Here is a 56,695-nt window from a genome sequence, read left to right on the forward strand (position 1 = left end):
CCGAACAGGACCGTGAAACGAGAACGCGCCGATGATAGTGAGGATACCCTCGCGAAAGTAGGTCATCGTCAGACTAACCCACAAACAAACGCCGCTCGATCACAACGATCCAGCGGCGTTTGGTCGTATACCGCTCAGAGATCGTGTGACACGTTCGAGTCGGTGTAAACACTCGGCTATTGCACCTTTCCCGTAAGCACCCGGCAAACTCACCTGTCCAGTGCGCCGTGGTGCGCTGAAGATCGTGCCCACCAATTGTGATGGCGGACACCATGGATGTCGTCGTCCCTCGTGACCTGCACTGAGCAGAGGCGAGCCAAGGCGCTTATCGCCAGCGAGAAGCTGATGAACCCCCGGCGATAAGGCTGCTGAACGCGATGGGCGTTCGCTTCAGAGCAGGAAAAGCGTTGCCAGCCCGAGGAAGATGAAGAAGCCGCCCGAGTCGGTCAGCGCGGTGATCATCACCGAACTGCCAATGGCCGGGTCGGCGCCGAGGCGGATACGGATCATGGGGATGAGCACCCCGGCGGTTGCGGCGAGCAGAAGGTTCAGCGTCATCGCCGCAGTCATGACCATCCCGAGCGAGGCGCTGCCGTAGAGCCACCAGGCGAGCACGCCAAGCAGGCCGCCCCACACGATACCGTTGAAAAGGGCCACCCCGAGTTCCTTCTTCAGCAGGCGGTTGCGGGCATCCTGTTCGACCTGGCCCATGGCGATCGCGCGCACGATCATGGTGATCGTCTGATTGCCGGAGTTTCCGCCGATGCCGGCGACGATGGGCATCAGCGCGGCGAGCGCCACCAGCTTTTCGATCGAGCCCTCGAAAGCGCCGATCACCCGCGACGCGATGAAGGCCGTCACCAGATTGACGGCCAGCCATGCCCAGCGGTTCTTCACCGAGTCCCAGACCGAGGCGAAGATGTCCTCGCCTTCGCGCAGGCCGGCGTGGGCGAGGATCTCGTGCTCGCTCTCCTCGCGGATGAAGTCGACCACATCCGCGACCGTCAGGCGGCCGATCACCCGCTTCTCGGTGTCCACTACCGGCGCGGAGACGAGGTCATAGCGTTCGAAGGCCTGCGCTGCCTCGTCGGCGTCATCGTCGGGCTGAAAGCTGATGATCTGGTCGTGCTGCATGACCTCGTGGACTTCCAGGTCCGGGTCGGTGATCAGCAACTTCTCCAGTGTGAGGATGCCCTTGAGGTGATCCTCGCGGTCGACGACGAAAAGCTTGTCGGTGTGGTCGGGCAGTTCCTCGAAGCGGCGCAGATAGCGCAGCACGACTTCCAGGGTCACGTCTTCGCGGACGGTGACCATGTCGAAGTCCATCAACGCGCCGACCGAGTCTTCGGCGTAGGACATCGCCGCGCGCAGCTGTTCCCTGCCCTCGCTGTCGAGCGACTGGAACACGTCCTGGATGACCTCGGGCGGAAGATCCGGAGCAAGGTCGGCGAGCTCGTCGGCATCGAGCGTTTCGGCGGCCGCCTTGAGCTCGTGCGGGTCCATGGTCTCGATGAGCGACTCGCGGACCGCGTCGGACACCTCGAGCAGGATCTCGCCGTCCCGCTCGGCCTTCACCAGATCCCAGACGAACAGGCGTTCGTCCAGGGGCAGTGCCTCCAGCACGTAGGCGATGTCGGCCGGGTGGAGTTCGTCCAGCTTGGTCTGCAGTTCGGCCACGTGCTGCTTGTGCACGAGGTTCTCGACCAGCTCGTGGCGCGGCATGTCCTGTCGGTGGACGAGGCCTTCGACCAGCTTGTGGCGCGAGAGCAGTTCCTGCACTTCACGCAGGTGTTGCTGCACGTCGTCCGGGTGGCGTTCGTCTTCTTGGGTCATGGCGTTTGGGCGGACTGGGTGCGGATGGCGGGGGGAACTGCGGACCCTGCGGATTTTACGGACTTAGCACGGGCGGCGCGACCCCGGAGCGTCGCGTTGCGGCGCCTGTCTCAAGGGATGCGTGAATAATGCATCCGTTGCCGCACCCGTTCGGCATGCGCTGCGAGACGCGGGCCGAAACTGCGTTCGTAGCGGCGCGGATTGGGCAGCATGACTGCCAGCCGGGCCGCTTCCACCGGGCCGAGACGGTGGGCGGAAATGCCGAAGTGATGCTGGGCGGCGGCTTCGGCGCCGAACACGCCGTCGCCCCATTCGACCACGTTCAGGTAAACCTCGAGGATCCGCCGCTTGCTCCAGGTGGCCTCGATCATTACGGTGAGTACCGCCTCCTGCGCCTTGCGCAGATAGCTGCGCGATGGGGACAGGAACAGATTCTTCGCCAGCTGCTGGCTGATCGTCGAACCACCCGCCGCGGTACGGCCGCGCTCCTGGTTGCGTTCCAGCGCGCGCTGGATGCCTTCCCAGTCGAAACCCGTGTGGTCCAGGAAGCGGTCGTCTTCGGCTGCGACCACCGCACGCTTGAGATGTGTGGAGATGCGCTCGTAGGGCACCCACTGGTAACGAAGCTCGGCTTTCGGGCGATCCTGCCGGAGTTCTTCTAGCCTCAAGGCCATGAAGCTGGTCTCTTGCGGTGCCGCGTGCCGCCACCACAGGACCCAGCCGAAGAACCACAGCTGCGTCACCAGCAGCAGCGCACCCAGTACCGCGAGCACACGCCACAGCAAGCGCAGCGGCTTCTTCATCCGCGATCGATACTCGCGCGCAAATCGGCAAGCACGCTGGTCGTCTGCGGACGGACGCCGCGCCACAGCTGGAAGCTCTCGGCAGCCTGCTCGACGAGCATGCCCAGACCGTCGGCCACTGCGGCAGCGCCGTCGGCGCGCGCGGCGCGCATGAAGGCCGTGTCACCCTTGCCGTACATCATGTCGTAGGCAAGCGCGCCCGGTGCGTATACCCCGGGCGGCAGCTCGGGGCTCTGTGCCGACAAGCTGGCGGCCGTGGCATTGATCACGAGATCGAATGTCGAGCCGGCGAGCCCGGCGAAGCTGCTGGCGCGAAGCTCTGCGTCCCCGGCTCCCGCGCGGAAGCGATCGGCCAGCTCCAGGGCGCGGGATTCCGTGCGATTGGCGATCACCAGCGAGGCGGGGCCTTCCATGAGCAGCGGCAGGATTGCGCCGCGGGCCGCGCCGCCGGCGCCGAGCAACAGCACGCGCCGGCCGGCGAGCTGGCGGCCGAGATTGTGGGTCAGATCGCGCACCAGGCCGGCGCCGTCGGTGTTGTCGCCGTACGCCTGGCCGCCGTCGAAGGCCAGCGTGTTGACCGCGCCTGCCGCCTCGGCTCTTGGGCTCAGACGGTCGGCGAGCTCGAAAGCTTCCAGCTTGAAGGGTGCGGTGACATTGAGCCCGCGCCCGCCCGCAGCGCGAAAGGCCGCCACGGTCGCGGCAAAGCCGTCCAGCGGGGCAAGCAGTGCTTCGTAGTGGAGCTCCTGCCCGGTCTGCGCGGCAAACTCCGCGTGGATGAGAGGGGACTTGCTGTGGGCAACGGGGTTGCCGACGACGGCGTAGCGGTCCATGCGGGGCGGCTCAGTTGGCGCGCATCTGGTCTGCGCTGGTGAAGGTCCAGGTGCGCGTGATTTCCAGTAGGTCGGTGTCGGCGCGGATGTCGGGCGGGAAGGGCGCGAAGGGCGAGGCGAGCTGGATGATGCGCCGCGCGGCGTCGTCCAGCACCTGGTGCCCCGAGGAGCGCACGATGTCGACCGTCTCGACCCTGCCGTCAGCGCGGATGGTCACGGTGAGCATCAGGCTGCCATACAGCTTGCCGCGCGCGGCCTCCGGGTAGTTGAGCGTGCCGATGCGCTCGATTTTCTGGCGCCAGTCTTCCACGTACTGGGCGAAGCGGTACTCGCGTGCCCGCGCGCCGATGGACTTGCGTCGCGGGCGGCGTGAGTACTCCTGCATGTCGCGCTCGATCTGCGCCTCCAGGCGCGCCATGGCCGCGGCGCTGTCGAGCAGGTCCAGGCCGGTCGTGGGGCGTGGCGTCTCGCGCGGTGTTTCCTGAGGGCGCGCAGCGGACAGCGTCGCTTCGGCGCGCGGCGCCGTCAGCGCCTGCGGGCGGGGGGTGTCCACCGCTTCCGCGCGACGCTGGGCGTTGATCAGGGCGTCGCCCTGTTGCTGGGTCGGCTGCGGCGGCAGCGGGGAGCGCGGACGGAGCTTCTGCTCGGAGTTGCCGCCGCCATCGAGGTTCGCCTGGGCCAGCACCTCGGCTTTTTCGGGGGGCTTGCTGTGGCGTGCATTGACCAGCACGACTTCCAGGCCACTGTCGCGCTTCGGTTGCTTGGCAGGGTCGGGCAGGCGGAAGCTCACCGCGAACAGCAGGCTATGAACGATCAGCGAGACCGCGAAGGCGATCTTCAGCCGCATGTCGCGCCCGAACCAGCCTGCCGACGGGCCGCTTGCCGCAAGCGCGGGCGCAGCGAATGGCGTCGGGCGAGAGGAGGCGGCGGGCGTCGTCGGCATGGCCTGGATTCTACGATCCTTCGAAGAAGGACATGCCGTTTTCCGAGGGCTCCGGCTCGGCGAGGGTGGCGACGTAGCGCGCGTGCACCTCGACGTCGAGCAGGTCGCTGCCCTCGATCGCCAGCTTCACCCGGCTGCCCGGGTACTGCAGCGGCAGCGAGGCGACCTTGAAGGTCAGCGGTACGCTGTCCAGGCGCACCAGGTTGTCGCGCACCACGATGGCCTCTACTTCCTTGGGCGCCTGCTGGCGCAGCCAGCGCACGCACCAGTAGCGCTCCATCTGGCGCTGGAACTCGGCGTAGGCGGCGTAGGTGAGCTCGAAGTCGCGCAGCGCGGCCATCAGGTCGGTGGAGCGCGGCGCAAAGGCCGGCTCGCCGCCGGTGAGCACCGCGATCAGCTGCCACTGGTTGACCAGGTCAACGTAGCGGCGCAGCGGCGAACTCGACCAGGCGTAGCAATCCACCCCCAGGCCTTCGTGCGGGCCGCCGGTGGTGGTCATGCGCACCTTGCCGCCGCTCTGCACGCGATACAGGCCGGGCACGTTCACCTCGTCGAGCAGCTTGCCCCAGGTGGAGTTGGCCAGAATCATCAGCTCGGCGACCAGCTTGTCCATCGGCGAACCGCGTTTGCGCTGGCCGATGCTGACATAGCCGGGACCGTCGGCGGTGTCGGTCTGCCAGTCGACATAGAAGCTGTGATCGACCTGGTTCTGGTTGGACGAGGCCTTGCCGCGCCCGGCCTCCAGCACGGTGGCGAGGTCCCACAGCACGGTGAGCTCGCGCTTCCATTCGAAGTCCGGGCCACCGTCGTGCAGGGTGTGCTCGTTGAACACCGGCTCGATGTCGTGGTGGCGCAGGTTGGCGACGATGGGCACGATCTCGATGCGGCTCTCCTGGCCGGACACCGAGAGGTCGGCATTGACGTCGAGGTAGAGCGAGATCGCCGGGCAGTCGCGCCCGGCGGCCAGCGTGAAGCACTCGACCACTTCGTCGGGCAGCATGGTGATCTTGTTGCCCGGCATGTACACGGTGGACAGCCGCCGGCGGGCGATCGCGTCCAGCGCGGAGCCGCGCGAGAAACCGAGCGAGGGCGCGGCGATGTGGATGCCGACCCGCCAGCCGCCGGTGGCGCGCGGGGTCACCGAGAAGGCGTCGTCGATCTCGGTGGTGGTGGCGTCGTCGATCGAGAAGGCCGCCACCTCGGCGCGCGGCAGGCCGTCGGGCACCACGGGGGCGTCGAAGGTCGGGAAGTGCACGCCTTCCGGGAAGTACTCGAACAGGAAGCGGTTGTGGTGGAACTCGTAGCTGGAGGACAGTGCGCCGCACTTGAGCAGCAGCCGGGCGGCGGACAGCCCCGCATCCACGCAGGCCGCCTCCAGCGCCTTCACTTCGGGGCGGTTGCGGTCCGGGCGGTAGAGCAGCTGCGCCAGCATGCCGGAGAACTCCGCGGGCAGGCGGCCGGCGAGCAGCTCGTCGCGCATGCGGTCGATGGCCGCGGCCTGCTGGCGCTTCTTCTCCAGGCCCGCGAGCGCGGCCTGCAGGATGTCGGCCGGCGCCTTGCGGAAGCGGCCCTTGCCCTTGCGGTGGAAGTAGATCGGTGCGGAATGCAGGCGCAGCAGCACCGCGGCGGCCTCCACCGGCGTCGGCGCATGGCCGTGGTACTCGGCGGCGAAGTCGGCGAAGGCGAATTCCTCGTCGCCGCAGACTTCCCACAGGAACTCGGTGTCGAGCTGCTCGGCCTCGGCTTCGGCGCGCGCGAGCAGTTCGGCCGGCGCGGGTTCGCGGAAGTTCAGCAGCACGTTGGCGCGCTTGAGCTTGACCCGCTTGCCGTGGGTGGTCTCCACCTGCAGGGAGGCATCGTTATCAGCGAGGATGGTACCGGCCTTGAAGGCCCCGTCCTCTTCGAACAGCACGAACATCAGTGACCGCCGGAAATTGAGCAAGCCCGACAGTCTACCGGATTCACCCCGGCGCCGCGGGGGCGCGTCGCATGCTGCGCCCGGCGCGCAGCAGATCCAGCGAATAGAGCGCCAGCGCGGCCCAGATCAGCGCGAAACCGAGCAGCTGGCCGGCGTCGAAGGGTTCGCGGAACACCAGCACGGCGAGCAGGAAGTTGAGCGTCGGGGCGATGTACTGCAGGAAGCCCACCGTGGACAGCGGCAGCCGTTGGGCGCCGACCGCGAACAGCATGAGCGGCACTGCGGTGAGCACGCCGGCCGCCGGCAGCAGCCAGTCGGTGAACGCGCCGTGGCCGAAGGCGAGGGTGCCCTGCGCCGCCAGCCAGCCGAGGTAGGCGAGGGCGAGCGGGGCGGTGATCAGGGTCTCGACGAACAGCCCGCTCACCGCGTCGATCGGCGCGCGCTTGCGCAGCAGGCCGTAGAAGCCGAAGGTCAGCGCGAGGAAGAGCGCGATCCATGGCAGGCTGCCGACTTGTCCGACCCGCCACAGCACGCCGGCCGCGGCCAGCGCCACCGCAAGTTTCTGCAGCGGGCGCAGGCGTTCGCCGAGGAAGATGCGGCCGAGCAGCACGCTGACCAGCGGGTTGATGAAGTAGCCCAGGCTGGCTTCCACCAGCCGGTCGGCCGAGATCGCCCAGACGAAGACCAGCCAGTTGCTGCCGGTGAGCAGCGCGGTCAGCGCGAGCAGGCGCAGCAGCTGCGGCTGGCCGCGCAGGCGTGCGATGGCGCGAAAGCCGCCCGCGGCGGGCCACAGCGCCAGCAGGCCGGCGAGGAAGACCGCGGACCACAGCACGCGGTGGGCGACGATCTCGGAGGACGGCACGCTGCCCACCGCCTTGAAGTAGAGCGGTGCCAGACCCCAGATGATGAAGGCGGTGAGTGCCGCCAGCACGCCATTGCGCTGGCGCAAGGCGGCCGCTTGAGCAGGGCTCATCGGGCTGCCGAGGCAATCAGGGCGCTGGCTTCGACGGTGTAGCCCGTGCCGTCGCGGTGGTGCGCCAGTTCGTCCGCCACCGCCTCGCGCAGGCGCTGCTGCATGGGCTCGGGCAGTTGGGCCAGTGCTTCCGCTGCGCCGCCGGCAAGGCTGAGGAAGGCGTCCCAGTAGGCCTGCGCATCGTCGAAGCGGCAGCTGAAGCGGCAGGGCGTGATGCGGATGTCGGCAAAGCCCGCGTCGGACAGGGCCGCCTCCAGCACTTCGGGCGTGCCGAAGCGGAACACCGAGGGGCGCGCCACGCGCGGCGGTGGCAGCAGACGGGCGATGCAGGCCTGGGCGCGGCTGATCAGCGGCACCGCTTCCGCCGTACCCCATACCGACAGCACCAGCCGGCCGCCCGGGCGCAGTACGCGCCGTGCCTCGGCCAGCGCGCGCTCGGGGTGGGGGAACATGAACAGCGCCAGCCCGGCGAGTACGCGGTCGAAGGCGGCATCGGGCAGGCAGAGGTGCTCGGCGTCGGCCGCGGCGCAGGCCAGCGCGCTGCAGGCGTCCGCCTCGGCGCGGCGCGCGCCTTCGGCGAGCATGGCTTCGGCGATGTCGGTGGCGAGCACCCAGCCGTCCGGTGCGACCTTTTCGGCCACTTCGCGGGCCAGCAGGCAGGGGCCGCTGGCCAGGTCGAGCACGCTCTGGCCGGGCTGCAGCCGTGCCGCTTCGAGCAGCGCGTGGCCGAGCTCGGCGCGCAGGTGGGCGCCGTCGGCGTAGGCGGCGGCGATGCGGTTGAAGCCCTTGCGTTCCAGGGTCTTGAAGCGGCGGGCGTCGAAAGCGGGAGGCTGGGTCATTGCAGTCCGGCGAAGCCGAGGATGTCGTCGAGGTAGTCGTTCCAGCGCGAGAAGCCGTGGTCGCCGCCTTCCAGCACGGTCTGCCGGGCGCCGGCGTACCGGGCCACCGCGTCGCGGTAATCCAGCACCTCGTCGCCGGTTTCCGCCAGCAGCCAGAAGTTGTGCGGGCGGCTGATGCGCGGCACTTCGATCGCGCGCAGTTCGTCCAGATGGGCGCGCGTCAGTTCGAAGCGCTCGCCGGTGTACAGATTGTCCTGCCAGCCCAGCCAGGGCTCGAGCGACAGCGCGGCGAGCACGGCGGGGTTGACCAGCACCGCGCGCAGGTCGTGGCGCTCGGCCAGCCAGGTGGCGTAGTAGCCGCCGAGCGAACTGCCCACCAGGGTGGGGGCGCGTTCCGGGAAAGCGGCGCGCGCGCGGGCGATTTCGTCCTCGATGCGGGCGATCGCGGCGGCCGGGGAGACCGGCAGCTGCTCGCACCAGAAGCGGTCGGCAAGGCCGCGCCCGGCCATGTGGCGCTGCAGCGCGGTGGCCTTGATCGAGGCCGGGGCGGAGCGGAAGCCGTGCAGGTAGATGATCATTGCCGGGGTGCGGGACGCAAAGGGGGAAGTTTATCCGCGCGCGCCGGCATGCGGCCGGAACAGTTTGCGCGCCGACGGCCGGGCCGCTGTGCCCGTCAGGGGCTGGTCAGCGCTTCCAGCTGCGTCAGCCAGCGCAGCGCCTGCGCATCGCTGTCGCTGCACATCTCGCGCGTCGGGCGCAGGCTTGCGCACACCGCGGGACGACGCGGGTCGCCGAACAACCGGCACAGGCCGTGCTCGTCGAGCTGAACGCAGCGCACGCCGGCCGGCTTGCCGCCCTCCATGCCGGGAATCGGCGAGGAAATCGAGGGGGCGATGCAGCAGGCCGCGCAGCCGGGGCGGCAGTTCATGGCAGGAATGGACGGCTCAGTGCGCGGCGCGCACCGCCTGCCACCAGGCCAGCACCGCATCGATCTCGGCGGGGAGCAGGGTGGCGGGATCGCCGGTGAAGCGCTGCCAGTCGGCGCTGAGGCGTTCGGCCACCGCGGTGAGCACCGGGATGCCGCGCGCCGCGGCCAGGCCCATTTCCGCACGCAGACCGCCGCCGCCGGCCTCCTGGGCGCCGAACTTGTTGAACATCACCAGATCCGCGCCCTGCTCGATGGCCTGGCGTACCGCCACGGCGGCCTGCGCCAGCGCGCCGGTGTCGAGCCGGCAGGCGGTCGAGCCGCTGCCGAGGTCCTGGGTGAGATTGAAGCGTGCCCCGCTGGCGAGGTCTTCCAGCGCCATCGCGCAGGGATCGTCCGGGGTGGCGCGGGCATCGTGCTGCACCACGCCGCCCAGGCGCACGCCGCGTCCGGCCAGCGCGGCGGCGGTGGCGCGCATGAAGGCGCCGATGTCCAGCGTGGGCGGATAGACGACCGCGGCAATCGGCAGAGGGGCGGTGTTCATGGCAGCGGGGCGGGGGCGAAAGCGCGTATTGTCGCACCGCGGCGCGACGAGCCCAATCCCCCGGGCGGTTCAGGGGCAATCAGGGTCGTGCTGCCCCCACTCGACGACCTGCCAGCGCGCCGGCGCGATCTGCCAGCAGGCCAGCTGCCGGTTCTGCGGGGCGAGGCCGAAGGTGTCGTGGTCGATGACTTCTACCGCGGCGCGATACAGGGCGCAGGCGAGCGCTGCGGCGTCCTCCAGGCGGCCGGCTTCCAGGCCCTCGGGGGGCAGCGGCGGGCGGGCGGAGGACAGCACGTCGTGGTAGCTCGCCCAGTGCCGCTGGCGCAGCGCGTCGCCCAGCGCGGTACGCCGAGCCGGCAGCAGGGCGGGTTCGACCGCCTGGCCGAGCACGTTGGAGAACAGGATGGCCGCGTGCGGGTATTCCGCGGCCAGCGCGGCGGGGCCGTCCACCGCGGACAGGGCGTCCAGGGTGCCGAAGTGCCAGTCGATGCCGGGCAAGCGCCGGCGCAGCAGCCAGCGGGCGAGCGGGTCGGGCTCCAGTGCATGGACGCGGCGGAAGCGGGCGAGGAAGTCCGCATCCAGCGTGTAGCCGGCCGAAGGGCCGACCACCACCAGCTCTTCAGCCGGTGGCGTCCAAGCGCGCAACCAGCCTTGCGTACGGGCAAGGAAGGGCGGCCACAGCGTCTGCCGCCAGCGCCACGCCCGCAGGTGGTAGCCCAGCCCGCCCGAGGCGTCGGCGAAGTGGGGCGCCAGCCTGCGGGCGGCCATGCTCAGGCTCGTGCTCAGGCCTTGTGGTAGACCTCGACGCCCTTGCGCACGAACTCCACCGCCTTCTCCTGCATGCCCTTCTCCAGCGCGGCCTCCTCGGCGATGCCTTGCTGGGCGGCGAAGTCGCGCACGTCCTGGGTGATCTTCATCGAGCAGAAGTGCGGGCCGCACATCGAGCAGAAGTGGGCGACCTTGGCGGAGTCCTTGGGCAGGGTCTCGTCGTGGAATTCCTTGGCCTTGTCCGGATCGAGGCCGAGGTTGAACTGGTCTTCCCAGCGGAACTCGAAGCGCGCCTTGGACAGCGCGTTGTCGCGGATCTGCGCGCCCGGGTGGCCCTTGGCCAGATCGGCGGCGTGGGCGGCCAGCTTGTAGGTGATGATGCCTTCCTTGACGTCCTGCTTGTTGGGCAGGCCGAGGTGCTCCTTGGGCGTCACGTAGCACAGCATCGCGGTGCCGTACCAGCCGATGGTCGCCGCGCCGATGCCGCTGGTGATGTGGTCGTAGCCCGGGGCGATGTCGGTGGTCAGCGGTCCCAGAGTGTAGAAGGGTGCTTCCTTGCACTGCTCGAGCTGGAGATCCATGTTCTCCTTGATCCTGTGCAGCGGCACATGGCCCGGGCCTTCGATCATCACCTGCACGTCGTGCTTCCAGGCGATGTCGGTGAGTTCGCCCAGGGTCTTGAGTTCGCCGAGCTGGGCTTCGTCATTGGCGTCGTAGATGGAGCCGGGGCGCAGGCCGTCACCCAGCGAGAAGGCCACGTCGTAGGCCTTCATGATTTCGCAGATGTCTTCGAAGTGGGTGTAGAGGAAGCTTTCCTTGTGATGCGCCAGGCACCACTTGGCCATGATGGAGCCGCCGCGCGAGACGATGCCGGTGAGGCGGTTGGCGGTGAGCGGGACGTAGCGCAGCAGCACGCCGGCGTGGATGGTGAAGTAGTCCACGCCCTGCTCGGCCTGCTCGATCAGGGTGTCGCGGAAGATCTCCCAGGTGAGTTCCTCGGCGCGGCCGTCGACCTTCTCCAGCGCCTGGTAGATCGGCACGGTGCCGATCGGCACCGGCGAGTTGCGGATGATCCACTCGCGCGTCTCGTGGATGTTCTTGCCGGTGGACAGGTCCATCACCGTGTCGCCGCCCCAGCGGATGGACCAGGTCATCTTGTCCACTTCCTCGCTGATCGAGGAGCCCAGCGCCGAGTTGCCGATGTTGGCGTTGATCTTCACCAGGAAGTTGCGCCCGATGATCATCGGCTCGGTTTCCGGGTGGTTGATGTTGGCCGGGATGATGGCGCGGCCGCGGGCGACTTCGTCGCGCACGAACTCGGGGTTGATCTCGGCCGGGATGCTGGCGCCGAAGTTCTGCCCCGGGTGCTGGCGGCCGAGCATGGCGGCCATCTTCTGCCCGGTGGGGCCGGCGTTCTTCAGCGACTCGATGTATTCCGCGCGGCGCAGGTTCTCGCGGATGGCGATGTATTCCATCTCCGGGGTGATGATGCCGCGCCGGGCGTAGTGCATCTGGGTGACGTTGGCGCCAGCCTTGGCGCGCAGCGGCTTGCGATGCAGGCCGGGGAAGCGCAGTTCGTCCAGTGCCGGGTCCGCGGCGCGCTGGCGGCCGTACTCGGAGGACAGGTCGGCGAGTTGTTCGGTGTCGCCGCGTTCGGCGATCCAGCCGGCGCGCAGCGCGGGCAGGCCGGAGCGGATGTCGATCTTCGCTGCCGGGTCGGTGTAGGGGCCGGAACAGTCATAGACGAAGATCGGCGGGTTGGGCTCGGCACCGAAGGAGGCCGGGGTGTCGGCCTGCGAGATCTCGCGCATCGGCACGCGGATGTCCGGGCGCGAGCCTTCGACGTAGATCTTGCGCGAGTTGGGCAGCGGGGCGATGGCGGCTTCGTCCACCTTGGCCTGCGTGGCGATGAATTGTTCCTTGGCGTTCATAGGTTCTCTCTCCGGGGGGCGTCTATTGCTGTAGGAGCGGGCTTGCCCGCGATTCGGTCGTGGCATGACGAACGCTGCAATCGCGGGCAAGCCCGCTCCTACAGGGGTGAGGCGTGGCTCAGCGCGGCCACAGCGCGTGGAAGTGATGCACCGGGCCGTGGCCGCTGCCCACCGCCAGCTCTCCGGCGCGCGCGATGGCGCCCAGCAGCCACTGGCGGGCGTCGCGCACCGCGGCTTCCACCGGGTGCAGGGCTTTCTGGCGCTGCGGCAGCAGGGCGGCGATGGCGGAACTCAGCGTGCAGCCGGTGCCGTGGGTGTTCCTGGTGTCGATTCGTGGCGCGGGCAGCTCGATCATGCGGTCGCCGTCGAACAGCAGGTCGGTGAGCTCGTTGCCCGGCAGGTGGCCGCCCTTGAGCAGCACCCAGCGTTCCGAGGACAGCGGCAGCAGTTCACGCAGGCGCTCGGCGGCGCGATACATTTCCTTGACCGTCTCCGGGGCGCTGCTCTCCAGCAGCACGCCGGCTTCGGGCAGGTTGGGGGTGATCATGAAAGCCTGCGGAAACAGCGCCTCGCGCATCATCGAGATCGCACTTTTCGCCAGCAGCGCGTCGCCGCTCTTGGCCACCATCACCGGGTCCAGCACCACGTTGACCGCCTGCCAGTGGGCCAGGCGGTCGGCCACCGCGGCGGTGACCTCGGCGCTGCCCAGCATGCCGATCTTGGTGGCGTGGATGGCCACATCGGCGAACAGGGTGTCGATCTGCAGGCGCAGGAAGTCGGTGGGCGGCACATGCACGCCCGCCACGCCTTGCGTATTCTGTGCGGTGAGCGCGGCGACCACGCCGCAGCCATAGGCCCCCGCGGCGGCAAAGGCCTTGAGGTCGGCATAGATGCCGGCTCCGCCGGACGGGTCGATGCCGGCGATGCTGAGCACGTTGGGTATCTGCGACTGCGCGGCCGATGCGCTCATGGGCGGGCGCTCCGCGATGGAATCGGCGGGCAGCCTGTCGCGCCGCGGACGGGCGCAGCAATGGAAGGATGGAATGAGTGCATGTAACGCGTTTCCCTACGCCGGCTCGACCCGGATCAGGTTCCAAGGGACTCTCTCAGCCTGCAGCAAGCCGGCAGGCACCCCCAACGGTGAACGCCGGACGATACTGCAAGGCCCGAACGAAGGCAAGGCGGCCCGCCGCCCTCAAGATTGGTCCGCCGCGGCCGAAGAATAGGATCGAACCCTCATGATTCCGGCGACCGCGATGAACTGCCCGCTTCCAAGACCTGTCCTTGCCCCGCTCGTGCTGGCGATTGGTGTTTTTTTCGCGATACCGCAGGCGCTTGCCGACGAGTGGGCGGTGGTGATGCGCGATGCCGAGCGCCGGGTGGAGATCGACCGCGCCACCATCATCCAGTCCGACGGCGGCACCAAGGTGGCCTGGGGGCGGGTGGTGATGTCGCCGGCCGAGGCCACCAAGGTGGGCTACACCACGGTGAAGGCGCTCAACCGCTACGACTGCATGAACCGTGGTTTCTTCACCATCAAGCGGGTCTATCTCGACGCGGAGAACCTGGTGCTGCGCGAGGAGACCGTGGTGGACCAGAACACCGTGATGGTGGCGCGCAACAGTGTGGACGAACGCATGTGGCGCGAGGTCTGCCGTCCGCCGAGCGTGCAGGATCTCGCCAAGGTGGCCGAGCAGGCCGACCGTGCGGCGACCGCGGCGTCGCCGCCCGCGCGGACGGCAGAACGCAAGCCGGCGCCCGGTGCCGAAGCGCAGCCGGCCGCGAAGCCACGCACGCAGGCTGCGCCCGAACAGGGCGGAGCCGAGGTGCGTCAGGCCGATCTCAAGCCGGACGACAATGGCGTGGACGTGATCGAGCGAACCATCGGCAGCCGCATGCCCGAAGCCGTCACACCCGCCGCGGCGCCCATGCCGGCGCAGCGCGCCCTGCCCACGCCGCCGCCGCCGACCCGTGTTGCGGCGGCGGCCGCAACGGCGCGGAGTACCTCGCGGGCCTCGGCTCCGGCCAGGCCGTCTGCTGCGTCCGCCCCGGCGGCCTGGACCTACGAGGGCGCCACCGGACCGGAGGTCTGGGGGCGGATGCGGCCCGAATGGGCGGCCTGCGCCGAAGGGCGCCGCCAGTCGCCGATCGACCTGCGCGACGGCATCGGCGTGGAGCTCGAGGCGCCGGTCTTCGATTTCCGCGAGACGCGCTTCCGCGTGTCGGATACCGGGAAGACGCTCGCGGTGCGGGTGGGCGAAGGCATGGGCATGGAGGTGCGCGGTGCGCGCTACGGCCTGGAGAGCTTCGCGTTCCACCGCCCGTCGGAGATCCGCATCGACGGGCGCGCCAGCGACATGGCGGTGCATTTCGCCCTGCGCACGCTGGAGGGCCAGCGCGCCGTGCTGGTCGTGCAGCTGGAGCGCAGCGAAAGGGCCAATCCGGTGCTGCAGGCGGTGCTCAACAATCTGCCGCTCGAGCGCGGCGGGCACTACATGCCGGCGGAGCCCATCGACCTCGGCGCCTTGCTGCCGCCGGATGGCGGCCACTACCTGTTCATGGGCTCGCTCAGCGAGCCGCCGTGCTCCGAAGGGGTGCTGTGGGTGGTGATGAAGCAGCCGCAGCCGGTGTCCGATGCGCAATTGGCGATCTTCACCCGCCTGTACGGGCGCAACGCCCGCCCGGTGCAGCCGGTCAATGACCGGCTGGTGCTGGAGTCGCGCTGAGCGGCGGGCAGTCAGGCCGCAGACGCCTCAGCGGCCGGCGCCGCTGCCTTCCCCCATGCCGCCGCACCATTCGTAGATCTGCGTCGCGCGCGGGTCGCACTTGCCGCAGGTCTTGCCGCAGGACGAACCGGCCGGCAGGCGGCGCACCCGGCCCTTGCGCTCCAGGGTGGCGAGCATCGCCTCGACCGCCTCGGGCGAGGCCGCCAGGCCGAGGGCCATGTCGGCGAGGCTCGCCCGGTGCCGTTCGCTCAGGTACTGGGACAATCGGCCGAGAATCATCGCCTCCGTCCTCAGGCGTTCTGCGCCGACTGGACGAGCCCGAGCCCGGCAGCGTCCTCGTGGCGGCCAAGGCGGCGCAGCCACAGCAGCACGGTGGCGAAGGCGGCGAGCACCACCGCGATCCACACGAGGGCGTGGGCCGGGTCGCGTGCAAAGGTCGCGGCCTGGTAGTAGAGGGTCGCCAGCCCGTAGCCCAGGCCGGTGGTCCAGCTGGCCACGAACACCGTCCAGCGCGCGCCGGACTCCTGGTACACCGCAGCGGTCGCCGCGGTGCAGGGGAAGTACAGAAGGATGAAGAGCAGGTAGGCGAAGGCGCCGGCAGCACCGTCGAAGCGCGCCGCCATGGCGCCGAAGGTGCCGGTGGATACTTCCTGTTCCTCGGCCACCGCGGCCTGGTCGCTGAGTTCGCCGACGCCCAGGCCCAGCGGATCGGCCCAGGTGCCGAGCGCATCGACGAGATTGGCCGGGATGGTCGCGAAGGCTTCCGCGACCGCGGTGCCCAGGTCGAAGGCCGCTTCCTCTCCGGGCTCGCCCGCGTCGCTGGCGGCGAGCGCGGTGTAGGCAGCGTCGAGCGTGCCGACCACCGCTTCCTTGGCCAGTACGCCGGTAAAGATGCCCACCGCGGCGGGCCAGTTGTCCTCGTCCAGGCCCAGCGGCGAGAAGGCGGGGGCAATGCTGCGGCCAATCTCCGCCAGCAGGGACTTGTCGCTGTCCTCGTTGCCGTAGCTGCCGTCGGTGCCGACCGCGTTGAGGAAGTTGAGCACCAGCACCATCGGCACGATCACCCGGCCGGCGCGGACGATGAAGCTCCTGAGGCGGTCCCAGGTGTGGAACAGCACGCTGCGGAAGGACGGCAGGTGGTAGGGCGGCAGTTCCATGATGAAGGGCGTGGCTTCGCCCTTGAGCAGGGTGTTCTTGAGCACCAGACCGGTTGCCACTGCAGCGGCAATGCCGATCAGGTAGAGGCCGAAGACCACGTTCTGCGCCCCTTCCGGAAAGAAGGCCGCGGCGAACAGTACATACACCGGCAGGCGCGCCCCGCAGGACATGAAGGGTGCCATGGCGATGGTCATCAGCCGGTCGCGGCGGTGTTCCAGCGTGCGGGTGGCCATGATCGCCGGCACGTTGCAGCCGAAGCCGACGATCAGCGGCACGAAGCTCTTGCCCGGCAGGCCCACCCAGCGCATGAAACGGTCCATGACGAAGGCCGCGCGCGCCATGTAGCCGGAGTCCTCGAGGATGGACAGGAAGAGATAGAGGAAACCGATCACCGGGATGAAGGTGGCCACGGTCTGGATACCGCCGCCGATGCCGCCGGCCAGCAGCACGTTGAGCCATTCCGGGGAGCCGATGCCGACCAGCAGATCGTTGACGCCGTCGACGAACAGCGCACCGGCGAGCAGGTCGAAGAAATCGATGAAGGCGCCGCCGATGTTGATGGTGAACATGAACAGCAGGTACATCATCGCCAGAAAGATCGGGATGCCCAGCATGCGGTTGAGCACCACGCGGTCGATGCGGTCGGTGATGTGTGCGCTCGCTTGTCCTTCGATGCTGACCGTCTCGCCGGCGATGGCATTGGCCAGACTGTAGCGGGCGTCGGCCACGGCGATGTCGAGATCGCCGCCGAGCTGTGCGGACAGGGCTTCGGCTTCGGCGGCGAGCGCAATGCCGCCTTCGCGGCGGGCGAGGTCGTCGCCTTCGAGCAGGCGCACCGCGAGCCAGCGCGGCGCGCAGCCGGTGGCGGCCGCCTCGATGCGCGGCATCAGGGCCGCGATGGCGTCTTCCAGGCTGCGCTCGTAGCGCACGTCGATGCCGGCCGGGCGGCGCGCGCCGGCAGCCTGGCCGATGGCCGCGCGCAGCGCCGGGATGCCGCGCGCGTCGGTGGCCACCAGGGGCACGACCGGGCAGCCCAGGCGGGCCGCCAGCGCATCGGCGTCGATGCGCATGCCCCTGGCTTCGGCCACGTCCACCATGTTGAGCACCACCAGCAGCGGCACGCGCATCTCGGCCAGCTGGCTGGTGAGATAGAGGTTGCGCTCGAGGTTGGCGGCGTCGACGATGTTGACCACCAGATCGGCGCCGCCGGCATGCACGAAGTCGCGCGCGACCTTCTCGTCGAGCGAGACCTCCTGGTCGACCACGTCCAGCGAATAGGTGCCGGGCAGGTCCACCACCTCGACCTGGCCGCCTTCGTGGCGGTATTCGCCGGTCTTCTTCTCGACGGTCACGCCGGGCCAGTTGCCCACGCGCTGACGGGAGCCGGTGAGCGCGTTGAACAGGGTGGTCTTGCCGCAGTTCGGATTGCCCACCAGGGCAATGGTGAAGCGCCCGCTCATCACAGCTTTTCCACCGACAGGGCGCAGGCTTCGTCCTTGCGCAGCGACAGCGCGAAGCCGCGCACCCGGATCTCCACCGGGTCGCCCATCGGCGCCACCCGGGTAACCGCGATCTCGGCGCCCGGGGTGAGGCCCATGGACAGCAGCTTGCGGCGGTAGGAGCCGCCCGTTTCCGAAAAACCGAGCACCTTGGCGCGGTCGCCGACCGCCAGGTCCTTGAGCATCATGCCTGCTTCTCCGCGTTCATTCAGGTTTCACACACCAGGATCTTGTGCGCCATGCCGCCGCCGAGCGCAAAGCGCGTCTCGCCGCGGGCCACCACCAGGCCTGCCCCCTGGCGCTGGCGCACGGTGATCTCGCTGCCAACGTTCAGCCCGAACTCGGCCACCCGGCGGGCCAGGCCGGCACCGCCCTGGATGGCGACCACGCGCAAGCTGCTGTTCTCCGCAGCCATGCCCAGCGGAAAGCTGCGTTCGGTGTTCGAGCGGCAATTCGGCAGGTCCATGTCGCGATTCCCCCATGCGGTTCGGTGAGCGCGCCTGCCGGGATGGGCAAGTGCATAGCTGAGAGCGATTCTCGTTGTGATTCGCTTTCGATTCACTGACGCAGATCAATTTCACGTGACTCTGCCCGCGCAAGGCGACTCTGAGACGCGCGTGGGAGCGGCCTTGGGTGCGATACGGCCGATGATCAAACGATGCGGCAGTCGCGGCCAAGGCCGCTCCTACGAGAGCGGCGCCGGGCCTGGGGGCGGGAGGCGTCCTGCCCGCGCGGCGGACCCCGCGAGCATCCACCAATAGCGCGGTGCTAGCCTGCTTCGGCCAGGAAGCGTTCCAGGCGAGGGTGGGGGGCGAAGGCGACATTGAGCCGCAGCCACGGGCTGGCCTGCATCTGCGGGCGGAAAACCTTGCCCGGTGCCAGCATGATGCCGGCCTTGGCGGCGCGGGTGGCGAGGGCGGCCGCGTCGTCGATGCCAGGCGGGCGTGCCCACAGGAAGACGCCGCCCTTGGGTTCGTGGAATACCTCGAAGCCGACGCGCTCGAGCATGCGCAGGCTCGCTTCGGTGGCCTGCGCGAGACGCCCCTGCAGGCGCTCCACGTACTTGCGGTAGTGGCCGTCGGTGAGCATCTGGTAGATCAGCTGCTCGTTGAACTCCGACGAACTGACGCTGGTGAGCGTCTTCACGTCGGTGAACTCGGCGGCCAGGTCCGGCCGCGCGGCGAGGAAACCGACCCGCAGGCTGCCCGACAGCGTCTTGGAGAAGCTGCCGATGAAGATCACCCGGTTCAACTGGTCCAGGTTGGCCAGGCGGGTGGTGGTGTGCGGGTGGAAGTCGGCGTAGGTGTCGTCCTCGATGATGTAGAAGTCGTGCTTCTCGGCCAGTTGCAGGATGCGGAAGGCCTTGGCCGGCGAGAGGTTGGCCCCGGTCGGGTTGTGCAGCACCGAGTGGGTGAAGAACACCTTGGGCCGGTGATGGGCCAGCAAGGCTTCCATCTCGGCCACGTCCGGGCCGTCGGCGGCGCGCGGCACGCCGATCAGCTTGGCGCCCTGCAGGCGCAGGTTGCCGAAGAAGTTGAAGTAACCGGGGTCGTCCACCAGCACCGTGTCGCCCGGCTTGATCAGGTGGCGGGCGACGATGTCGAGTGCGCGGGTGGCGCCCTCGGTCAGCACGATCTGCTCGGGCGGGGCGCCGATGCCGAACTCGGCCAGCTTCACCTGCAGTTGCTGGCGCAAGGGCAGATAGCCCTGCGCGGTGCCGTAGGCGGTGAGCCGCGCGTCCGGGCGGCGCGACACCGCACGCAGGTGGCGGCGCAGGCCTTCCGCGTCCAGCCATTCGCAGGGCAGCCAGCCGGCGCCGGCCTTCAACTGGCCGGGACTGTCGTCCAGCGCCTGGCGCATCAGCCAGGCCACGTCCACAGCGCGATCCACCGGCGCGGGCAGGCGGCTTTCGCTGCGTTCGTGACGCGGTGCCACGTAGAAGCCCGAACCGCGCCGCGAACGCAGGTAGCCCAGCGCCACCAGCCGGTCGTATGCCTCCACCACGGTGAAGCGGCTCACCCCCTGGGTTTCCGCCAGCCGGCGGATCGGCGGCACGCGCATGCCCGGGCGCAGGATGCGGTCCTCGATCTGGTTGCGGATGCCGCCGACGATCTGTTCGACCAGCGGGGTGGGCTGGCCGTGTTCCAGGCTGAGTTGCAGCATGCGTGTGCGGTTCCCGAAAATGTGGCGTCGGCGCAAAGTGTCCGCAAGTGTCTGGTGCTGCGTGACAGACTGTCAAGGTTTCGGCGCGGGGCGCTAGCCCTATACTCTGAGCCGAGGTACGGCGAGGGAGGGGATATGCGCGCGTTTGCATTGGGCTGTACGGTGTTGGGCGTGCTGGCGACGGAGGCCGTGGTAGCGGCCGAATCCAGTTCACTCACGAATGTCTCTGCCGTCGCGGATGACGAAGGAGTGCTCTCCGGCAGTCGCGCCGTCTTGCGAGACACGACCGAGTGGTTGGCGAGAGAGGTTGACAGTTGGTTTGGCGACCGGCCGTTCGAGGACGGTGGGCGGGTGTCCGGGAGTGTTCGTTTGAAGGCTTCATGGCGTCGCGGTGACAACGTGGATGGCGGTGTGCGCTTGCGCGCAAGGGTCCAATTGCCCAACCTGAAGGAGCGTGCATATCTCTTCTTCGGTCAGGACAACGAGAGTGATCTGGTGACCGACCGCCAGGAAGCCTTTACACGCGAACGGCAATTGCTGGACGAATCGCGCCGTCGCGATACGACTGGTTTTGCCGGCGTCGGCTATGCACTCCGGGAGCGGCTTGATCTGCGTGCCGGCGTACGGAGCGCGTACAAACCGTATATCCAGCTGCGCTATCGTCAGCGTTGGGCCATCTCGCCACGTGATGCGGTCAGCTTTCGTGAAACGCTTTTCTGGACCAGTAGCGACGGCGCGGGGAGCAACACCTCGTTCGACTACGAGCATGCCTACTCGCCGGTGTTGTTGTTTGCCTGGCAGAACAGCGTCGTGATTACCCGGCGCGACGACGGGGCAGCCTGGTCATCCAGCTTGGGGGCTTTCCGGGTCTTCGGCGATCAGCGCCGTCTCTCGCTCGAACTGCTTGCCAGCGGGAACACGTCATCGGCATCGGTCAGCGAATACGGCGTGCGTGGCGCGTGGGCTCAGCCCTTGTACCGCGACTGGGTGATCGGCGAGCTCATCGTCGGCCATTTCTGGCCACGCGAGCATGACGCCGTCGAGCGCAGCCGGCATTGGGCAGTTGGCGGGAACATCGAACTCTTGTTCTGACCATCGTCCGCCAGCGCGTGGTCTGCACTGACATGTGTCGTTCATTCGCTGCCTTGTGAGTCATCCGCGGCGATCGTGCCAAGCTCCAGGAAATCTTGCACTGTCTGCTGGACGGATTTGGTCTTGTGCACTAAATTACTAACCGGTCAGTTATTAACTTCCAGTCGTCTGCCGTCAGGCGGCCGTATCGCTTCGGAGGAGACGGACATGGATGGCGCAAGATCATGGTGAAGACAGCAAATACGACGGTGCCACGCCGCCGGCGCAAGGAGGCGCGGCCACAGGAGTTGACCGCAGCAGCCTTGTCGCTGTTCGTCGAGAAAGGCTTTGCGGCCACCCGGCTGGACGAGGTGGCGGCGCGGGCCGGGGTGTCCAAGGGCACGCTGTACCTGTACTTCGACAGCAAGGAGGCGCTGTTCAAGGCGGTGATCGCCGAGGGCGTGGTGCCGGCGATCGAAGCAGGCGAAGCCATGCTGGAACAGTATGCCGACGACCCGCGGGCGCTGCTGCACGAGTTCCTTTACGGTTGGTGGGAGCGCATCGGCAATACCGAACTGGGCGGCATCCCCAAGCTGATGGTCTCCGAGGCGCGCAATTTTCCCGATGTGGCCGCCTATTACCACGAAGCGGTGATCCACCGCGGTCTCAAGCTGATCCGCACCGCCGTGCAGCGCGGCGTGGAAATGGGGGTGTTCCGCGAGGTGAACACCGAACTCATCGGCAACGTATTCATGGCGCCCTTGCTGCATCTGGCGATGTGGCGTCATTCCTTCGGTGCGTGCTGTGCGCGTGACCTCGACGCCGGGCGTTTTCTCGACACCTGGTTCGATCTGCTGATGCACGGTCTTGGCGCGGTGCGGCGTGTGGATGGAGAAAAGTCATGAGGACGGCGTCGGGACTGGTCGCCATGGCCGTCGCAGCGCTGCTGCTGGGCGCTTGCTCGCCGCCACCGGTGGAGCAGGCGCAAGCGCGAGCCGTGCGCGTGGTCGAGCAGACCGGGGCGGCGGATGGTGGTTCCGTGCGCATCTACGCGGGCGAGGTACGGGCGCGCCACGAGACCGACGTGGCTTTCCGCATCGGCGGCAAGCTGGTGACGCGAACGGTGCAGGTCGGCGACAGGGTGCGGCGCGGCGATGTGCTCGCCCGGCTCGATCCGCAGGATGTCAGGCTCGCTGCCGGGGCGGCTGCGGCACAGCTGGCGGCTGCGGAGGCGGATTTGGCGCTGGCGCGTGCGGAGTTGGCCCGCGCCGAGGAACTGCATGCGCGCGCCTTCATCAGCGCCTCGGCGCTGGACGGGCGGCGCTCCGCGCTGCAGGCCGCGGAAGCTGCGGTACGCGCCGCGCGCGCCCAGGCGGACAGCGCGGGCAACCAGGCGTCCTACGCCGACCTCCTGGCCGACCATGATGCGGTGGTGCTGAATACCTACCAGGAGGCCGGTGCCGTGCTGGCGGCGGGGCAGCCGGTGCTGCGCCTGGCGCGCCCGGAAACGCGCGAGGTGCTGATCCACGTGCCGGAGAGCCGGATCGCGGGCTTGGCACCGGGCGCGCCGGCGATCGTGCGCCCCTGGGCGAGGCCGGAGCGCAGTTTCGAGGCGGTGGTGCGGGAGTTGGCCCCGGCGGCCGATGCCGCCACCCGCAGCTTCGCGGTCCGCGTCTCGGTGCCGCAGGCGGATGACAGCATGCCGCTGGGAGCGACCGCCAGTGTGGCCTTCGCGATGAAGGAAACCGGCGGTCTGCAGCTACCCCTGTCGGCGCTCACGCAGGTGGACGGCAGTCCAGCGATCTGGCTTGTCGACACGGACGACCGGGTACGCCCGCTGCCGGTGCAGATCGACGAGTACCGCGAGGACATCGTCATTGTCCGCGTCGCATTGCCGGCCGGCGCCAGGGTAGTGGCCGGTGGCGTGCACAAGCTGGTCGAGGGTGAGACGGTCCGCGTGGTGAGCACGGACGCCCCGGTGCGACTGGATGCCCGCCGATGAGCCGATGGAACGCCTCCGAATGGGGACTCACCCACCAGGCGCTGGTGCTTTACGCCATGGTGGTGATGACGCTGATCGGCCTGTATTCGTACACCCGCCTGGGCCAGTCGGAGGACCCGCCCTTCACCTTCAAGGTCATGGTGGTGCGCACCGAATGGCCGGGTGCGAGTGCCGAGGAGGTGGCCGAGCAGGTCACCGACAAGATCGAGAAGAAGCTGCAGGAAGTCGCACAGCTGGACGTGGTGCGTAGCTACTCGCGCCCCGGCGAGTCAATGGTGTTCTTCCATACCCGCGATTCCACGCCGCCGCGCGAGATGCCCGATGTCTGGTACCAGGTGCGCAAGAAGGTCGGCGACATCCGCCATACGCTGCCGCAAGGCGTGGCCGGCCCGTTCTTCAACGACGAGTTCGGCGACACCTACGGCAACATCTTCGCGTTGCTCGGCGACGGGGTGGACTACGCGGAACTGAAGCGCTACGCGGACGCCATCCGCGCGGAGCTGCTCAAGGTGCCCGACGTCTCCAAGGTGAGTTTCTTCGGCGAGCAGCCCCAGCGGGTGTACATCGAGCTGTCGAATACCAAGCTTGCCACCTTCGGCCTGACGCTGACGGACATCGCGAATGCCCTGGCAGCGCAGAACGCGGTGGCCGGCAGCGGCTTCTTCGAGACCGCCGACGAACGCGTGTGGCTGCGCCCGGACGGCCGTTTCGATGACCTGGACGCGGTGCGGAACACGCTGATACGTGCGGGGGGGCGCAGCTTCCGCCTCGGCGACGTGGCCGAGGTGAAGCGCGGTTTTGCCGATCCGCCGCGCGAGCGCATGCGCTACATGGGGCGCGAGGCGCTGGGGCTGGGCGTGTCGATGCGCGCCGGCGGCGACATCATCGCCCTCGGGCGCCATCTGGACGAGGCGGTGGCCAGGGTCCAGGCGCAGTTGCCGCTCGGCCTGTCGCTGGAGCGGGTGGCCGACCAGCCGCGCGCGGTGCAGCGTTCGGTGGGCGAGTTCGTCAAGGTGCTGGTCGAAGCCGTGGTCATCGTCATGGCGGTCAGCCTGCTGTCCCTGGGCTTTCGCACCGGCGTGGTGGTGCTGATCATCATCCCGGTGGTGCTGGCCATCACCTTCCTGTTCATGCACCTGTTCGACATCGGCCTGCACAAGATCTCGCTGGGCGCGTTGATCATCGCCCTCGGCCTGCTGGTGGACGACGCCATCATCGCGGTGGAGATGATGGCCACCAAGATGGAGCAGGGCTGGGAGCGCGCGCGCGCGGCCAGCTTTGCCTACGTATCGACCGCCATGCCGATGCTCTCCGGCACGCTGGTGACCGCGGCCGGCTTCCTGCCGATTGCCACTGCGGCCTCCAGCACCGGCGAGTACACCCGCTCGATCTTCCAGGTCACGGTGATCGCCCTGCTGGTGTCCTGGGTGGCGGCGGTGCTGTTCGTGCCCTGGCTGGGCTATCACCTGCTGCCGGATTTCAGCCAGCGAAACGGCCGCCCGTCCATGCTCGCCCGCCTGGCCGGCCGGCTGTCGCCGCGGCTCGGTGCGCGGCTCGCCGAGCGTGCTGCGCACGCGCACCAGCAGCACGACGAGCACGCGATCTACCACACGCCCTTCTACACCCGTTTCCGTGCGCTGGTGCAGGCCTGCGTGGCCCATCGCTGGGTGGTGATCGCACTGACCGTGGCGATCTTCGCCGCCTCGCTGTTCGTCTTCGTGCGCTTTGTGCCGCAGCAGTTCTTCCCCGATTCGACCCGTCCGGAGCTGCTGGTGGACCTGCGGCTGGCCGAAGGCGTGTCGCATCAGGCCACCGAGCGCGCGGTGCGCCGCATGGAAGCCTTTCTCGACGAGCAGCCCGGGGTGGAGAACTACGTCGCCTGGGTGGGCGGCGGCAGTCCGCGCTTCTACCTGCCGCTCGACCAGCAACTGGCGCAGACCAGCTTTGCGCAGTTCGTCGTGCTGACTGCAGGCAGCGAAGCGCGCGAGGCCCTGCGCGAGCGCCTGATCCGCCTGTTCGACGAGGAAGCGTTCGAACTGCGCGGGGTGGTCAGCCGGCTGGAGAACGGCCCGCCGGTGGGCTTCCCGGTGCAGTACCGGGTGAGCGGGCCGGACCCGGCGGAGATGCGTCGCATTGCCCACCGGGTCGCCGCGCTGATGCGTGGCAGTCCGCACCTGTCGAACGTGCATCTGGACTGGGAGGAGCCCTCCAAGGCGGTACGCCTGCAGATCGACCAGGATAAGGCGCGCCTGCTTGGCGTCTCCAGCCGGGATCTTGCCCGCCTGCTCGAAACCTCGCTGCAGGGTACGACCGTCACCGAGTTCCGCGAAGGCAACGAGACCGTCGCCGTGGTGTTGCGCGGGGCCGAATCCGAGCGCGTGCATCTGGGCCTGCTGCCCGATCTGGCGGTGCCGGTGGCCGGTGGCGGCAGCGTGCCGCTGGCACAGCTGGCCTCCGCCGAATACGGCTTCGAGCAGGGCGTGGTGTGGCGACGCAACCGGGTGCCCACGGTTACCGTGCGCGCCTCGCTCTACGACGGCACCCAGCCGGCCCAGGTGGTGGCGCGACTGGCGCCCGGGATCGACGAAGTCCGCGCCGCCCTTCCGCTCGGTTACCGGCTGGAAACCGGCGGCGCGGTGGAGGAAAGCGCCAAGGGCGGCCGCTCGGTGGCGGCCGGCCTGCCCTTGTTCCTGCTGGTGGTGCTCACCGTGCTGATGCTGCAACTGCAGAGCTTCGGCCGGGTGATCCTGGTGGTGCTCACCGCGCCGCTGGGCATGATAGGCGTCACCGCCTTCCTGCTGCTGTTCGACAAGCCATTCGGTTTCGTCGCCATGCTCGGCACCATCGCCCTGTCCGGAATGATCATGCGCAACTCGGTGATCCTGGTCGACCAGATCCGCCAGGACACCGAAGCCGGGCGCAGTCCCTGGGAAGCGGTGGTGGAATCCACCGTGCGTCGTTGCCGCCCGATCGTATTGACCGCCGCCGCCGCCATCCTGGCGATGATTCCGCTGTCGCGCAGTGCCTTCTTCGGCCCCATGGCGGTGGCCATCATGGGTGGGCTGCTGGTCGCCACCCTGCTGACCTTGCTGTTCCTGCCGGCCTTGTATGCCGCCTGGTATCGGCTTAAGCCGGACCCGCAAGTGGGATAGAATGCGAAGGTTTTTCCATCGTCTGCGTTATCTCAATTAGCGTGTGCTAATATTCGCGCCAGGGAGCCCTGAATGAACTTCGAGAAAGCCCGCTTCAACATGGTCGAGCAGCAGATCCGCCCGTGGGAGGTGCTGGATCCGACCGTACTCGACCTGCTGATGACCGTGCGGCGCGAGGAATTCGTGCCTGCAGCCTACAAGACGCTGGCCTTTGCGGACATCGAGGTGCCGATCGGTTGTGCTCAGGTGATGCTCAAGCCGGTGATCGAAGGCAAGGTGCTGCAGGCCCTGCAGGTCGAGCCGTCGGACTCCGTGCTGGAGATCGGTGCGGGTTCCGGCTATTTTGCCGCGCTGCTGGCCGCGCGGGCCGAGTGGGTCCGCACCGTCGATATCGAACCCGAACTGGTGCGCCTGGCCCATGACAGCCTGGCACGCTACGGCGTCGAGAACGTGATCGTGGAAGAGGGCGACGCGGCCCAGGGCTGGGCGGCGCGCGCGCCCTACGACGTGATCGTGGTGTCCGGCGGCCTGCCGGTGCTGCCGCGCACCCTGCTGGAGCAGCTCAAGCCGGGCGGCCGTCTGTTCGCCTTCGTCGGCGAGGCCCCGGTGATGAAGGGCCGGCTGGTGACCCGCGTGGGCGACGGCCAGTTCCAGACCGAAGACGTATTCGAATCCCTGGTGCCGATGCTGAAGAACGCGCCGCGGCACGACAGTTTCGTTTTCTGAGGCCACCATGCGCCAGATGACGCCCGTCGAACTCGTCGCACGCCTGGCCGATCCGCCGGCGAACCGTCCGCTGCTGCTGGACGTGCGCGAGCCCTGGGAGTTCCAGTACTGCCACATCGATGGCTCGCTGCCGATGCCCATGGCATCTGTGCCGGCGCGCCTGGCCGAGCTGGACCCGGCCCGGGAGATCGTGGTGGTCTGCCATCACGGCGGGCGCAGCGCGCAGGTGTGCATGTTCCTGGAACGCCAGGGTTTCGGCAATGTCATCAACCTGGCTGGCGGCGTGGCGGCGTGGGCCGCCCAGGTTGACCCGAAGATGCCGCAATACTGATCTGACTCCGGAGCCATCCATGAAGCCTGTCCTCGCGGTGCTGATCGCCGGTCTGTTCTCCACGACGGCGTGGTCCGCCGACCTCCTGGAGGTCTATCGCCGCGCCCAGGCCAACGACGCCCGTTACGCCGCAGCGCGTGCCGAACACCAGGCGGGCCAGGAGAAGGTCGTCCAGGGGCGCGCCGGGCTGTTGCCAAATGTCGGTCTGTCGGCCCATACCACCTGGAACGAGGCGGATGTGCGCAACGGGCTCGGCACCAGCGAGCGCGAGTACAACACCAATGGCTACACGGTGCAGCTCACCCAGCCGCTGTTCCGCTGGCAGAACTGGGTGCAGTACCGTCAGGGCGAACTGCAGACCGCGCTGGCCGAGGCGCAGTTCGGGCAGGCGGGGCAGGACCTGATCCTGCGGGTGGCCGAGGCCTATTTCAACGTGCTCAACGCGCAGGACGCGCTGGACGCGGTCACCCAGCTGCGTACCGCCGCCGCCGAACAGCTCGAGATCGCCAAGGTCAGCTTCGAGGTCGGTACGGTGACGATCACCGACGTCCATGAGGCCCAGTCGCGCTTCGACCTCGCAGTGGCGCAGGAGATTGCCGCGCAGAACGAACTGGTGGTCCGCCGTCAGACGCTGGTGCAGATCGTCGGCGAGGACCCGGGCGAACTGGCCCGGCTGCGTCCCGGGGTGGAACTGCTCCGCCCCGAACCGGCCGATATCGGCGAATGGGTGAATGCGGCCGAGCAGGGCAGCTACGGCGTGCAGGCCCAGCAGCTGCTGCGCGAGATCGCCGAGCGCGAGGTGCAGCGCAGCCGCGCGGGCCACTACCCGACGCTCGACGTGGTGGCCACGCACGGTCGCAGCAACAGCGGCTTCACCCAGGGTGTCCAGGGGGGCACCAGGACCGATTCGAGCACCATCGGCCTCCAGCTCAACGTCCCGCTGTTCGCCGGTGGCGGCATCTCGTCGCGCGAGCGCGAGGCGGCGGCGCTCAAGATCAAGGCGGATGCCGACCTGGATGGCGCACGGCGTGATGCCGCGCTGGCCGCGCGCCAGGCCTACCTTGGAGTGACCAGCGGTCTGGCCCAGGTCGGAGCGCTGGAGGCGGCGCAGGTGTCCTCGACCTCCGCGCTGGAAGCCAACCGGCTGGGCTATGAGGTCGGCGTGCGCATCAACATCGACGTGCTGAATGCGCAAAGCCAGCTGGCCGACACCCTGCAGCAGCTCTCCCGCGCACGCTACGACACCCTGATCGCGCAGCTGCGCCTCAAGGCCGCGGCCGGCGCGCTGGACGACGAGGACGTGCAGCAGCTCAACGCGCTGCTGGCGGCGCAGTAAGCAGCGGTTCGATCACCGCCATCGTCCGGGCGGTGGCGCCGCGGTGCGCCTGGGCGAAGGCGAGCCCAGCCTCCCCGATGGCCGAGCGCCGCGCTTGGTCGGCAAGCAGCTCGGTAGCGAGCCGCATGCCGGCGTCCGCATCGGTCGCGCGCAGCGCCGCGCCCGCCGCTTCGGCCTGCTCCGCCACCTGCGCGAAGTTGAAGGTGTGCGGGCCGAGCACCACCGGCGTGCCGACCGCGCAGGCCTCGATCAGATTCTGCCCGCCGAAGGGCAGCCAGCTGCCGCCGATCAGCGCCACGTCGGCGGCTGCATAGTAGGCGAACATCTCTCCCATAGAGTCACCCAGCCAGACGCGCGTATCGCCGCGCACCGCCTGTTCGTCCGAGCGGCGCTGCACCGTCGCGCCGCGCCCGGCTGCCAGCGCGGCGACCTCGTCGAAACGCTGCGGGTGGCGCGGCACCAGCATGAGCAGCGCATCGGCCGGTGCATGCCGCAGGAAGGCGTCGACCAGCGGCGCCTCCTCGCCCTCGCGCGTGCTGGCCGCGAGAATCACCGGGCGCGTACCGATGCGTGCGCGGAAGGTGCCCGACAGCGCAAGTTGCGCCTCTGGCGGCAGGATGTCGAACTTGATGTTGCCGGTCTGCACCACTCCGCGGGCACCCAGACCGGCCAATCGCGCGGCGTCGGCCGCGGTCTGAGCGCCGATGGCGCGCAGTGCGCCGAGCGTGGCGCGGGTCAGCGTCGGCCAGCGCGCGTAGCGCCGTGCCGAGCGCTCGGACAGGCGTGCGTTGGCCAGCATCACCGGCACCCCGGCCCGCTCGCAGGCGGCCAGCAGGTTGGGCCACAGTTCGGTTTCCATGATCACGCCGAGCTGCGGGCGGAAATGGTGCAGGAAGCGCGCCGCGAGCGTACCGAGGTCGTAGGGCAGGTAGGCATTCATCACCCGCGACTCCTTGCCGAACAGGGACGCGGAGGTGGCCCGTCCGGTTGGCGTCATGTGGGTGATCAGGATGCGGTGCTCCGGCCAGCGCGCCAGCATCGCACGCACCAGCGGCTCGGCGGCGCGCGTCTCGCCCACCGATACCGCATGCAGCCAGATCAGCGGACCGCCGGTGTGCGGCCGATAGCGGCCGAAGCGCTCGCCTACATGGTGCAGGTACTCGGGCTGGCGTCGCGCGCGCCAGACCAGGCGCAGCAGCACCAGGGGCAGGGCGAGCAGCCAGAGCAGGGAATAGGGAAGGCGCACGGACATGAGTTCGGTTCGGGTTCGGGCCGGAGTATACATTTCGCCCCCTTGTTGCGAGCGAAGCTGGGTTCCGGCCCTGTCGCGTCATGCGACAATTGCCGCCTCATCAATGGTTGATCCGAGACTACGGGCGGTTCCGTCACTTGTTCATGGGGCGTCAGACATGAAAGTACTGGTCACCGGCGCTTCCGGTTTCATTGGCGGACGGCTGATCGGACGGCTAACGGCCGCGGCTTGCAAGCCCCGGGCGTTGGTTCGTGGCTCACTCTCACTGCCCGGCGTCGAATGTGTGTCCGCAGCTCTTGAGGATGCCGAGGGGCTGCAGCGCGCCTGCCGGGGTATGGATGCGATCGTCCATTGCGCAGGTCATGCCCACGCCTTCGGAGAAGGTGACGGGCAGTCGGGCGATCTCCATCGGAAGATCAACTACGAGGCGACGGCAAGGCTCGCCGAGCTTGCCGCGCGGGAAGGCGTCTCACGGTTCGTCTTTCTCTCCAGCGTGAAGGCCGCGGGGCATGACGGCAAGGCTGTGTACGACGAGTTGTGCCAGATCCCGCCGGTGGGCGCCTACGGAGAAAGCAAGCGCATGGCTGAGACAGCCCTGCAGGAGTGTGGGCGGCGTACCGGAATGGGTACTGTGGTATTGAGGCTGGCGATGACCTATGGACGTGGCGGACGAGGCAACCTGGAGCGCATGGCCGCAGCCATTCGCGCGGGCTGGTTCCCGCCCTTGCCGAGGACGGCCGCGCCGCGTTCGGTGCTGCACGTTGATGATGCGGTGTCCGCGACCCTCGTTGCCCTCGTCCATGAGCGGGCTCCCGGTCGAAGCTTCATCGTTGCCGACCCGGTTGCCTACTCCGCTCGGCAGCTGCAGGACGCAATTCGCCATGCGCTGGGCTTGTCCGAGCTTGGCCGGGGAATGCCGGCCGGACTGCTGCGCCTGGCTGGCGCGCTTGGGGACGGTGCCGGGCGCCTGGCCGGTTTGTGCTTGCCGTTGCGTAGCGAGGTGGTTGGCAGGTTGCTGGATGCGGAGTGCTACTCCAGCGACCGCATTCGCGCCGAGCTGGGCTGGCAGGCGCGAATGGGTCTGAGAGATGGGATTGCCGAGATGCTGGGCCAAGGTGGAGTACAGGCATGATTGACATGGTGCTTGTGGCCGTCGGCGGCGCGGTTCTATGCTGGCTCGTGGTGCGCGCGAGGTTGCTGTTCGCGAGAAGCGGGCTGGATCTGCCTGGCCACAGATCGCTGCACTCGGCGCCAGTGCCGCATGGAGGCGGCCTCGGCATCGTGGTTGCTGCCTTGGCGGCCTGTCTGTGGCTGGAAGTCGCAATTTGCTGGCCGATCGCGATCCTCATCCTTGCGCTGGTGTCGATGCTGGACGATGCGATCCATCTGCCGTTCTGGGTGCGGCTTGCGGTGCACCTGGGGGTTGCGACCTATGTCCTGCTCCAGGTGGAAAACGGCGTACCCACATGGCTACTGCTGGCCCTGATCCTGCTGATCGCATGGGCGACAAACGCTTACAACTTCATGGATGGTGCGGACGGTCTTGCCGGTAGCATGGCCGCAACGGGGTTCGGGGCGTATGGCCTTGCTTTCTCATCGGCCGGGCAATACGAGCTCGCTGGTGTCTGTGCTGCGGTTGCAGGAGCGTCCATGGCCTTTCTTCGTTACAACTGGCACCCGGCCAAGGTGTTCTCGGGCGATGTGGGTGCCATTCCGCTGGGTTTCATGGCTGGAGCACTGGGCGTGTACGGAGTCCTGCACGAGATCTGGCCCGCCTGGTTTCCGCTGATCGTCTTTGCCCCCTTTCTTGCGGATGCCACGGTCACTCTGCTTCGTCGAGCGCTTCGTGGCGAGCGCGTATGGGAAGCTCATCGTGAGCACTACTACCAGCGGATGGTCCTGATGTATGGGCGGCACGACCGGATGTGCAAACAATGGATACTCCTGATGCTCAGTGGCGCAGTGCTTGGCTTGGTAATGCTCTGGTACGCGAAGTGGCTTGGTTTGTGCGCCCTGCTGGCATGGTCCGCGGTTGTCTTGTTGCTGGGGGTCAGGGTGGATCGTCGTTGGCGAGCGCATGCTGATGGCAAGCATCGGTCCGCTCTCCGCATGGAGTAAAATGCGCGCCATCATGAAATATCGTCTTCCCGCAAACTGGCGCTCCATGGCCGTTTTTGCATTCGATCTGTTGGCCGTGGTGCTTGCATGGGTGGGCGGTTTTCTCCTACGCATGGATTTTCAGGTCAGTGCAGATTACCTTCAGCTCATGGGGCAGGGTCTGCTTCTTCTGTTGCCGGTTCAGGGGGTGATTTTCCGGGCCTCGGGTCTGTACCGCGGTATTTGGGCGTTTGCCAGCCTTCCTGACCTGCTGCGCATCCTGCGTGCAGTCGGTTTCAGCGTGCTCGCTGTGGCATTGGGAGCAGTGCTGTTCTATCCGTCGCCGCTGGTGCCGCGCAGTATGCTTCTCCTCTATCCGTTGCTTCTCGCCGGTATCATGGCGGGCGGGCGTGTTGCCTATCGGATCTTCAAGGAGCACCGTGATTTTGGTGCGCTGCGGGCGGTTGGCAAGCCTGTGCTGGTGCTCGGGGTCGGTCGTGAAGCCGCCAATCTGGTTCAAGAACTGACTCGCTCGCGCGAATGGTATGTCGTGGGAATACTCGATGATGATCCACGCAAACGTCATCGGGAAGTGTGCGGCGTCAAGGTGTTGGGTGCGCTTGAGGAGATCGGTGAGTGGGCATCGGTCTTGCGGACCCGGCACGCCATCATCGCCATGCCAGGCGCAAATCGCGCGGAACATCGCAGAGTGGCCAATCTTTGCATCCGCGCGGGCATTCGTGTGTTCACACTGCCTCCGATCGGGCAGCTCATTCACGGGCACGACACCGTTTCACAGATGCGGCGACTCAACGTCGAGGATTTACTTGGTCGGGAGCCTGTCAGTATCGACACGCCTGAGGTCCGGCAAATGCTCAAGGGCAGGGTGGCGATGGTGACCGGAGCGGGCGGATCGATCGGTGCCGAACTCTGTAGGCAGATTGCCCGATTCCAGCCGGCGCAGATTGTTGCGTTCGAACAGAGCGAGTATGCGCTCTATGCGTTGACAGAGAACTTTGCCGACGTGTTTCCTGAGGTCGATCTCGTGGCTGTCGCCGGCGACATCAAGGACCGGCGGCGCGTGTCGGAGATCATGGAGCGCTATGCGCCCGCAGTGGTCTTTCATGCTGCGGCATACAAGCATGTGCCGCTGATGGAGGAGCGAAACGCGTGGCAGGCGATTCGGAACAACGTGCTCGGTTCGTGGATAGTGGCTCGGGCTGCCTCCGCCGTGCGTGTCGAGAGATTCGTGCTGGTTTCGACCGACAAGGCGGTGAATCCAACCAACGTCATGGGGGCCAGCAAGCGCCTGGCCGAGATGATCTGTCAGTACATGCAGCAACAGTCCCCGGCGACTCGTTTCGAGATGGTCCGGTTCGGTAACGTTTTGGGCAGCACCGGGAGTGTCATACCCAAGTTTCAGGCTCAGATCGAGCGCGGTGGGCCGGTTACCGTGACTCATCCCGAGATCACGCGCTACTTCATGGCGATCGATGAAGCGGCGCAACTGGTGCTGGAGGCTGCCAGCATGGGCGCTGGGGGTGAGGTATTCGTGCTGGACATGGGGGAGCCTGTGCGAGTGCTCGATCTGGCGCGCGACATGATTCGCCTATCCGGCTATGGCGATGACGAGATCTCTATCGTGTTCAGCGGCTTGCGCCCCGGCGAGAAGTTGTATGAAGAAGTGTTGGCAGATTGCGAATTGACGCGCCCGACTCACCATCCCAAATTGCGCGTCGCACGCTCGGCTCTGCCTCCAGACTTTGATCTGAATGCGCTGCTGCACTGGATACAATCTGGCCGGACTCTGTCAGATGACCAAGTGCGGCGAGACCTTCGGCGTTGGGTGCCGGAGTATCAACCCTATAATCCGCCGCGTCCTGTTCTGGTGTCCGAGTCCATCAAACTGGAAGCCTGAGGTATCCGATCTTGGCGACCTATGCGATAGGCGACGTTCAGGGCTGCTACAGAGAATTTCGCGACCTGCTTGACAAGATCCAGTTTGATCCGGCGCGTGATCGCCTGTGGTTGGTCGGCGACTTGGTGAATAGGGGGCCTGCGTCGCTGGAGACCCTTCGTTTCGTTCGCAGCCTCGGTGAATCTGCGATCACCGTGCTGGGTAATCACGATCTGTATCTGCTCAAGCTGGCGTACTCCGGCGCAGCGGGTCGCAAGCGAGCCGATACCCTGCAGCAGGTGCTCGAAGCGAAGGATCGTGACGATCTGGTCGACTGGTTGCGGAAACGCCCCCTGATGCATCTGGAGGACGGGTTTGCAATGGTTCATGCCGGCCTGTTGCCTGGGTGGTCCGTGACGCAGGCCCGCGTGCTCGCCGAAGAGGTGGAGAACTTGCTTGCGGGGCCCGATTGGGGACGGCTGATGGACCATCTATGGGGTAATCAGCCACGTGCCTGGGATTCATCCCTGAAGGGATGGGACCGTATCCGGGTGATTGTCAACGCAATGACCCGAATGCGTTTCTGTTCGCGGGACGGCCAGATGGAGTTCGACACCAAGGGTGTGCCGGAGAAGGCGCCTTTCGGTCACATTCCGTGGTTTGCGCACCCCGCGCGCGCCAGCACCGACACAACTATCGTCTTTGGTCATTGGTCTGCCCTGGGGCTCAAGATTACGGACAACCTGATGGCACTCGATACAGGCTGCATTTGGGGCGAGAAGCTCACGGCCATCTGCCTGGAGACACGAGAGCCGGTGCAAATTCAGGCGGGGAAGGGTCTTGTCCAGAGGTAGAGCGGGCGATGCTTCCAGAAAGCCTGCGCTAGTGGTGATCTCCAGCCAGGCTCTATCGCTGTGGAACTTTCGTGGGCCGCTGATCCGTGCGTGGGTCGCGGCCGGTTGGCGCGTCGTGGCGCTTGCGCCGGATTACGACGATGCTGGCCGCGCACGGGTTGCATCGCTTGGTGCAGAACCGCTCGACTACAGTCTAGGTCGCGCCGGCCTTCATCCTCTGCGCGATGTGCTCGACATCGCGCGCCTGGTCGGGCTCTTGCTGCGCCTGCGTCCGGCCTGCAGCTTTGCTTACTTCGTTAAGCCCGTGATCTATGGTGGTATCGCTGCACGGTTGGCGGGCATCCCGCGTCGCTACGCGATGGTGGAGGGTGCTGGATACGTGTTCTCCGATCCGCCGCAGGGGCCCGCGCTACGTCGTCGCTTCCTCAGGTGGGCCGTCGTGGCACTCTATCGGCTGGGTCTGGCAGGCGTGCGCAAGGTCCTGTTTCTCAACCGTGACGATGAAGAAATGTTCCGCATGTTGCGCCTGGTCTCGCCCGATCAGACAGAGTGTGTTGGCGCAATCGGGGTCGATCTCGATCACTTTGCCCCTGCATCATCCGTAGTCGAGCCGCTCGTATTTATCCTGGCGGCGCGTCTGCTGGTGGAGAAGGGGGTGCGCGAGTATGTTGAGGCCGCGCGGCTGGTAAGGCGGTTGCGGCCTGAGGTGCGCTTCATCCTGCTGGGCAGCCCCGACCAGAATCCAGGTTCCGTATCTCACTCGGAGCTCCTGGAATGGTCATCCGAGGGCGTCGTCGAATGGCAGGCCCACGTTGATGACGTTCGGCCTTGGCTCGCACGGGCGAGCGTCTATGTCCTGCCAACCTGGTATCGTGAAGGGGTTCCCCGCGGTATTCAGGAGGCTATGGCCATGGGGCGTCCGGTCATCACCACTGATATGCCCGGATGCAGAGATGCCGTAGTTGACGGTGAAACCGGGCTCCTTGTCCCTCCGCGCGATTCGAGAGCGCTGGCCGACTGCATGCTTCGGTTCGTCGATGCCCCCGGGTTGGTCTGCCGCATGGGGCAGGCTGCGCGAAAGTTTGCGGAGCAGGCCTTCGACGTACACGCAGCCAACGATCGTATCCTACGGGCCATGAGATGAGCGTTCTCGACCCTGTCCCGGTGCTCCACATCCTTCTCGCGACCTATCGAGGGGCGCGCTTCCTTCCTGCTCAGCTAGACAGCCTGATTGAGCAACGAGACCGAGAGTGGCGTCTACTGGTGAGCGATGACGGCAGTGATGACGACACACTGTCCATCTTGCGCGGCTACGCTGCTCGTGACCCGCGCATCGTCATGGTTGAGCGTTCGCCAGCCACGCTTGGTGCAACCCGAAATTTCGCCTTGCTACTTCAGCACTTCCTGTCGACGGACGGTCAGTGGTTTGCGCTCTGTGATCAGGACGACGTCTGGCTTCCGCACAAGGTTGAGCGCCTGCGGCGCGCGCTGCGGGATCATGTGAATGCAACTGAACCCTGTCTGGCATATTCGGACTTGGCCTGGATCGACGAGAGGGGGCGGTTGCTGTCCGCATCGCATTTCTCAGGTGCAGGCTTGCGTCACCCAGCGCAGGCTGCAACTGTTTCTGCGCTGCTGCACAATCTTGTTCCAGGCTGCGCGATGGCGGGCAATCGCGCTCTGGCCGAGCGAGCACTTCCTCTCCCAACATCCGTTGCTCATCATGATTGGTGGCTGCTCGCCCTTGCTGCCGCGGGTGGAGAGGTCGTCCCAGTCAGTGAAGTGCTGGTTCACTATCGCCAGCATGGGAACAATCAGGTAGGGGCGTCCGGAGCGCTTCGTCGTATCGCGCGTCTGCTCACACGTCCTGCTTACCTCCTCGCACATGCGAAGACGCAGTATTGGGGGGCTGTTGAGCAGGGTAGCGAACTGAGAACACGGCTCGGATTCGACCGGATCAAGCCAGCTTGGCGCGGTGCACTCACCGTGAGCGAACGCAGGCTCGCCGCGCACTCGCGCTGGCGCCGCGTTCACGCCATTCTCTCCGGTGCTGCGAAACGGCAGGGTTTGGCGCGAAGCATTTTCATGCTCATCGGTGCACTGCAGGAGCCGCCGCCGTCCACCGACCGCACCGGAGGCTGTACCCACGTTTCCGCTTGCACGGATATGGCCGACGAGTGGACGGCGCGACCATGCTCCGGTCAGGCCGACCGAGGCACAGATCAACCAGTAGGCTAGTCCGTGTGCTCGATGGCGTGCCAGGCCAAGGGCCACAACCACAGCTTCGGGCTTCGCGGTAAACTCCTATCCCTCCCGCGATCCCCGAATGATCGGGTTCGGAATTCATGACTTACTCTTCCTCCGCCACCCTTCAAGAAACAGTCTCTGTCGCGCGGCCGCGCATCGGCGAGATTCTTGTCCGCTCCAACAAGTTGGGAGCTCGCGATCTCGAGCAAGCGCTCGCGGCACAGGGCGAGATGGGCGGGCTGCTCGGGCGGGTGCTGGTACGGCTCGGCCTGGTCTCTGAAGCCGACGTCGCGCGGGCTCTGGTCGAGCAGCTCGGCGTGCTACTTGTTACATCTGCCGACTTCCCAGACATGCCGGTTGAGGCGCCTGGCCTTACGCCGGACTACCTGCTTGCGCACGGCGTTCTGCCGCTTGAAGTGAGCGAGGAAAAGCTGATCGTTGCGCTGACTGAGCCGCAGGATGCATTCCTGCTCAAGGCACTTCGCCTGGCGTCGGGGCGCGCAATCGAAGCCCGTCTGGCGCTCGAAAGTGAGTTGCAGGGCGCTCTAGAGCGCCTCTATTCCGAGCCGGAGGAGAGCGAGGAGGATGAGGGTATGTTGGCGGGGTCGCTCGGAGGGGGGAGCGATTTCGTAGAGCACCTGAAGGATCTCGCCTCCGAGGCGCCGGTGATCCGTCTGGTCAATCAGATCATTTCGCGAGTCATCGATCTGCGCGCCTCCGACATCCATATTGAGCCCTATGAAGACGGTCTGCACATCCGTTACCGTGTGGATGGCGTACTGCACAAGGCCGAAGTAGCGGATGCCGCGCTTGCCGCAGCGGTAACCTCTCGCATCAAGCTGCTTGCCCATCTGAACATTGCCGAGCGCCGACTTCCGCAGGACGGACGTATTCGCAACCGTGTCAAGGGGCACGAACTGGACCTGCGGGTATCCACCTTGCCCACCGTGCACGGCGAAAGTGTCGTCATGCGCGTGCTGGATCGGGCCAGCATTCGGCTCGAACTCGAGGATATGGGCTTCTCCGCCGATACGCTCGCACGCTTCCGCGAACTCATCGAGCGGCCGCACGGCATCCTGCTGGTCACAGGTCCCACTGGTTCCGGCAAGACCACTACCCTGTACGCGGCTCTCGCCAAGCTCGATGCCGAGGCGCTCAAGATCATCACCGTTGAGGATCCTGTCGAGTACCAGCTCGGCGGTGTGAATCAAGTTCAGGTGCATGCCCAGATCGGGATGACCTTCGCCCACGCGCTGCGTTCCATCCTCAGGCAAGACCCGGACGTGATCATGATCGGCGAGATGCGCGACACCGAAACCGCGCAGATCGCCGTCCAGTCCTCGCTCACCGGTCACCTCGTGCTGTCTACCCTGCACACCAATACGGCGGCAGGTGCCATCACCCGGCTCGAAGACATGGGCGTCGAACGCTATTTGATCACCTCAACCGTCAACGGCGTGCTCTCCCAGCGCCTGCTGAGAGTGCTATGCCCGCACTGCAAGGCACAGATCGAACTTCCGCCCGAGACCATGACCAAGACAGGACTGAACCGTTTCATGCCTGTCGGGCGCAACACCATACATACGGCTGTAGGCTGCTCCCAGTGCAAGCATACGGGTTACCTCGGACGGACATCGGTGCATGAACTTTTCGTCATGGACGAAGCGACCCATCAGGCCATCCTTGCCGGTGCGGACGCAACCACGCTACACAATGTTGCGCGTGGATCTGGCATGGTGACGCTGTACGAAGACGGTCTGCGCAAGGTCGCCGCGGGTACCACCTCTCTGGAGGAGTTGTTGCGCGTGACCCAGGACCAGAGCAATGGCTGAGTACGTCTACCGCGCTGCGGATGCGGCCGGCAGGGTGCTCGACGGAACGCTGGACGCCTCCGGTCGCGAAAGCGCATTGCGGCAATTACGCAGCAAAGGCCTCACGCCCGTTAGTCTCAAGGAGTCCGCTGGCGCCCGCCCCACCCCCTCAGTCGAAAGTGCAGGTACTTCCACTGGAGCGAGAGGCTGGCGTTTCGCTAGCCACGAGCCCGATCGGACCGACGTGCATAACTTGACATCGGAACTCGCCGTGATGTTGCGGGCGGGCTTGCCGCTTGATCGTGCCCTTCGTATTCTGATCGATATGACCGAAAAGCCGTCGATGGTCAGCCTCCTGCAGGACCTACTCAAGTCGGTCAAAGGCGGGAAGGGACTGTCGCAGGCGCTTCAGCAGCATCACGGTTTGTTTGGCGATTTCTATATCAGCATGCTGCGTTCTGGCGAAGCGGGTGGAAATCTAGGTGAAGTGCTTGGCAGACTCGCAGAGCACCTCGAGCGGGTAAAGGCCTTGCGCGAATCGGTCATCTCTGCGCTGATCTATCCCGCCATCCTGATCGTTGTGGCATGCATCTCCGTAGTCCTTATGTTGGGCTTCGTAGTGCCGCAGTTCGAGACGCTCTTCGAGGACATGGGCGAGGCGCTGCCCCTGCCAACACGTCTTATCGTCGCTTTGGGCGAGGTTGTCGCTGCTTGGGGGTGGTTGATTGCCATCGGTGCGGGAGCTGCCGCGTGGCTGGGACGTCGCTGGTTGGCAACGCAGCGGGGGCGGCTGTGGCTGGATCGGGCGCTGCTGCGTGTACCCGTCCTTGGTGAGCTGGTTCGTAAGTACGAACTGACTCGCTTTGCGCGCAGCATGGGGACATTGCTTGGCAGCGGAGTGCCAATCGTCGGCGCGCTTCAAATTGCTGGCGACACGATCGGAAATCTGGTTCTCCGCAACGCCATGTCGAGTGTGCCGGCAGCCATCAAGCAGGGTGGGCGGCTCGCCGACGCCTTGCACCTTACCGGTTTGTTCAGTCCATTGGCACTGAACATGGTTCGTCTGGGAGAGGAGACTGGTAGGCTAGATGCGATGCTGCTGGAACTCTCCAGAGTGCACGATGCCGACGTCCAGGCGGGCGTCAAGCGCCTCCTGACCATGCTGGAGCCATTGCTCATACTGGTTCTCGGTGCCGTCATTGCAGCGATCATTGTGTCGATACTGATGGGTATCCTCTCGGTCAATGACTTGGCACTATAAGCTGCAGCACGAATGGGAACTCGTCCGACTGCGGGAGTTCTCCAAATGAAACGAAAGGATGCATGCGCTGCTGTCCGGCAGCCGGCTGCCTTACAATTGCGAACCGCTTCGCCGCGTGGCGTTTTTTTGGAAGTGCAATGAACCAAGTCTCCCTCCCCCGCCGTCCATCGCTTGGCTTCACCTTGGTGGAGATTCTGGTCGTCCTGGCCATCCTCGGCCTACTGGCCGGTTTGGTCGGGCCGCGCGTACTCAGCCAACTCGGTGGTGCAAAGAGCAAGACCGCCGCGGTGCAGATTAAGGACCTTGAGCAAGCTGCAGAGCTCTTCAAACTCGACATTGGCCGTTTCCCGACCCGTGAGGAGGGCCTGGAGGCTCTCGTGACGCGTCCTGCTAGTGCGCCCGCAGGATGGAATGGTCCGTACTTGCGCAAAGGCGGCGTGCCGTCCGACCCTTGGGGTAACCCGTACCGCTACGATGTGCCTGGGCGAAACGGCGACATCGATATCTATTCCTACGGTGCGGACAACGCCGTGGGTGGCGAAGGCGAGAACGCTGATATCGGCAACTGGCTGTGAGTCTTGGTGCTCCTGCTCACTGGTCGCCCACTCGGGATCCAATGCGTGGGTTTACTCTGCTCGAGTTGATGGTGGCGCTGGCTATCGCGGCGCTGTTGGTGGTCAGCATGCCGTTTGCAGTCGTCAAGGCGTACGATTCGATGCAATACCGGGCTGCTGTACGCAACGTCCTGACGGGACTCAAATACGCCCGTCTTGAAGCAATGAGGCTTGGGCGCGATGTGGCGTTCCAGGTTGAACTCGAAAGCCGCGAATATGGCGTTGAGGGCAGGCTGGAGCGCTATCCGGAGCAGGTCGAATTGCAGTTGTTGGTGGCCGATTCTGAAGGTGCTGCTACAAGCGCAGCAATCCGCTTCTATCCGGACGGTAGCTCTACAGGAGGGTTGATCGACATCCTGCGTCCGGGCGGCAGCGGTGTGCGCATCCAGGTGGACTGGCTGCTCGGTCGTATCTCACAGCGCACTCACGAAGGATGACGTTCAAGCGGACTTCGTCCAAGCGGGTGCGCGGCTTCTCCCTGCTGGAGGTGCTAGTCGCCTTTTCCATCATGGCGCTCTCGCTTGGTGTGCTGTACAACGCTGCTGGCGGCAGTGTGCGCGGCGCGCAGGCGACGGATCGCAGCAGTCGGGCGCTTATCCTCGCACAATCCCTTCTGGCGTTGCACGCCAGTGTGCCCCGCGAGGGGCTTCATGCCCAGGGCTCGACCGTAGATGGCGAGTTCGACTGGCGCCTGAGCAGCGAGCCCTACCCTCTTGCGCTTGATCCGCTCCCGCCTGTCGGTTTGCAGCAGATCGAAGCCCACGTCGAATGGTCCGAACGTGGCGAACGTCGACACGCGGTGCTTCTCACGCTGGTGCCCGAGCGACTCAGTCCATGAAACGGCTACACGCATCCGGTCACGGGCAAGGCGGCTTCACATTGGTGGAAGTCGTCGTTGCACTGACACTGCTCTCGCTCATCGTGCTCGGTTTGCTCGGTGCGCTGCGTAGCATCGGGCAGACTGGCGAGCGACTAGAGGCGCAGGCCTTGGTGAATGATGATCTGCGTCTCGTCAGTGCCTTGCTTCAGAGCTCCCTCGCGAGCGCCTCGTCCTCGCAACGCGTTGCGTTGGACGCCGAATCGCAGACAGTGTGGCTCCAGGGTGGGCCTCAATCTATCGAATGGTTGGGTGTGCTGCCCGCACGTCACGGTGTCGGGGGGGTGATGCATCTGCGCCTGCAACTCGAAGCAACAGGGGTGGACCATCACCGTCTCGTGCTCTACATGGCTGCCTATCGAGGGCCCGAAAAGGTGCCCGATTGGGAGGCATTCGAGCCCCGCGTGCTTCTGGACGGCGTCACATCCATGCGGGTGCATTACCTCGGTGTCCGTGAGGCGCAATGGACGCAGGAATGGCAGAACGAAACGGTACTTCCGGAAGTGCTTCACCTTGCGCTGTCGCTGCGAGGTCGTACCTGGCCACCGCTTGTCGTCAGGTTGCTCAATTCGACCGATCAGCCGCGTCCCGCGGCGGTCGTGACCGAACGCGTCCTGATCGGGTTGCCTGACGCATGATGGAAGCCTCGCTCTCAGTCCGCGTCACCAGTACCTCGCATGTCGGCTTTAGCCGGGATGTCCGCGGGGTCGCGCTGGTTGTCGTCATGTGGCTTGTCGCGGCGCTGGCCGTACTGGTCACCGCGCTTATCGCCGGTAACCGGGCGGATCTGCGTGGAGCGGTCAATCACCGGCTGTTCGTCGAGCATGCGGCCTTGGGCGATGCCGCAATACGCCGAGTTGCCGTGCAGCTCAAGTATGCGACCGAACGGCAGGTGCGCCCGTTTCGCGCCGACGTAAGCTTCGCAGGCCAGATTCTGACTGTCAGTGCGGTTCCCGCAGGTGGTTTCATCAATCTGAATGCCGCTCCGCTTGAGCTTCTCCATGCGCTCTTTGTTCATGCGGCTGGTCTACCCGACCAGCAAGCTACGGTTCTGGCCAGCCGGATCCTGGATTGGCGCGACCCGGACGATGCAGCGCTGCCGTCGGGTGCCGAGAACGACCAGTACGTTGCCGCGGGAACGCCCTTCCTTACCCGAGGAGGGGGCTTTGCAACGGTGGACGATCTCGTTCAGGTGCTCGGAGTGAGTCTTGACGTTCATGATAGAATCCGCAGTTTGGTTACCGTCCATGGTGCCATGTCCGGGGTCGATCCCAGGTATGCGCCGGCCGGAGTGCTCGCCGTGCTCGCCAAGGGGCGTCTCGACTTGGTCGATGGCATTCTTGCAGCGCGCCTGGCTGACGATCCCGTCATTGACACCACGGCGCTGGAGCAACAGTTTCTGGCATCAACCTCGGACAGTCTGTATCGAATGGAGGCGAGTCGAACAGTGGACGGAATGCGGCTGACGCGCGTGCTCTGGATAGATCTGGCAGCCCCTGGCGCGGGCGGTGTGCCGTGGCGCGAACTTGCGGTCGAGGCCGTGCGCGCAGGGGCGCAGGAGTAGCTGCATGGCTCGCGATGCTGGACAACTTTCACTGTTCGGACTGGATCTCGGCAAGGTCTGGCGAAATTATCGACAAGGCTGGCTTGAGGCCCTGGAGTGGCGGCCGCTTGCCTGGTTGGCGCCGAGCGAGGCGGTGCGTGTCCGAATGTCCGATGGCAGGCAGGTGGTGTGTTGCGGTGCATGGGAGCGGGAACTTCCCCCGAGCACCCATGTGGCTGGCTTGCACGCGCATGTGCTGGACGAGGACGCGATGCTGGTGCGGGATCTGGTGCTGCCCGACCTGGTCGCGGAAGACCTGGAAGCGGCAATTGAACTCGATGTTCTGTCCAGTACGCCGTTTCCCGCAGAGCAAACCGTCTGGGGGTGGCGAGCCAGTCGGCGGTCAGACGCCCGTCTTGACATCACCCTCGTGATTGCCGCCCGTCCGCACGTGACGCGGCAGTTGATTGCAGCCGGCTTCGATCCTGAGCGCCCCCCAGAGGTCTGGGCGATGCCGGGAGGGCAGGGAGCGGTGGTCATCCGAGGGTTCGGTGAGCCGCTGCGTCATCGGCGTGAAGTCCGCAAGCGCATGCAGATCATTGGTGCCATCCTGTTTTCGGTGCTGGCGCTGCTGGCGCTTGTCGCGGCGCCCTTCATGCTTGAGCGTGAGCGGGTGTTCGATGCCCAGGCGCAGTATGCGCGCCTGATGCAGGAGACCGCCGCGGTCGCTGAACAGCGCGAAGCGCTCGTGCACGCGGCTCAGCGCATTGCTGCGATGCATGGATCGCTGGCCGAGCGCCCTGACCTCGCTCGCCTGCTTGACACGCTTACCATCACGCTGCCCGATACCGCGTATCTGACCCGCCTCGAAGCGGCGGGAGACGTCATCCGTATTGGAGGGGTTGCCGCAAATGCGGCTGAGCTGATCGCGGCGCTTGGACGAACTCAAGGTATCGACGCCGTTCGCACGCCGGGTGCGATTACGCGTACCCCGGACGGGCGGGAGACCTTCGCTATCGAGTTCAACCTGGTGGCGCCCCCGGAAGCATCCGATGCCCAGGGTGTATCGGAGCGAGAGCGATGAGTCTGAGTCGGCGTGCCAAAGTCGCGCTGTCCGTAACGGCGCTGGGCGCGCTCGTCCTCATGTTGCCGGTGGTGGATCAGGTTTTGTTCCGCTATAACTGGGCGGCACAGGCCAGGGATGAGCTGGAGTTTCGCTACGCCCGGCTGCTGGGGCTGCGGGAGTCCGCGTCGCGCATTGAGTCGGCTCTGGCGCGGGCGCAGGGGTACCTGCAGCGCCATGCTTACCCCGTCGACTATCCGCTTGACAGGGTAGGCGCGGATCTGCAGCAGCGGGTGCGCGGGCTGGCTGCTGCGTCCGGTCTGAGCGTTAGCGGCAGTCAGATACTGCCCACTCAGCCTTCGGACGGCTTCGAGGTTGTTCCGCTTACGGTGACCTTGAACGCTTCGCCGGCTGCCCTGCGTGACTTGATCGTAGCCTTTGCAGCGCAGTCGCCTTCGATTCAGGTGGATGGGTACACCGTCACCGCTGTCCGTTCGCGTCGCGGCGCTCCGGATCCCGGCGAGGCGCGCGTCCAGCTTAGATTGAGCGCCATCCATTTGAAGCCATGATGCCGAAACCAGTACATCTGATCCTGCTGGTTGGTGCTGCGATGCTGGGCGGTGCCGCAACGATCTGGATAGCCGGCGACAAGCGCTGGACGCCACCTCCGCCGCGTCTTCCGGATGCGAGCCTATATCAGCTTCCGTCGTCTCCGGGCGCGCGCTTTGCACTGGCTCCGGAAGAGAGTCTCGCTGCGCGTCCCTTGTTCAGTGAGAGTCGTCGTCCTCCTGCCCCCGATGTCGCGGAAGGAGCTAGCAAAGATGAACCCGATCCCTTGCGAGACGTTAAGGTCCTGGGGCTTTTTGGTTCCGGCGCAGAAGGAGGGGGGGTTTTTCAGGTTGCGGGAAAAGTGATTCGTCTCCGGGTCGGCGAGAGTATCGGCCCGTGGGTGCTGCGCTCCGTAAGCGGTCTCAGGCTTGAGCTTTCCCGCAAGGAAGGTGGGCGGGCGACGCTCGAACTCAAGCACCAACCCCAGCCTGCGGGCCCGGTGGCGCCTCCGGCAGCCCCCGCTCGTGCTGTCGAGCCTCAGGCGGAGCCGAAGCCCGGCGTGGGTGCGGGGGGCGAAGCGAGCCCGTCTCCGCGGTCGCAGTCCGACGCCTTGCCCGTCGCGCGCTTGGATCCGGCAGTCGTGGAGGCTCCTTCGAATGGTGCAATCCGCGCCAGTCAAAGAAACTAGGTCGCATCGTGCGATATTGGGTAACGAGAATGAATGTCCGCTTACGAGCCTCGCTGTCTGTTTTCATGATCGCCATCATGCTCGGCGGCTGTGCCGCAACGCCCGAGCGTGCAGCAAGTACGTCACCTGAGCCAGCCCAGGAGCGGTATTCCGGGGAGCCTGGCGCTGATCAGACTGAGCGGGATGCGTTGCACGACGACGCGGAGGATTCGGCCGATGCGTCTGGCGGCCCGGACGAAAGTGGTCGCGCGCCTGTGCTTGTTCGTGGCACCGATCGCATGTTTGCCACTCCCCGTCCTACGCCTTCGGTGCGTTTGAGTGGTGGGAAGGTCTCGCTGCGTTTTGAGCAGGTGCCGGTTACGGACTTCGTCCATGCCGTGCTGGGCGACATCCTCAAGGTGCCCTATTCGATCAACCAGCCCCTAGGTGGCTCGATAACCCTGCACACGCTCAAGGATCTGCCGCGTGACCAGGTGTTTTCCGTCTTCGAGTCGGCGTTGCAGGCCAACGGGCTGCTCGTTGCACGAGATGCTGCCGGTGTCTATCACGTGGGGCGGCCCGAGACGCTGAGGGGTGTCGCGCCGGCGTTTTCGAGTACGTCCAGCCTTCCTGCAGGGCACAGCATGGTCATCGTTCCGCTCCAGTACGTCGGTGCGGTCGAGATGGCCGATATCCTCAAGCCCGTGGTGACTCCGGAGGCGCTCGTCCGGGTGGACAGCTTCCGCAATCTGCTCGTGCTGGCGGGAACCCGTACGCAGCTGGATGGCTGGCTGGAGATCGTCACAACGTTCGATATCGACATCCTGAAAGGCATGTCGCTTGGTCTGTTTCCCCTCCAATACACCTCCGTTGCTGAGGTTGAAGCAGGTCTCCGGGCTGTCCTCGCGGGTACCGGAGCAACATCCTCCGCGGCGGCGGGAGGCGGGCAGCGTGCGCAGGCCGAGGCGCAGGCGGGAGCAAAGGCCGGAGCACTGCAACTCCCCCCGCCGATAGCCGGGGTCATCAGGGTCGTAGCCATCGAGCGTCTCAATGCTTTGCTCGTCGTTACTCCCCGCGCCCATTACCTCGACATTGCGCGCGAGTGGATTGCCAAGCTCGATACGCCGCACAGCGGTGGCAGCGATCCGCAGCTTTACGTCTACCCTGTCCAGAACGGTACAGCCAAGCATTTGGCCTCCTTGCTTGCCGCCGTGCTTGGGGGAGAGTCACAGTCTTCCTCCGCCGCTCCGCAGCGAGCGCAGCGCGCCATCGCCCCTGCCTTGGGGGTTCAGGGGTTCGGCAATCAGATGGCTGCCGGCGCGAGCGCTGGCAGCGCGGCAGGTGCCGAGGGAGGGTTCACCCAGGCAACGCTCGACGAAGGCGGTGTGCGTGTCGTTGCAGATGAGCGCAACAACGCCCTGTTGCTGTACGCGCCGCCGTCCGAGTACCGCAAGATCGAGGCCGCCTTGAAGCGCCTCGACATTGCGCCGACCCAGGTGCTCATCGAAGCGAGCATTGTTGAAGTTACCCTGACAGACGACCTTCGGTACGGCCTGCAATGGTACTTCAACGACTCGCATGGATCGTGGTCGGGAACGGGCCAGCTGACCAGCGGCAGCAGCAGCGCCATTGGCCCGATCAACCCGGGCTTCTCATACTCCGTCGTTAACTCGGCAGGACAGGTCCGCGCGGTGCTGACTGCGCTGGCCGAGAAATCCCTCATCAACGTGATCTCGAGTCCCAGTGTTCTGGTGCAGGACAATCATACCGCCACCATCCAGGTGGGCGACCAGCAGCCGATCCGCTCGGCCACCTCCGTTACGGACGGCGGGGTGACGACGAGCTCCATACAATACAAGGATACGGGCGTTGCCCTGGCCGTAACGCCTTCGGTCAACGCGGGCGGTATGGTCTCAATGGATGTGCAGCAGGCGGTTACCGATGTAGGTCAGATCGACACTGCAACAGGGCAGCGGAGTTTCCTTCAGCGTGAGTTCTCGAGCAGGGTGGCGGTGCGCTCGGGTGAGACGGTCGTAATGGGCGGCCTGATTCGCGACAACTCCACGCGTGGCAAGCAGGGGGTGCCCCTGTTGCAGGACATTCCCGTGGTTGGCAGTCTCTTCTCTACCACCACCAATCGGGGCAACCGGACCGAGCTGCTGGTCATGATTACGCCGCGAGTCGTCCGGAACGAGAGTGACCTGCGCGCAGTCACCGACGAGATGCGTAACCGAGTGAGCGAGTCGCTGCGCAAGCTTGGTGGATGGCAGCCAGACGATCCTGCGCCGGACGCCCGCTGATCGCGCCAGGACGCCGCATACGCCCGGATCCAGTCCGTGAACTTTGCGCCCGCGGTGCGCTCGAAAGCTCATGGCCGTGTGGTGCGCGGCCTTCGCTGTTGTTTATTTGCAACTTACCTTGTTGATGGGAGAGAAATGGGTCATGCTGAAACTAGCGCTATGGTCTGAGCGTTCGGTGGTGTTGAGCTTGTTGCAGAGGTGTGTTCTAGGGCTTGCAGCGTGCGTTGTCGTAGCCGCATGTGCGACAACGAGCGTCCAGCAAACCGACGAAGAGCGCATCGCTGCCAGAGCTCAGCAACGTTGGGACGCCTTGGTCGATGGTGCAGCGGAACGGGCCTACGAGTTCGAAACCCCCGCGTACCGGGAAACGCACTCCTTAAAGCTCTTCCGCAGCCGTTTGGGGTCGGCTGTCAGCTTCATCGGCGCCGAAGTCAAGGAGGTGGTGGTTGATGGCGATGTTGCGGACGTTCGCATATTCATGGCCTACCATACCCTTGGGGCGGACGGTTCGTTGATACGTGTCGATCGCCCGGTTCGAGAGAGTTGGGTTCGCGCGGGTGGTGAATGGTGGCATAGTAGCAGTTCGCGTTGAATGGCACGGATCGGCGGGGGGTAAAGATGGTATTTGCAAATTTTGGAAATCGTGCTTAAATCCCCCCCGTCACTCGTTTGACTCGGTAAGGAGGGTCGGTTCAGGAGTAAGGCCGACTGTCGATTCCTTGAATCATTGTTTAGCAAGAGGACATTTACAACATGAGTGTGATTAAGAAGACTCTCTCGTCGGCTTTCCGGGTGAAACCCGTGGTAGCGGCCATCGCGGCTTCTGCTGCGCTGATGGCTCCGCACGCCCAGGCGGTCAACGTGTCGCAGAATGGGCTGGGTGAAGTGCTGCTGTTCCCGTACTACACGGTGAACAACGGCTTCGACACCAACATCAGCATTACCAACACCAGCGAAAACGCTGTTGTGTTCAAGATTCGCTTCCGCGAAGCCCACAACTCCCGTGACGCGCGCGACTTCAACGTTGTGCTGTCCCCGTACGACGTGTGGAACGCCACCGTCACCGAATCGCCCGACGGCACCGTTGCCCGTCTGGTGACCGGCGACACCTCTTGCACCGCGGGTGAACTGCTGCCGCTGAACGACGGCACCGGCCGTCGCTATGTCGACTTCACCAACTTCGACTACATCACCCAGACCGGTGTTGGCCCGAACGACGGTGGTCCGACCGATCTGTCCCGTACCAAGGAAGGCTACATCGAAGTGATCCAGATGGGTCACCAGGTGCCGACCAACCCGGGTGCTGCCTCGCCGGATCTGACCTTCGCTGCCGCTTCCGTGGGTCACAACTCCAAGCACGTTGATGGCGTGCCCCGTGATTGCAACGCCGTGCGCGCTGCTTTCTCGACCGCCAACATCGCTGCCACCCAGGCTGCCTTCTTCGAGCCGATCAATGTGCTGAAGGGCACTGCCTCGCTGGTCAAGGCCACCGAAGGCAAGGCGATCTCCTACGATCCGACCGTTCTGGCCAACTTCTACAACCCGGGCGCCGGTGCTCTTGATGGCGCTGGTATCGCGGGCCAGAACCTGGTCGTGATTCCGGAAAGCACCCAGCCGGGTCTGCATCAGGCGAACCCGCCGCTTGCTGAAGTCATCGACAACGTCGCTGGTACTCCGGTGATCGACGACTTCGCTGCCGGTCCGAACGCCGTGTCGGCAGTGCTGTCGCGCACCGCGGTGGTCAACCAGTTCTCGGTCAACCCGGTGAACAACGCCAAGACCGACTGGGTTGTGACCTTCCCGACCAAGTACTACTACGTCGATTCGCGCGAACCGACCGCTCCGGCCAGCAACGTGGGTGACGCTCGTGTGGCGGCTAACGCTCCGTTCGACGATGCCTCGACCTTCCAGTCGGTGCCGGTGGGTTGCTCGGATGTGCAGGTTGGCTTCCGCTTCTTCGACCGCGAAGAAGACGAGCGTGTGTCCGTCTCTGGTGTGGGCTTCTCCCCGGCTCCTCCGGGAGTTCCGGCTGACACCATCTGCTACGAGAGCCAGGTCATCACCTTCGCGAACAGCTCGGTGTTCGGCTCCCCGCTGCAGGCCAACGTTGCGGTCGATGCGGCCGGTTACAACAGCGGCTGGATGCGCCTCAACTTCACCAACGCGGGTGATCTGACCGGTAACACCGCTGGTGCAGTGTTCACGGGCCTGCCGGTGATCGGCTTTGCCGCCACCACGCTGGAGAACGGCATGAACGCCTCCGCCGTGCTGAACTACGGCATGGGCTGGAGCCACGGTTACGTGACCTCCATCGCGCCGTAAGCGTAGGCTGACGTAAGAGAAAGGAGGGGCTCTGCCCCTCCTTTTTTTTTACACTCTCGATCCGTGAAGGTGTCGCGTGATTTGCTAGAATTAAATCGGTTTCGTTTTTCGTTTTCGGTCAGAAGGTGATGTTATGTGGAATTCAATCAAGAACTCGCTCCTTGTAGCGTTGCTGTGCTCGCTTGGCGCCGCACATGCCCAAGTGCAGCTTGTGCTGACCGAAGGCGGCGTCGAGAAGACGTGTACCACGGTGGGGGATGTGGTGGTGTCCACCGGCCAGGTGCGCGCCCAGGTACAGGCCGGCTGCCTTGAAGTGCCAGATGGCGGCGGCGGAGTACCCGCGCAGTACGCGCTGTCGGTAACCGTCCAGGGAAGCGGCACGGTGACCAGCAATCCGGCGGGGATCAACTGCGGGGCGCAATGTTCCGGGAACTTCGACAGCGCGTCGAACGTGGTGCTGACCGCTGCGCCGGCGGCGGGGTGGAACTTTACAGCCTGGACGGGGTGCTCCTCGCAATCCGGCACCTCATGCACGGTGACGATGGCCAATAACCGCGCGGTGACGGCAACGTTTACCGCGCAATCCGGCGGCGGTGGCGGTGCCGATCCGCTGACGCCGGTGTGGAAGCCCAACGCAACGACCTACGTGTTCGACCGTGGTGCCTGGACCGAGCAGTTCGTGCCGCGTTGCGTGCCCGATCAGTACAACAACTGCCGTTATGGCGGCTCGCGCAGCCTGTACGACACTGTCAAGGTAGGCGAGGTTTGGTCGATGCGGGTGCCCTATGGAGTGGGTACCTTCTACGCGACGCATTCCTTCCAGATCGCGCGTTCCGAGACCGGCGAAAGCTTGAATAACTACGACATCTCGCTGAGCACCACGCCGGGGGACTTCGACTCGGTGACGGGGGGCTGCCGCAAGCTGAACTCGACCACACTTTCGGCATATGATCCGGCAACTGGGACACCGAGTTGGGGTTCGCACTGCCAGCTGGCGCCCAACACCCTGTATTATCTGAACGTCAGGCCGGCGGTCGGCACGGCGGGTGCTACCCGTTGCGGTGGAAGCTCTGCCGACGCCTGCCGTTTCCGTATCGTGCTGCCGAGCGGCTTCACGTACTCGAACTGATCCATCCCATCGTTGTGATTCTTTCGGGGGGCTTTCGGCCCCTCGATCTTTTTCTAGTGACAGGAGTGTTTTCGAACAATGCTGAAACGCCGTTTCATCGTTCTTCTGGCAGGCTTCGTTCCGCTGCTTTCTCACGCAATTGATGACAAGGTCGTGCTGGGCACGGCCCAGGATGTCAGCATCACCGCAGGCGACGTGCGCAGGGAGCTGTCGCTTGTGCCGGATGCGGTCATCAGGCGGGTGCTGACCGACCCCCAGCAGCATCTTGCGCTGATAGACGGCATGATCAGGCTGGAGCTGTATGCACGGGAGGCGGAGGCCCTGGGTGTGGCGGCCGATCCCAAGGTCCAGGCGCGGATCGAGAAGTCGCGCAAGCAGATCCTTGCAGAAGTGGTGCGCGAGCACGTTGCCCGCAGCACGGAGCCACCGGACTTCACCGAGCTCGCCCGCGAGGAGTACCTGCTTAGGAAGGCGGAGTTCGTCGTGCCGGAGCAGGTGCGTGCCAGGCATATCCTGCTGAGATTCGAAGGTGATGCACAGAAGGCGGAGGCCATCGAGAAGCTCAGGCAGATCGGGGAACGTGTCCGCCAGGGTGATTCTTTTGAGGCGTTGGCCATCGCGCATTCGCAAGATCCTGGCTCAGCGCCGGAGGGCGGGGATCTGGGCCTGTTCGGGCGTGGGAAGATGGTCGAGCCCTTCGAGCGTGCGGCCTTTGCCCTGCGGAGCCCTGGCGAGCTCAGCGACATCGTCGAGACCCGCTTCGGGCTTCATCTCATTCAGCTTGTCGAACGGGTTGAGCGCCGCGAGCGCGGGTTCGACGAAGTGAAGGGGCCGATCATCGCTCGCATCGACGCGGACTACCGGAAGAAGATTCTTGAGAGCTGGGATCGCGAGATGAGCGAGAAGGCTTCCAGTGACGTCGATCTTGAGATGCTCCGCAAGTTCTTCGCGCAGGAGCTCGAACGCCTGAAGTGACCACAAGGTCAACGCGCGCAGACGGTGCGTGGTATCTGGCTTAGTGAACCCCGGAGCGATGTGTCGTCCACATCGCTCCGTTGTTGTTACGGGAAACCCTGATCTCCTGTTCGGACAGACGTGCTTCAATCAATCATCTTGCACAATCCCCTGGTGATGTTCTGGTGCAATCGGCGCTTGATCCACTCATTGGCGCTGGCGACGGTAGCATCGCGTTACCGCTCGTCGTGGTTGGGCATGTTGTGGCCGGTTATTCAGCCGGTTCTCATGATCGGTGTTTTCTCTTTCATCTTTTCCTTCGTCATGCCGCTGCGCTGGGGGAGCGGTGCGGGGGGGCACGACCTGCCGCTATTCTTGTACTCGGGTTTTGTCGTTTTCTCCTTTTTCTCCGATGTCGTAACACGCGCTCCGACGCTGATTCTCGAGAAGCCACATCTGGTACGCAAGGTGGTTTTCCCGGTCGAATTGCTCGCCGGCGTGAGCGTGCTGATCGGTGCCGGCTACTTTCTCATCAATTTCGTCGTGCTCTGCGCCTTCCTGTGGCTGCAGGGATATCCCGTCGAGAACGGTTTCGTGTTCCTCGTGCTGTATCTGCCTGCGCTCGCACTCGGCCTGACCGGATTGAGCTGGTTCCTGAGCGCTCTGACGGTATACGTCCATGACACGGCGCAGGTCATCGGGCTGGCAGTGTCTGCGCTGATGTTCTTCACGCCCGTGTTCTACCCCTTGTCGTCGGTGGCCGAGGGCGTCCGGTTCTGGCTCCTAATGAATCCTTTGACCCACGTCATCGAGGGCCTGCGCGCACTGGTACTGGAGGATTCGATGCCTTCGGTTCGGGATGTGATTTCGTTCTGGGTAATTGCAGGCGTCGTGTTTCTGTTCGGCTGGTTCTGGTTCAGGCGTCTGAAAGGCGGTTTTTCCGATGTCCTCTGAGTTGCTGCTGCGTGTCGTTTCGCTGGAGCGGGCGTACCGATCCTATGAGACGCCGAAACATCGCCTGTTCGAGTTGTTGGGCATCCGGCGACCCGTTCCCCCGAAGCTCGCAGTAAACAATGTCAGCTTCGAACTCCGGCGCGGTGAGATCCTGGGACTGATCGGGCCGAATGGGGCGGGGAAGTCGACACTGTTGCAGATGATCGCAGGTACCTTGCGGCCAACGGGCGGAACGCTCGAAGTCCATGGGCGGGTGACGGCTTTGCTGGAACTCGGTGCAGGGGTCGATCCTGAGCTGACCGGACGCGAGAACATCCGGCTGATGGGGGCGATGTATGGCCTTTCCGATGAGGAGGTTGATCGCCGGTTTGATGCCATTGCCGACTTCAGCGAGCTGGGCGAAGCGCTCGACGATCCAGTGAAGACGTATTCGTCGGGAATGTTCCTGAGGCTTGCGTTTTCTGTATCGACCGCAATGGAGCCAGATCTCCTGATTGTGGATGAGGCACTGGCGGTAGGCGACGTTGGTTTCCAGGCCAAGTGTCTCGACCGGCTGGAGAAGCTGATCGATGGCGGCGCAAGTATTGTTCTCGCCGCGCATGATCTGCAGTTGATCAAGAATTACTGTACCAGCGCGATCTGCTTGAACAAGGGCAGCATTGAGGCCAGCGGCGATCCAGAGACCGTCGTCGAGCACTATTACTATCTCGTCAGGCAGCGAGGCGCCGACAGGGCCTCCAGCTTGAGTTGGCGCTCGGCAGAGTCCGGGGTGAGATTCGGCTCCGAGCAGGCATTCATCGATTCAGTCGAGGTGTGCACGGACGGTGACGCGGGCAGTGTCCGTTTCGGCCAGACATTGCCCGTCATGGTTCGTGCAAACGTACCTGCGAGCTATCGGGGCAGCCTCAGTGTGGCGATCGTGCTGCGGGATATCAGGGGGTACAACCTGTATGGTCTCGTTGCCAGCGAGGCTGGCGATCAGATTGTCTGGCGGGACGCGCAGACCGTTGAAGCGCGGTTTTCCTTGCCAATGCGGGTTGCCGACGGTGAGTATTCCTTGACCGTGCGGCTGGAGAAGGACCGCAGCGAGAGTGCCACGACACTCCTGGACAAGCATGTCGGGGTATGTCGAATCGTTTGCGAGGGTAGTAAGAACACGTTTCTTGGCTCGGTGGATCTTGGCGGTTGCGTCGTGTCGGATTGAGGCAAAGAATGAGTTGTGCGGCATTGATGGATGGATGGCCGGTGGTTATTGGTGGGCTTGGGGGCTCGGGAACTCGCGCCGTTGTGGACTATCTGCGAATGGCAGGCGTCTTCCCCGGGTCTCGCCTGAACGTGAGCAATGACTCCCTGCCATTTGCCGATCTCTACGATACGAGTGTCGATGAGTACCTGAGCGACCCGTATGCTTTCGACAAGGTGAAGTGGTGCCGTAAGGTGGGGCGCGCACTCGAGGAGCATCTGGCGGGCAAGCCCCCCGGGCAACGCTGGTTGCTGAAGAATCCGAGGTCGATCCTCATGCTCGAACCCTTGAGCAGCTGTCTCGAAGGCTTGTTCTTCGTGCACGTCGTTCGAAACGGAGTGGAGATGGCATTCTCCGGGAATCAGCGCCAAGCCGTTCTGCACGGTGACCGTATTCTCGGGCCTGAGGGCGAACGCCTGGCGCATGGGCCGGTCCGGTCCTTGGCAGTGTGGGAAGCGGTCAATCGCATGGGCGAGCGGTTTGCTCGGTTGCAGCCTGACAAGTACCTGAGAATCCGGTACGAGGACTTCTGCCTGAACCCGGCGCAGGAGATGGAGCGTTTGGATCGACGTGTTGGATTTGGGCTTGAGCACGGGAAAGTGGATCAACGGCAGTTCAGGAAGTCCCTGCGGGCACTTCCGGTTGATTGGCAGCATTCTCTGCCGGCGGAAGCACGAGGTGCGAGAAGCCTGCTTCAGGAGTACGGCTATCAGTGTTGAATTTCATGTGCATAGGCGCTCAGAAGGCCGGAACGACTTGGCTCTATGAGCAGTTGCGGGCGGATTCGCGAATCGCGTTTCCGGCGGGGAAGGAGGTTCATTACTGGGACGGTTTGCGTACGTCGCAACCGGTCGCCTGGTACCTCGGGCTGTTCTCGGATCCCAATCGGATAAATGGTGACATTACTCCCGCCTACTCGATTCTCGAGGATGAAACCGTAGCCGAGATATCCCGGGTATGTCCGTCGACCAAGGTTGTCTTCATCTTGCGGAATCCGATCGAGCGCGCGTGGTCCTCGGCGCTGATGGCCTTGAGCCGGTCGGAGATGACGGTTGCTGAGGCGTCAGATGCCTGGTTCAGAGATCACTTCCAGTCCAGGGGGTCTGTGCTTCGGGGAGACTATGAGCGGACGATCAGGACCTGGAGTCGCTACTTTCCTGAGGGAACGAGTTTCCGGTGGTTCTTCTACGATGATCTCGCATCGTCGCCGGCACGTTTCCTGAGAGAAGTTTCCGAATTCATCGGCTTGGACGGGCGGTCCGATCTGATGGATGCTGAGCTTGCCCGGCGAGTATTTGCCGGACCGGGGGCCGAGATTCGCGCGTCTCTGGCGGCCTTTCTGGTCGATTTCTATCGGACGAAGATCGACTCTCTTGGTGGCTTCATTGGCCGGGATCTTTCCGGATGGTACGGGGCGTATTCATGAAGGGGGGGGTGACGGACGCAGTGATTGTCCTAGGACCGCATCGCTCGGGTACGTCTTGCGTAACAGAGATTCTGAAAGTTGCCGGGTACTGTCTGGGGGCGGACGTTCTGGGGGCGCACGAATGCAACAAGCGTGGTCTCTGGGAGAATGCGGCAATCGTCGGCGTGAATGAACGTATTCTGCGGCGCCGCGGTTCGGCCTGGTATGACTCGGCGCCGGAATCTCGGAACCCAACGATGGCTGGTTACCTGCAGGATGTCGCAGATGTGGTGGATGTCTTGTGGGAGCAGTTCGGCAAGCGAGGCAAAGCAAGGTTTCCAGAGGCCTTGGCGATCAAGGATCCGCGACTGTGCCGCCTCGTCCCGCTGTATGCAGCGGCACTTGCAGAATGCGGTGCTGCACCGCGCTATGTGATCACGCTGCGCGACCCTTGGGTGTGCGCCGAATCTCTGTACCGGCGGGACGGGCTCCCGCGCCGAGTTGGCCTCGAACTCTGGGTTGGGCACATGCTGGGCGCGTTGTCAGTGGCAAGCGGGGCGGATTCGGCCCTTGTCCGCTACGACGAATTGCTTCGCCACCCTGATGAGGTGTGCGCGGCGCTGGCTCGCTGGCTGGTCGGTCCGGAGGAGGTGTCGTCAACTCTGGTGCAGACGATGCGGCGCAGTGTGGCACCGGAGCTGAATCATTCCGCTGGTCTGGGACGCGTTCCGGAGATCGGCGACGATTGGATTACTCGCCTGGCCTGCGAAATGTTCGACACGCTTGCCTCTCAAGACCTGGAAAGGGTCTTGGGCGAGTTCGCGGCTGGATGGAGCGAGGAGTTCGAAGAGCGTTCGGTGCAGTGCGGTTGGATGTCATTCGATCGAGTAGTGGTGGCTCACGATTCGCTGTCCCCCATGCTGCAACGTCATGCGGAAGGGCGCGCGGGGATACTGCTGGTGCGGGATGGGGAAGAGTCAGTGTCGGCGTGTTCTTCGTCGGCATTGTCTGGTGAGGGTGTAGGAGTTCTCTACAACCTGGTAGATCGTGGTGAAGCTGCGAGTCTGGTAAGGGGGGCGTCGCTGTGTGCCGGAAAGCCCGCACTTCTGGTCCTGGAGGGCAGAAAGGAGTACGCAGCAGCGCTGGTTGACTGGTTCCTGCGCTGGAGTGGCGTAGGTGAGATCG

General features: G+C 65.4%; 52 protein-coding genes and 1 riboswitch (1 of these 53 cut by a window edge). Of the genes, 33 read left to right on the forward strand and 19 right to left on the reverse strand.

Features of this window, described 5'->3' with window-relative positions:
* Positions 1-390: 390 nt before the first annotated feature.
* The 13 genes from mgtE to thiD form a co-directional block, all read right to left on the reverse strand.
* Positions 391-1,833 (reverse strand): magnesium transporter, encoded by a 1,443-nt coding sequence (gene mgtE / locus IAI53_RS00005; RefSeq protein ID WP_187716133.1) that lies wholly within the window; start codon positions 1,831-1,833, stop codon positions 391-393.
* A 110-nt stretch (positions 1,834-1,943) separates the two neighbouring features.
* Entirely contained in the window at positions 1,944-2,636 is a 693-nt protein-coding gene (mtgA, locus tag IAI53_RS00010; RefSeq protein WP_187716134.1) for a monofunctional biosynthetic peptidoglycan transglycosylase, read from the reverse strand.
* Complete coding sequence (aroE, locus tag IAI53_RS00015; RefSeq protein WP_187716135.1) at positions 2,633-3,466, reverse strand: shikimate dehydrogenase; 834 nt, start codon at positions 3,464-3,466, stop codon at positions 2,633-2,635. The genes mtgA and aroE overlap by 4 nt, the downstream gene beginning before the upstream one ends.
* Before the next feature lie 10 nt (positions 3,467-3,476).
* On the reverse strand, positions 3,477-4,313 hold the full coding sequence (locus tag IAI53_RS00020) for an energy transducer TonB (protein WP_187716136.1): 837 nt from the start codon (positions 4,311-4,313) through the stop codon (positions 3,477-3,479).
* Between the two features lie 106 nt (positions 4,314-4,419).
* Positions 4,420-6,327, reverse strand: coding sequence for a ribonuclease catalytic domain-containing protein (locus tag IAI53_RS00025; protein ID WP_187716137.1), 1,908 nt, complete (start codon positions 6,325-6,327; stop codon positions 4,420-4,422).
* 43 nt (positions 6,328-6,370) lie between these two features.
* Positions 6,371-7,300, reverse strand: coding sequence for an EamA family transporter RarD (gene rarD, locus IAI53_RS00030; RefSeq protein ID WP_187716138.1), 930 nt, complete (start codon positions 7,298-7,300; stop codon positions 6,371-6,373).
* The gene (locus IAI53_RS00035; RefSeq protein ID WP_187716139.1) at positions 7,297-8,139 is read right to left on the reverse strand and encodes a class I SAM-dependent methyltransferase; all 843 of its coding nucleotides are present in this window, start codon (positions 8,137-8,139) and stop codon (positions 7,297-7,299) included. Before IAI53_RS00035 ends, rarD begins: the two co-directional genes overlap by 4 nt.
* The gene (locus IAI53_RS00040; RefSeq protein WP_187716140.1) at positions 8,136-8,717 is read right to left on the reverse strand and encodes a YqiA/YcfP family alpha/beta fold hydrolase; all 582 of its coding nucleotides are present in this window, start codon (positions 8,715-8,717) and stop codon (positions 8,136-8,138) included. The genes IAI53_RS00035 and IAI53_RS00040 overlap by 4 nt, the downstream gene beginning before the upstream one ends.
* 95 nt (positions 8,718-8,812) lie before the next feature.
* Entirely contained in the window at positions 8,813-9,067 is a 255-nt protein-coding gene (locus tag IAI53_RS00045) for a YkgJ family cysteine cluster protein (RefSeq protein ID WP_187716141.1), read from the reverse strand.
* Between the two features lie 16 nt (positions 9,068-9,083).
* Positions 9,084-9,608: a DUF2478 domain-containing protein gene (locus IAI53_RS00050; RefSeq protein ID WP_187716142.1), complete on the reverse strand. Its 525-nt coding sequence runs from the start codon at positions 9,606-9,608 to the stop codon at positions 9,084-9,086.
* Between the two features lie 69 nt (positions 9,609-9,677).
* Positions 9,678-10,376 carry a hypothetical protein gene (locus IAI53_RS00055; protein ID WP_187716143.1) on the reverse strand — a complete coding sequence of 233 codons (699 nt, stop codon included), beginning with the start codon at positions 10,374-10,376 and terminating at the stop codon, positions 9,678-9,680.
* A 14-nt stretch (positions 10,377-10,390) separates the two neighbouring features.
* Entirely contained in the window at positions 10,391-12,307 is a 1,917-nt protein-coding gene (gene thiC, locus IAI53_RS00060) for a phosphomethylpyrimidine synthase ThiC (protein WP_187716144.1), read from the reverse strand.
* A 118-nt stretch (positions 12,308-12,425) separates the two neighbouring features.
* Positions 12,426-13,277, reverse strand: a complete 852-nt coding sequence (gene thiD / locus IAI53_RS00065) for a bifunctional hydroxymethylpyrimidine kinase/phosphomethylpyrimidine kinase (protein WP_187716145.1) — start codon at positions 13,275-13,277, stop codon at positions 12,426-12,428.
* Positions 13,278-13,353: 76 nt separating this feature from the next.
* A riboswitch (TPP riboswitch) is annotated at positions 13,354-13,453 on the reverse strand.
* Positions 13,454-13,545: 92 nt separating this feature from the next.
* Between thiD and IAI53_RS00070 the strand changes: the two genes are divergently transcribed.
* Positions 13,546-15,033 (forward strand): carbonic anhydrase, encoded by a 1,488-nt coding sequence (locus IAI53_RS00070; protein ID WP_225433099.1) that lies wholly within the window; start codon positions 13,546-13,548, stop codon positions 15,031-15,033.
* Positions 15,034-15,060: 27 nt separating this feature from the next.
* Here IAI53_RS00070 and IAI53_RS00075 read toward each other — a convergent pair whose 3' ends face one another.
* From IAI53_RS00075 to IAI53_RS00095, 5 genes are all read right to left on the reverse strand, one after another.
* Positions 15,061-15,312 (reverse strand): FeoC-like transcriptional regulator, encoded by a 252-nt coding sequence (locus tag IAI53_RS00075; protein WP_187716146.1) that lies wholly within the window; start codon positions 15,310-15,312, stop codon positions 15,061-15,063.
* An 11-nt stretch (positions 15,313-15,323) separates the two neighbouring features.
* Positions 15,324-17,651, reverse strand: coding sequence for a Fe(2+) transporter permease subunit FeoB (gene feoB, locus IAI53_RS00080; protein WP_187716147.1), 2,328 nt, complete (start codon positions 17,649-17,651; stop codon positions 15,324-15,326).
* Positions 17,651-17,878: a FeoA family protein gene (locus tag IAI53_RS00085; protein ID WP_187716148.1), complete on the reverse strand. Its 228-nt coding sequence runs from the start codon at positions 17,876-17,878 to the stop codon at positions 17,651-17,653. Before IAI53_RS00085 ends, feoB begins: the two co-directional genes overlap by 1 nt.
* A 20-nt stretch (positions 17,879-17,898) precedes the next feature.
* The gene (locus tag IAI53_RS00090; RefSeq protein ID WP_187716149.1) at positions 17,899-18,156 is read right to left on the reverse strand and encodes a FeoA family protein; all 258 of its coding nucleotides are present in this window, start codon (positions 18,154-18,156) and stop codon (positions 17,899-17,901) included.
* Between the two features lie 302 nt (positions 18,157-18,458).
* A complete protein-coding gene (locus IAI53_RS00095; protein ID WP_187716150.1) occupies positions 18,459-19,853 on the reverse strand; it encodes an aminotransferase-like domain-containing protein in 1,395 nt (464 codons plus the stop codon).
* 135 nt (positions 19,854-19,988) lie between these two features.
* Between IAI53_RS00095 and IAI53_RS00100 the strand changes: the two genes are divergently transcribed.
* The 7 genes from IAI53_RS00100 (at position 19,989) to IAI53_RS00130 (ending at position 28,471) form a co-directional block, all read left to right on the forward strand.
* Positions 19,989-20,945 carry a hypothetical protein gene (locus IAI53_RS00100; protein ID WP_225433100.1) on the forward strand — a complete coding sequence of 319 codons (957 nt, stop codon included), beginning with the start codon at positions 19,989-19,991 and terminating at the stop codon, positions 20,943-20,945.
* Positions 20,946-21,232: 287 nt separating this feature from the next.
* Entirely contained in the window at positions 21,233-21,829 is a 597-nt protein-coding gene (locus tag IAI53_RS00105) for a TetR/AcrR family transcriptional regulator (RefSeq protein ID WP_285891451.1), read from the forward strand.
* Entirely contained in the window at positions 21,826-22,926 is a 1,101-nt protein-coding gene (locus IAI53_RS00110; RefSeq protein ID WP_187716152.1) for an efflux RND transporter periplasmic adaptor subunit, read from the forward strand. Before IAI53_RS00105 ends, IAI53_RS00110 begins: the two co-directional genes overlap by 4 nt.
* Positions 22,923-26,078 carry an efflux RND transporter permease subunit gene (locus IAI53_RS00115; protein ID WP_187716153.1) on the forward strand — a complete coding sequence of 1,052 codons (3,156 nt, stop codon included), beginning with the start codon at positions 22,923-22,925 and terminating at the stop codon, positions 26,076-26,078. The genes IAI53_RS00110 and IAI53_RS00115 overlap by 4 nt, the downstream gene beginning before the upstream one ends.
* A gap of 72 nt (positions 26,079-26,150) precedes the next feature.
* Positions 26,151-26,804 (forward strand): protein-L-isoaspartate O-methyltransferase family protein, encoded by a 654-nt coding sequence (locus tag IAI53_RS00120; RefSeq protein ID WP_187716154.1) that lies wholly within the window; start codon positions 26,151-26,153, stop codon positions 26,802-26,804.
* 7 nt (positions 26,805-26,811) lie between these two features.
* Positions 26,812-27,135, forward strand: a complete 324-nt coding sequence (locus IAI53_RS00125; protein ID WP_187716155.1) for a rhodanese-like domain-containing protein — start codon at positions 26,812-26,814, stop codon at positions 27,133-27,135.
* Positions 27,136-27,154: 19 nt separating this feature from the next.
* Complete coding sequence (locus IAI53_RS00130) at positions 27,155-28,471, forward strand: TolC family outer membrane protein (RefSeq protein ID WP_187716156.1); 1,317 nt, start codon at positions 27,155-27,157, stop codon at positions 28,469-28,471.
* On the opposite strand, the gene waaA is transcribed toward IAI53_RS00130, so the two are convergent.
* Positions 28,446-29,723: a lipid IV(A) 3-deoxy-D-manno-octulosonic acid transferase gene (gene waaA / locus IAI53_RS00135; protein WP_187716157.1), complete on the reverse strand. Its 1,278-nt coding sequence runs from the start codon at positions 29,721-29,723 to the stop codon at positions 28,446-28,448. The two genes, IAI53_RS00130 and waaA, sit on opposite strands and share 26 nt — an antisense overlap.
* A 157-nt stretch (positions 29,724-29,880) precedes the next feature.
* On the opposite strand from waaA, the gene IAI53_RS00140 reads away from it, so the two are divergent.
* From IAI53_RS00140 to IAI53_RS00260, 25 genes are all read left to right on the forward strand, one after another.
* Positions 29,881-30,855, forward strand: coding sequence for an NAD-dependent epimerase/dehydratase family protein (locus tag IAI53_RS00140; RefSeq protein WP_187716158.1), 975 nt, complete (start codon positions 29,881-29,883; stop codon positions 30,853-30,855).
* Positions 30,852-31,841, forward strand: a complete 990-nt coding sequence (locus IAI53_RS00145; RefSeq protein ID WP_187716159.1) for an MraY family glycosyltransferase — start codon at positions 30,852-30,854, stop codon at positions 31,839-31,841. The genes IAI53_RS00140 and IAI53_RS00145 overlap by 4 nt, the downstream gene beginning before the upstream one ends.
* Entirely contained in the window at positions 31,801-33,738 is a 1,938-nt protein-coding gene (locus tag IAI53_RS00150) for a polysaccharide biosynthesis protein (RefSeq protein ID WP_225433101.1), read from the forward strand. Before IAI53_RS00145 ends, IAI53_RS00150 begins: the two co-directional genes overlap by 41 nt.
* A gap of 11 nt (positions 33,739-33,749) precedes the next feature.
* Positions 33,750-34,571: a symmetrical bis(5'-nucleosyl)-tetraphosphatase gene (locus IAI53_RS00155; RefSeq protein WP_187716160.1), complete on the forward strand. Its 822-nt coding sequence runs from the start codon at positions 33,750-33,752 to the stop codon at positions 34,569-34,571.
* Between the two features lie 31 nt (positions 34,572-34,602).
* Positions 34,603-35,715, forward strand: a complete 1,113-nt coding sequence (locus tag IAI53_RS18715; RefSeq protein WP_349771869.1) for a glycosyltransferase family 4 protein — start codon at positions 34,603-34,605, stop codon at positions 35,713-35,715.
* Positions 35,712-36,809, forward strand: a complete 1,098-nt coding sequence (locus IAI53_RS00165) for a glycosyltransferase family 2 protein (RefSeq protein ID WP_187716162.1) — start codon at positions 35,712-35,714, stop codon at positions 36,807-36,809. Before IAI53_RS18715 ends, IAI53_RS00165 begins: the two co-directional genes overlap by 4 nt.
* A 107-nt stretch (positions 36,810-36,916) precedes the next feature.
* The gene (gene gspE, locus IAI53_RS00170) at positions 36,917-38,650 is read left to right on the forward strand and encodes a type II secretion system ATPase GspE (RefSeq protein WP_187716163.1); all 1,734 of its coding nucleotides are present in this window, start codon (positions 36,917-36,919) and stop codon (positions 38,648-38,650) included.
* A complete protein-coding gene (locus tag IAI53_RS00175; protein WP_187716164.1) occupies positions 38,643-39,890 on the forward strand; it encodes a type II secretion system F family protein in 1,248 nt (415 codons plus the stop codon). Before gspE ends, IAI53_RS00175 begins: the two co-directional genes overlap by 8 nt.
* A gap of 137 nt (positions 39,891-40,027) precedes the next feature.
* Complete coding sequence (gene gspG / locus IAI53_RS00180; RefSeq protein ID WP_187716165.1) at positions 40,028-40,465, forward strand: type II secretion system major pseudopilin GspG; 438 nt, start codon at positions 40,028-40,030, stop codon at positions 40,463-40,465.
* Positions 40,466-40,506: 41 nt separating this feature from the next.
* Positions 40,507-40,941, forward strand: coding sequence for a GspH/FimT family pseudopilin (locus IAI53_RS00185; protein ID WP_187716166.1), 435 nt, complete (start codon positions 40,507-40,509; stop codon positions 40,939-40,941).
* The gene (locus IAI53_RS00190; RefSeq protein ID WP_187716167.1) at positions 40,938-41,342 is read left to right on the forward strand and encodes a type IV pilus modification PilV family protein; all 405 of its coding nucleotides are present in this window, start codon (positions 40,938-40,940) and stop codon (positions 41,340-41,342) included. The genes IAI53_RS00185 and IAI53_RS00190 overlap by 4 nt, the downstream gene beginning before the upstream one ends.
* Positions 41,339-42,019, forward strand: coding sequence for a prepilin-type N-terminal cleavage/methylation domain-containing protein (locus IAI53_RS00195; protein ID WP_187716168.1), 681 nt, complete (start codon positions 41,339-41,341; stop codon positions 42,017-42,019). The genes IAI53_RS00190 and IAI53_RS00195 overlap by 4 nt, the downstream gene beginning before the upstream one ends.
* Positions 42,016-42,945, forward strand: coding sequence for a type II secretion system minor pseudopilin (locus IAI53_RS00200; RefSeq protein ID WP_187716169.1), 930 nt, complete (start codon positions 42,016-42,018; stop codon positions 42,943-42,945). Before IAI53_RS00195 ends, IAI53_RS00200 begins: the two co-directional genes overlap by 4 nt.
* A gap of 4 nt (positions 42,946-42,949) precedes the next feature.
* Positions 42,950-44,008, forward strand: coding sequence for a PilN domain-containing protein (locus IAI53_RS00205; protein ID WP_187716170.1), 1,059 nt, complete (start codon positions 42,950-42,952; stop codon positions 44,006-44,008).
* Positions 44,005-44,556 (forward strand): type II secretion system protein GspM, encoded by a 552-nt coding sequence (gene gspM / locus IAI53_RS00210; RefSeq protein ID WP_187716171.1) that lies wholly within the window; start codon positions 44,005-44,007, stop codon positions 44,554-44,556. The genes IAI53_RS00205 and gspM overlap by 4 nt, the downstream gene beginning before the upstream one ends.
* A gap of 733 nt (positions 44,557-45,289) precedes the next feature.
* The gene (gene gspD / locus IAI53_RS00215; protein WP_222948125.1) at positions 45,290-47,503 is read left to right on the forward strand and encodes a type II secretion system secretin GspD; all 2,214 of its coding nucleotides are present in this window, start codon (positions 45,290-45,292) and stop codon (positions 47,501-47,503) included.
* Between the two features lie 70 nt (positions 47,504-47,573).
* Positions 47,574-48,095 (forward strand): hypothetical protein, encoded by a 522-nt coding sequence (locus IAI53_RS00220; RefSeq protein ID WP_187716173.1) that lies wholly within the window; start codon positions 47,574-47,576, stop codon positions 48,093-48,095.
* A gap of 161 nt (positions 48,096-48,256) precedes the next feature.
* Complete coding sequence (locus tag IAI53_RS00225) at positions 48,257-49,825, forward strand: hypothetical protein (RefSeq protein ID WP_187716174.1); 1,569 nt, start codon at positions 48,257-48,259, stop codon at positions 49,823-49,825.
* 133 nt (positions 49,826-49,958) lie between these two features.
* Positions 49,959-50,954, forward strand: a complete 996-nt coding sequence (locus tag IAI53_RS00230; protein WP_187716175.1) for an InlB B-repeat-containing protein — start codon at positions 49,959-49,961, stop codon at positions 50,952-50,954.
* Positions 50,955-51,032: 78 nt separating this feature from the next.
* Positions 51,033-51,929, forward strand: coding sequence for a peptidylprolyl isomerase (locus IAI53_RS00235; RefSeq protein ID WP_187716176.1), 897 nt, complete (start codon positions 51,033-51,035; stop codon positions 51,927-51,929).
* A 138-nt stretch (positions 51,930-52,067) separates the two neighbouring features.
* Complete coding sequence (locus tag IAI53_RS00240; RefSeq protein ID WP_187716177.1) at positions 52,068-52,862, forward strand: ABC transporter permease; 795 nt, start codon at positions 52,068-52,070, stop codon at positions 52,860-52,862.
* Positions 52,852-54,066, forward strand: a complete 1,215-nt coding sequence (locus IAI53_RS00245) for an ABC transporter ATP-binding protein (RefSeq protein ID WP_187716178.1) — start codon at positions 52,852-52,854, stop codon at positions 54,064-54,066. Before IAI53_RS00240 ends, IAI53_RS00245 begins: the two co-directional genes overlap by 11 nt.
* Positions 54,067-54,164: 98 nt before the next feature.
* Positions 54,165-54,824 carry a sulfotransferase gene (locus tag IAI53_RS00250; RefSeq protein WP_187716179.1) on the forward strand — a complete coding sequence of 220 codons (660 nt, stop codon included), beginning with the start codon at positions 54,165-54,167 and terminating at the stop codon, positions 54,822-54,824.
* Positions 54,818-55,531, forward strand: coding sequence for a sulfotransferase (locus tag IAI53_RS00255; RefSeq protein WP_187716180.1), 714 nt, complete (start codon positions 54,818-54,820; stop codon positions 55,529-55,531). Before IAI53_RS00250 ends, IAI53_RS00255 begins: the two co-directional genes overlap by 7 nt.
* Before the next feature lie 236 nt (positions 55,532-55,767).
* A protein-coding gene (locus tag IAI53_RS00260; RefSeq protein ID WP_187716181.1) for a hypothetical protein crosses the window boundary here: on the forward strand, positions 55,768-56,695 show its 5' portion. Its footprint extends 206 nt past the window's final position; only the first 928 of its 1,134 coding nucleotides appear in the window; the start codon lies at positions 55,768-55,770; its stop codon lies off the right edge, out of view.

Origin of the sequence: Thauera sedimentorum, from assembly GCF_014489115.1 — a bacterium.
Classification (GTDB): domain Bacteria; phylum Pseudomonadota; class Gammaproteobacteria; order Burkholderiales; family Rhodocyclaceae; genus Pseudothauera; species Pseudothauera sedimentorum.

Coding starts and splice junctions, on each gene's coding strand:
- thiD (WP_187716145.1), bottom strand. CDS start 13,277: ATGAGCGCATCGGCCGCGCAGTCGCAGATACCCAACGTGCTCAGCATC.
- gspE (WP_187716163.1), top strand. CDS start 36,917: ATGACTTACTCTTCCTCCGCCACCCTTCAAGAAACAGTCTCTGTCGCG.
- mtgA (WP_187716134.1), bottom strand. CDS start 2,636: ATGAAGAAGCCGCTGCGCTTGCTGTGGCGTGTGCTCGCGGTACTGGGT.
- IAI53_RS00045 (WP_187716141.1), bottom strand. CDS start 9,067: ATGAACTGCCGCCCCGGCTGCGCGGCCTGCTGCATCGCCCCCTCGATT.
- IAI53_RS00150 (WP_225433101.1), top strand. CDS start 31,801: ATGCTGATGGCAAGCATCGGTCCGCTCTCCGCATGGAGTAAAATGCGC.
- IAI53_RS00235 (WP_187716176.1), top strand. CDS start 51,033: ATGCTGAAACGCCGTTTCATCGTTCTTCTGGCAGGCTTCGTTCCGCTG.
- IAI53_RS00040 (WP_187716140.1), bottom strand. CDS start 8,717: ATGATCATCTACCTGCACGGCTTCCGCTCCGCCCCGGCCTCGATCAAG.
- IAI53_RS00175 (WP_187716164.1), top strand. CDS start 38,643: ATGGCTGAGTACGTCTACCGCGCTGCGGATGCGGCCGGCAGGGTGCTC.
- IAI53_RS00195 (WP_187716168.1), top strand. CDS start 41,339: ATGAAACGGCTACACGCATCCGGTCACGGGCAAGGCGGCTTCACATTG.
- IAI53_RS00085 (WP_187716148.1), bottom strand. CDS start 17,878: ATGATGCTCAAGGACCTGGCGGTCGGCGACCGCGCCAAGGTGCTCGGT.
- IAI53_RS00220 (WP_187716173.1), top strand. CDS start 47,574: ATGGCCGTGTGGTGCGCGGCCTTCGCTGTTGTTTATTTGCAACTTACC.
- gspG (WP_187716165.1), top strand. CDS start 40,028: ATGAACCAAGTCTCCCTCCCCCGCCGTCCATCGCTTGGCTTCACCTTG.
- IAI53_RS00125 (WP_187716155.1), top strand. CDS start 26,812: ATGCGCCAGATGACGCCCGTCGAACTCGTCGCACGCCTGGCCGATCCG.
- IAI53_RS00130 (WP_187716156.1), top strand. CDS start 27,155: ATGAAGCCTGTCCTCGCGGTGCTGATCGCCGGTCTGTTCTCCACGACG.
- IAI53_RS00095 (WP_187716150.1), bottom strand. CDS start 19,853: ATGCTGCAACTCAGCCTGGAACACGGCCAGCCCACCCCGCTGGTCGAA.
- gspD (WP_222948125.1), top strand. CDS start 45,290: ATGATCGCCATCATGCTCGGCGGCTGTGCCGCAACGCCCGAGCGTGCA.
- waaA (WP_187716157.1), bottom strand. CDS start 29,723: ATGTCCGTGCGCCTTCCCTATTCCCTGCTCTGGCTGCTCGCCCTGCCC.
- IAI53_RS00050 (WP_187716142.1), bottom strand. CDS start 9,608: ATGAACACCGCCCCTCTGCCGATTGCCGCGGTCGTCTATCCGCCCACG.
- IAI53_RS00020 (WP_187716136.1), bottom strand. CDS start 4,313: ATGCGGCTGAAGATCGCCTTCGCGGTCTCGCTGATCGTTCATAGCCTG.
- feoB (WP_187716147.1), bottom strand. CDS start 17,651: ATGAGCGGGCGCTTCACCATTGCCCTGGTGGGCAATCCGAACTGCGGC.
- aroE (WP_187716135.1), bottom strand. CDS start 3,466: ATGGACCGCTACGCCGTCGTCGGCAACCCCGTTGCCCACAGCAAGTCC.
- IAI53_RS00025 (WP_187716137.1), bottom strand. CDS start 6,327: ATGTTCGTGCTGTTCGAAGAGGACGGGGCCTTCAAGGCCGGTACCATC.
- IAI53_RS00200 (WP_187716169.1), top strand. CDS start 42,016: ATGATGGAAGCCTCGCTCTCAGTCCGCGTCACCAGTACCTCGCATGTC.
- IAI53_RS00100 (WP_225433100.1), top strand. CDS start 19,989: ATGCGCGCGTTTGCATTGGGCTGTACGGTGTTGGGCGTGCTGGCGACG.
- IAI53_RS00070 (WP_225433099.1), top strand. CDS start 13,546: ATGATTCCGGCGACCGCGATGAACTGCCCGCTTCCAAGACCTGTCCTT.
- IAI53_RS00120 (WP_187716154.1), top strand. CDS start 26,151: ATGAACTTCGAGAAAGCCCGCTTCAACATGGTCGAGCAGCAGATCCGC.
- IAI53_RS00110 (WP_187716152.1), top strand. CDS start 21,826: ATGAGGACGGCGTCGGGACTGGTCGCCATGGCCGTCGCAGCGCTGCTG.
- IAI53_RS00115 (WP_187716153.1), top strand. CDS start 22,923: ATGAGCCGATGGAACGCCTCCGAATGGGGACTCACCCACCAGGCGCTG.
- IAI53_RS00055 (WP_187716143.1), bottom strand. CDS start 10,376: ATGGCCGCCCGCAGGCTGGCGCCCCACTTCGCCGACGCCTCGGGCGGG.
- IAI53_RS00165 (WP_187716162.1), top strand. CDS start 35,712: ATGAGCGTTCTCGACCCTGTCCCGGTGCTCCACATCCTTCTCGCGACC.
- mgtE (WP_187716133.1), bottom strand. CDS start 1,833: ATGACCCAAGAAGACGAACGCCACCCGGACGACGTGCAGCAACACCTG.
- thiC (WP_187716144.1), bottom strand. CDS start 12,307: ATGAACGCCAAGGAACAATTCATCGCCACGCAGGCCAAGGTGGACGAA.
- IAI53_RS00205 (WP_187716170.1), top strand. CDS start 42,950: ATGGCTCGCGATGCTGGACAACTTTCACTGTTCGGACTGGATCTCGGC.
- IAI53_RS00230 (WP_187716175.1), top strand. CDS start 49,959: ATGTGGAATTCAATCAAGAACTCGCTCCTTGTAGCGTTGCTGTGCTCG.
- IAI53_RS00035 (WP_187716139.1), bottom strand. CDS start 8,139: ATGACCCAGCCTCCCGCTTTCGACGCCCGCCGCTTCAAGACCCTGGAA.
- IAI53_RS00090 (WP_187716149.1), bottom strand. CDS start 18,156: ATGGACCTGCCGAATTGCCGCTCGAACACCGAACGCAGCTTTCCGCTG.
- rarD (WP_187716138.1), bottom strand. CDS start 7,300: ATGAGCCCTGCTCAAGCGGCCGCCTTGCGCCAGCGCAATGGCGTGCTG.
- IAI53_RS00075 (WP_187716146.1), bottom strand. CDS start 15,312: ATGATTCTCGGCCGATTGTCCCAGTACCTGAGCGAACGGCACCGGGCG.
- IAI53_RS00185 (WP_187716166.1), top strand. CDS start 40,507: ATGCGTGGGTTTACTCTGCTCGAGTTGATGGTGGCGCTGGCTATCGCG.
- IAI53_RS00190 (WP_187716167.1), top strand. CDS start 40,938: ATGACGTTCAAGCGGACTTCGTCCAAGCGGGTGCGCGGCTTCTCCCTG.
- IAI53_RS00245 (WP_187716178.1), top strand. CDS start 52,852: ATGTCCTCTGAGTTGCTGCTGCGTGTCGTTTCGCTGGAGCGGGCGTAC.
- IAI53_RS00140 (WP_187716158.1), top strand. CDS start 29,881: ATGAAAGTACTGGTCACCGGCGCTTCCGGTTTCATTGGCGGACGGCTG.
- IAI53_RS00145 (WP_187716159.1), top strand. CDS start 30,852: ATGATTGACATGGTGCTTGTGGCCGTCGGCGGCGCGGTTCTATGCTGG.
- IAI53_RS00225 (WP_187716174.1), top strand. CDS start 48,257: ATGAGTGTGATTAAGAAGACTCTCTCGTCGGCTTTCCGGGTGAAACCC.
- gspM (WP_187716171.1), top strand. CDS start 44,005: ATGAGTCTGAGTCGGCGTGCCAAAGTCGCGCTGTCCGTAACGGCGCTG.
- IAI53_RS00250 (WP_187716179.1), top strand. CDS start 54,165: ATGGCAGGCGTCTTCCCCGGGTCTCGCCTGAACGTGAGCAATGACTCC.